The 57,671-nt window shown below is 56.5% G+C and carries 48 protein-coding genes, 2 tRNA genes and 1 other RNA gene (1 of these 51 cut by a window edge); 30 read left to right on the top strand and 21 right to left on the bottom strand.

Annotation, left to right across the window (positions count from 1 at the left end):
- Window positions 1-634 precede the first annotated feature (634 nt).
- From AC1MEW_RS33360 to hsdR, 3 genes are all read right to left on the bottom strand, one after another.
- Complete coding sequence (locus AC1MEW_RS33360) at window positions 635-3,004, bottom strand: restriction endonuclease subunit S (protein WP_480424991.1); 2,370 nt, start codon at window positions 3,002-3,004, stop codon at window positions 635-637.
- Complete coding sequence (locus AC1MEW_RS33355) at window positions 3,001-4,470, bottom strand: type I restriction-modification system subunit M (RefSeq protein ID WP_480424990.1); 1,470 nt, start codon at window positions 4,468-4,470, stop codon at window positions 3,001-3,003. Before AC1MEW_RS33355 ends, AC1MEW_RS33360 begins: the two co-directional genes overlap by 4 nt.
- An 85-nt stretch (window positions 4,471-4,555) precedes the next feature.
- Window positions 4,556-6,922 carry an EcoAI/FtnUII family type I restriction enzme subunit R gene (gene hsdR / locus AC1MEW_RS33350; protein ID WP_480424988.1) on the bottom strand — a complete coding sequence of 789 codons (2,367 nt, stop codon included), beginning with the start codon at window positions 6,920-6,922 and terminating at the stop codon, window positions 4,556-4,558.
- A 457-nt stretch (window positions 6,923-7,379) separates the two neighbouring features.
- On the opposite strand from hsdR, the gene AC1MEW_RS33345 reads away from it, so the two are divergent.
- On the top strand, window positions 7,380-9,140 hold the full coding sequence (locus tag AC1MEW_RS33345; RefSeq protein ID WP_480424987.1) for a hypothetical protein: 1,761 nt from the start codon (window positions 7,380-7,382) through the stop codon (window positions 9,138-9,140).
- Window positions 9,141-9,173: 33 nt separating this feature from the next.
- Here AC1MEW_RS33345 and AC1MEW_RS33340 read toward each other — a convergent pair whose 3' ends face one another.
- From AC1MEW_RS33340 to AC1MEW_RS33325, 4 genes are read right to left on the bottom strand one after another with little or no spacing between them, the layout of a single operon-like run.
- On the bottom strand, window positions 9,174-9,443 hold the full coding sequence (locus tag AC1MEW_RS33340; protein ID WP_480424986.1) for a hypothetical protein: 270 nt from the start codon (window positions 9,441-9,443) through the stop codon (window positions 9,174-9,176).
- On the bottom strand, window positions 9,440-10,420 hold the full coding sequence (locus AC1MEW_RS33335; protein WP_480427384.1) for an integrase domain-containing protein: 981 nt from the start codon (window positions 10,418-10,420) through the stop codon (window positions 9,440-9,442). Before AC1MEW_RS33335 ends, AC1MEW_RS33340 begins: the two co-directional genes overlap by 4 nt.
- Complete coding sequence (locus AC1MEW_RS33330) at window positions 10,398-10,757, bottom strand: hypothetical protein (protein ID WP_480424984.1); 360 nt, start codon at window positions 10,755-10,757, stop codon at window positions 10,398-10,400. Before AC1MEW_RS33330 ends, AC1MEW_RS33335 begins: the two co-directional genes overlap by 23 nt.
- Window positions 10,741-12,141: a YfjI family protein gene (locus AC1MEW_RS33325; RefSeq protein ID WP_480424982.1), complete on the bottom strand. Its 1,401-nt coding sequence runs from the start codon at window positions 12,139-12,141 to the stop codon at window positions 10,741-10,743. Before AC1MEW_RS33325 ends, AC1MEW_RS33330 begins: the two co-directional genes overlap by 17 nt.
- A 1,051-nt stretch (window positions 12,142-13,192) precedes the next feature.
- Between AC1MEW_RS33325 and AC1MEW_RS33320 the strand changes: the two genes are divergently transcribed.
- Both AC1MEW_RS33320 and AC1MEW_RS33315 read left to right on the top strand, forming a co-directional pair.
- On the top strand, window positions 13,193-13,681 hold the full coding sequence (locus AC1MEW_RS33320; RefSeq protein ID WP_480424980.1) for a hypothetical protein: 489 nt from the start codon (window positions 13,193-13,195) through the stop codon (window positions 13,679-13,681).
- Between the two features lie 553 nt (window positions 13,682-14,234).
- Entirely contained in the window at window positions 14,235-15,629 is a 1,395-nt protein-coding gene (locus AC1MEW_RS33315; RefSeq protein ID WP_304872988.1) for a nucleotidyltransferase domain-containing protein, read from the top strand.
- 228 nt (window positions 15,630-15,857) lie between these two features.
- Here AC1MEW_RS33315 and AC1MEW_RS33310 read toward each other — a convergent pair whose 3' ends face one another.
- The 4 genes from AC1MEW_RS33310 to AC1MEW_RS33295 all read right to left on the bottom strand — a co-directional run bounded on the left by AC1MEW_RS33310 (window position 15,858) and on the right by AC1MEW_RS33295 (window position 19,416).
- Entirely contained in the window at window positions 15,858-16,565 is a 708-nt protein-coding gene (locus AC1MEW_RS33310) for a hypothetical protein (RefSeq protein ID WP_480424978.1), read from the bottom strand.
- 646 nt (window positions 16,566-17,211) lie between these two features.
- A complete protein-coding gene (locus tag AC1MEW_RS33305) occupies window positions 17,212-18,468 on the bottom strand; it encodes an integrase domain-containing protein (RefSeq protein WP_480424976.1) in 1,257 nt (418 codons plus the stop codon).
- Window positions 18,469-18,655: 187 nt separating this feature from the next.
- Window positions 18,656-19,049, bottom strand: a transfer-messenger RNA (tmRNA) gene (gene ssrA / locus AC1MEW_RS33300).
- A 115-nt stretch (window positions 19,050-19,164) separates the two neighbouring features.
- On the bottom strand, window positions 19,165-19,416 hold the full coding sequence (locus tag AC1MEW_RS33295; protein WP_201255678.1) for a hypothetical protein: 252 nt from the start codon (window positions 19,414-19,416) through the stop codon (window positions 19,165-19,167).
- 83 nt (window positions 19,417-19,499) lie between these two features.
- On the opposite strand from AC1MEW_RS33295, the gene AC1MEW_RS33290 reads away from it, so the two are divergent.
- Window positions 19,500-19,769, top strand: coding sequence for a hypothetical protein (locus tag AC1MEW_RS33290; protein ID WP_322270522.1), 270 nt, complete (start codon window positions 19,500-19,502; stop codon window positions 19,767-19,769).
- A 41-nt stretch (window positions 19,770-19,810) separates the two neighbouring features.
- Here the strand turns inward: AC1MEW_RS33290 and AC1MEW_RS33285 are convergent, their stop codons facing one another.
- The 6 genes from AC1MEW_RS33285 to AC1MEW_RS33260 all read right to left on the bottom strand — a co-directional run bounded on the left by AC1MEW_RS33285 (window position 19,811) and on the right by AC1MEW_RS33260 (window position 27,808).
- Window positions 19,811-20,083 (bottom strand): hypothetical protein, encoded by a 273-nt coding sequence (locus AC1MEW_RS33285; RefSeq protein ID WP_201255679.1) that lies wholly within the window; start codon window positions 20,081-20,083, stop codon window positions 19,811-19,813.
- A gap of 130 nt (window positions 20,084-20,213) precedes the next feature.
- Entirely contained in the window at window positions 20,214-23,024 is a 2,811-nt protein-coding gene (locus AC1MEW_RS33280; RefSeq protein ID WP_480424974.1) for an FAD-binding and (Fe-S)-binding domain-containing protein, read from the bottom strand.
- Entirely contained in the window at window positions 23,021-23,692 is a 672-nt protein-coding gene (locus AC1MEW_RS33275; protein ID WP_480424973.1) for a LutC/YkgG family protein, read from the bottom strand. Before AC1MEW_RS33275 ends, AC1MEW_RS33280 begins: the two co-directional genes overlap by 4 nt.
- A complete protein-coding gene (locus tag AC1MEW_RS33270) occupies window positions 23,692-25,146 on the bottom strand; it encodes a LutB/LldF family L-lactate oxidation iron-sulfur protein (RefSeq protein ID WP_480424970.1) in 1,455 nt (484 codons plus the stop codon). The genes AC1MEW_RS33275 and AC1MEW_RS33270 overlap by 1 nt, the downstream gene beginning before the upstream one ends.
- Window positions 25,143-25,967: a (Fe-S)-binding protein gene (locus tag AC1MEW_RS33265; protein WP_480424969.1), complete on the bottom strand. Its 825-nt coding sequence runs from the start codon at window positions 25,965-25,967 to the stop codon at window positions 25,143-25,145. Before AC1MEW_RS33265 ends, AC1MEW_RS33270 begins: the two co-directional genes overlap by 4 nt.
- Window positions 25,968-26,113: 146 nt before the next feature.
- Window positions 26,114-27,808 (bottom strand): lactate permease LctP family transporter, encoded by a 1,695-nt coding sequence (locus AC1MEW_RS33260; RefSeq protein ID WP_480424968.1) that lies wholly within the window; start codon window positions 27,806-27,808, stop codon window positions 26,114-26,116.
- Between the two features lie 261 nt (window positions 27,809-28,069).
- Here AC1MEW_RS33260 and AC1MEW_RS33255 point away from each other — a divergent pair, with 261 nt between their 5' ends.
- A complete protein-coding gene (locus AC1MEW_RS33255; protein WP_201200448.1) occupies window positions 28,070-28,837 on the top strand; it encodes an FCD domain-containing protein in 768 nt (255 codons plus the stop codon).
- Between the two features lie 150 nt (window positions 28,838-28,987).
- On the opposite strand, the gene smpB is transcribed toward AC1MEW_RS33255, so the two are convergent.
- Window positions 28,988-29,470, bottom strand: coding sequence for an SsrA-binding protein SmpB (smpB, locus tag AC1MEW_RS33250; protein ID WP_076028704.1), 483 nt, complete (start codon window positions 29,468-29,470; stop codon window positions 28,988-28,990).
- 118 nt (window positions 29,471-29,588) lie between these two features.
- Between smpB and AC1MEW_RS33245 the strand changes: the two genes are divergently transcribed.
- The 3 genes from AC1MEW_RS33245 to AC1MEW_RS33235 are packed head-to-tail and all read left to right on the top strand — an operon-like array spanning window position 29,589 to window position 31,741.
- Window positions 29,589-30,992: a sodium-dependent transporter gene (locus tag AC1MEW_RS33245; protein WP_480424966.1), complete on the top strand. Its 1,404-nt coding sequence runs from the start codon at window positions 29,589-29,591 to the stop codon at window positions 30,990-30,992.
- A gap of 7 nt (window positions 30,993-30,999) precedes the next feature.
- Window positions 31,000-31,434, top strand: a complete 435-nt coding sequence (locus tag AC1MEW_RS33240) for a type II toxin-antitoxin system RatA family toxin (protein WP_201200451.1) — start codon at window positions 31,000-31,002, stop codon at window positions 31,432-31,434.
- Window positions 31,427-31,741 (top strand): RnfH family protein, encoded by a 315-nt coding sequence (locus AC1MEW_RS33235; RefSeq protein ID WP_201200453.1) that lies wholly within the window; start codon window positions 31,427-31,429, stop codon window positions 31,739-31,741. Before AC1MEW_RS33240 ends, AC1MEW_RS33235 begins: the two co-directional genes overlap by 8 nt.
- Window positions 31,742-31,801: 60 nt before the next feature.
- Here AC1MEW_RS33235 and AC1MEW_RS33230 read toward each other — a convergent pair whose 3' ends face one another.
- A complete protein-coding gene (locus AC1MEW_RS33230) occupies window positions 31,802-32,329 on the bottom strand; it encodes an outer membrane protein assembly factor BamE (RefSeq protein ID WP_201200455.1) in 528 nt (175 codons plus the stop codon).
- Between the two features lie 97 nt (window positions 32,330-32,426).
- Between AC1MEW_RS33230 and fur the strand changes: the two genes are divergently transcribed.
- The gene (gene fur, locus AC1MEW_RS33225) at window positions 32,427-32,831 is read left to right on the top strand and encodes a ferric iron uptake transcriptional regulator (RefSeq protein ID WP_003197684.1); all 405 of its coding nucleotides are present in this window, start codon (window positions 32,427-32,429) and stop codon (window positions 32,829-32,831) included.
- Window positions 32,832-32,906: 75 nt separating this feature from the next.
- Here the strand turns inward: fur and recN are convergent, their stop codons facing one another.
- Entirely contained in the window at window positions 32,907-34,580 is a 1,674-nt protein-coding gene (gene recN / locus AC1MEW_RS33220) for a DNA repair protein RecN (protein ID WP_480424965.1), read from the bottom strand.
- A gap of 241 nt (window positions 34,581-34,821) precedes the next feature.
- Here recN and grpE point away from each other — a divergent pair, with 241 nt between their 5' ends.
- The 8 genes from grpE to AC1MEW_RS33180 all read left to right on the top strand — a co-directional run bounded on the left by grpE (window position 34,822) and on the right by AC1MEW_RS33180 (window position 45,443).
- The gene (grpE, locus tag AC1MEW_RS33215; RefSeq protein WP_201200457.1) at window positions 34,822-35,388 is read left to right on the top strand and encodes a nucleotide exchange factor GrpE; all 567 of its coding nucleotides are present in this window, start codon (window positions 34,822-34,824) and stop codon (window positions 35,386-35,388) included.
- Window positions 35,389-35,490: 102 nt separating this feature from the next.
- Window positions 35,491-37,407 carry a molecular chaperone DnaK gene (gene dnaK, locus AC1MEW_RS33210; protein ID WP_201194329.1) on the top strand — a complete coding sequence of 639 codons (1,917 nt, stop codon included), beginning with the start codon at window positions 35,491-35,493 and terminating at the stop codon, window positions 37,405-37,407.
- A 453-nt stretch (window positions 37,408-37,860) separates the two neighbouring features.
- A complete protein-coding gene (dnaJ, locus tag AC1MEW_RS33205) occupies window positions 37,861-38,985 on the top strand; it encodes a molecular chaperone DnaJ (protein WP_201194330.1) in 1,125 nt (374 codons plus the stop codon).
- A gap of 9 nt (window positions 38,986-38,994) precedes the next feature.
- On the top strand, window positions 38,995-39,801 hold the full coding sequence (gene dapB / locus AC1MEW_RS33200; protein WP_480424963.1) for a 4-hydroxy-tetrahydrodipicolinate reductase: 807 nt from the start codon (window positions 38,995-38,997) through the stop codon (window positions 39,799-39,801).
- Between the two features lie 259 nt (window positions 39,802-40,060).
- A complete protein-coding gene (gene carA / locus AC1MEW_RS33195; RefSeq protein WP_201200463.1) occupies window positions 40,061-41,197 on the top strand; it encodes a glutamine-hydrolyzing carbamoyl-phosphate synthase small subunit in 1,137 nt (378 codons plus the stop codon).
- Window positions 41,198-41,315: 118 nt separating this feature from the next.
- The gene (gene carB, locus AC1MEW_RS33190; RefSeq protein ID WP_201200468.1) at window positions 41,316-44,537 is read left to right on the top strand and encodes a carbamoyl-phosphate synthase large subunit; all 3,222 of its coding nucleotides are present in this window, start codon (window positions 41,316-41,318) and stop codon (window positions 44,535-44,537) included.
- Complete coding sequence (greA, locus tag AC1MEW_RS33185) at window positions 44,534-45,010, top strand: transcription elongation factor GreA (protein ID WP_201200469.1); 477 nt, start codon at window positions 44,534-44,536, stop codon at window positions 45,008-45,010. Before carB ends, greA begins: the two co-directional genes overlap by 4 nt.
- 28 nt (window positions 45,011-45,038) lie before the next feature.
- Entirely contained in the window at window positions 45,039-45,443 is a 405-nt protein-coding gene (locus AC1MEW_RS33180; protein WP_201200470.1) for an MFS transporter, read from the top strand.
- Between the two features lie 9 nt (window positions 45,444-45,452).
- Here AC1MEW_RS33180 and AC1MEW_RS33175 read toward each other — a convergent pair whose 3' ends face one another.
- Window positions 45,453-45,761 (bottom strand): YhbY family RNA-binding protein, encoded by a 309-nt coding sequence (locus AC1MEW_RS33175; RefSeq protein WP_008005472.1) that lies wholly within the window; start codon window positions 45,759-45,761, stop codon window positions 45,453-45,455.
- 105 nt (window positions 45,762-45,866) lie between these two features.
- Between AC1MEW_RS33175 and rlmE the strand changes: the two genes are divergently transcribed.
- The 13 genes from rlmE to truB all read left to right on the top strand — a co-directional run.
- The gene (gene rlmE, locus AC1MEW_RS33170; protein ID WP_201200471.1) at window positions 45,867-46,499 is read left to right on the top strand and encodes a 23S rRNA (uridine(2552)-2'-O)-methyltransferase RlmE; all 633 of its coding nucleotides are present in this window, start codon (window positions 45,867-45,869) and stop codon (window positions 46,497-46,499) included.
- 200 nt (window positions 46,500-46,699) lie between these two features.
- Window positions 46,700-48,613 carry an ATP-dependent zinc metalloprotease FtsH gene (gene ftsH / locus AC1MEW_RS33165; protein ID WP_054050044.1) on the top strand — a complete coding sequence of 638 codons (1,914 nt, stop codon included), beginning with the start codon at window positions 46,700-46,702 and terminating at the stop codon, window positions 48,611-48,613.
- Window positions 48,614-48,621: 8 nt separating this feature from the next.
- Window positions 48,622-49,473 (top strand): dihydropteroate synthase, encoded by an 852-nt coding sequence (folP, locus tag AC1MEW_RS33160; protein WP_201200472.1) that lies wholly within the window; start codon window positions 48,622-48,624, stop codon window positions 49,471-49,473.
- A 16-nt stretch (window positions 49,474-49,489) separates the two neighbouring features.
- Window positions 49,490-50,827 (top strand): phosphoglucosamine mutase, encoded by a 1,338-nt coding sequence (glmM, locus tag AC1MEW_RS33155; RefSeq protein WP_201200473.1) that lies wholly within the window; start codon window positions 49,490-49,492, stop codon window positions 50,825-50,827.
- Between the two features lie 66 nt (window positions 50,828-50,893).
- The gene (gene tpiA, locus AC1MEW_RS33150) at window positions 50,894-51,649 is read left to right on the top strand and encodes a triose-phosphate isomerase (protein ID WP_201200474.1); all 756 of its coding nucleotides are present in this window, start codon (window positions 50,894-50,896) and stop codon (window positions 51,647-51,649) included.
- Window positions 51,650-51,653: 4 nt separating this feature from the next.
- The gene (secG, locus tag AC1MEW_RS33145; RefSeq protein ID WP_201194393.1) at window positions 51,654-52,037 is read left to right on the top strand and encodes a preprotein translocase subunit SecG; all 384 of its coding nucleotides are present in this window, start codon (window positions 51,654-51,656) and stop codon (window positions 52,035-52,037) included.
- A 22-nt stretch (window positions 52,038-52,059) separates the two neighbouring features.
- A tRNA-Leu gene (locus AC1MEW_RS33140) sits at window positions 52,060-52,145 on the top strand.
- A 96-nt stretch (window positions 52,146-52,241) separates the two neighbouring features.
- Window positions 52,242-52,318: transfer RNA gene (locus AC1MEW_RS33135), tRNA-Met, on the top strand.
- A gap of 138 nt (window positions 52,319-52,456) precedes the next feature.
- Window positions 52,457-52,915 (top strand): ribosome maturation factor RimP, encoded by a 459-nt coding sequence (gene rimP, locus AC1MEW_RS33130; RefSeq protein ID WP_480427381.1) that lies wholly within the window; start codon window positions 52,457-52,459, stop codon window positions 52,913-52,915.
- 47 nt (window positions 52,916-52,962) lie between these two features.
- Window positions 52,963-54,444 (top strand): transcription termination factor NusA, encoded by a 1,482-nt coding sequence (gene nusA / locus AC1MEW_RS33125; protein ID WP_201194346.1) that lies wholly within the window; start codon window positions 52,963-52,965, stop codon window positions 54,442-54,444.
- A 27-nt stretch (window positions 54,445-54,471) separates the two neighbouring features.
- Complete coding sequence (infB, locus tag AC1MEW_RS33120; protein WP_201200477.1) at window positions 54,472-56,997, top strand: translation initiation factor IF-2; 2,526 nt, start codon at window positions 54,472-54,474, stop codon at window positions 56,995-56,997.
- 159 nt (window positions 56,998-57,156) lie between these two features.
- Window positions 57,157-57,558 (top strand): 30S ribosome-binding factor RbfA, encoded by a 402-nt coding sequence (gene rbfA, locus AC1MEW_RS33115; RefSeq protein WP_007942872.1) that lies wholly within the window; start codon window positions 57,157-57,159, stop codon window positions 57,556-57,558.
- A 3-nt stretch (window positions 57,559-57,561) separates the two neighbouring features.
- A protein-coding gene (truB, locus tag AC1MEW_RS33110; RefSeq protein WP_201200479.1) for a tRNA pseudouridine(55) synthase TruB crosses the window boundary here: on the top strand, window positions 57,562-57,671 show its 5' end (the start). Its footprint extends 808 nt past the window's final position; the window shows 110 of its 918 coding nt (coding positions 1-110); its start codon is at window positions 57,562-57,564; the stop codon falls past the right edge of the window.

The raw sequence follows: 57,671 nt of genomic DNA, 5'->3' as shown, positions 1-57,671 counted from the left end.
GGGTTGACAGACCGGAAACGCAGGAAACCGGTGCATCCGAAGATGCCCCACGCACAGCCGCCATAAAAGCTGCACATGCGAAAGCATGCCGTTTTATGAGAAGGAGTGGAAGTTGGCGGTTTTCAGCCTGTCAAAGCCGATCGCTGATTTGCAGCGACACCTGAAGGCTATCCGTGAAGAGTGGCGGTTGCTAGTTCATGGAAGTCGACGCGTTTTGAGGGGAATTTCCTAGGACTGTGAATAAACACGAGCAAGGAAAATAACGGATCAGATTTTACCTGATGAGATATTTTTGGACTTCGTTTTTTCAGAGCCGACCTACGAACTGGAGGTGTAACTCCTACACATTCTGGCAGGTGGTTGGTTTGCTTTGCGAGCAAGCCCGTTCTCATATGGAGAGCTGCGGGGCACGAATTACCAAACCCCAGATGCAACAAAACCCGCACTTGGCGGGTTTTGTCTTGCTTCGTATTTGGGCCGGGGTAATCTGAATTGGGTTCTTAGGTATTTGATTTAATTTATTAATGTGAGTTTGTATATTTCTTTGGAATACCAACTGGAATACCGCGAGAAGTTGGATTGAGCAATATGCTTCGTATCCGTATCTTGCAAAGGGCGCCAAAGGATCATCTGTTTACTCGAAACCGGGCAAGCTGAGCATGCCACCCTTGGTACGCTTGCCAAAGCCGGTGGGCAACAGAATTTTGTGCTTCTTCATCTCTGCGAGTATCGCCAACCATTCGGTTTTGCCAAAGCGCAGCTTGGTGTCGTTCCAGCTATGCATGACTTCGTCCACGATGGATTCATCGGAAACCGGGCGGCCTTCGAGAATAAAGTCGTTCCAGGCGGCATAGAGCGTCACAGTCATTTCGCAACGATCTGTATCCCAGTCCCGCATTAGTTTGATGACTTGCTCAATGGTGGCGCGCTCAGCGACCGGCCAGGCGCTGTAATAGGCCTGCCGATGCTGCCCTGCTTGGGAGAGCGGGCGGTAAGCATGGCCAACAGTCTCGCGTTCGATGCGCTCGTACCACTGTCGGTTTTGCAAATTACCTTCGATCTGATTCATCAACTGACGATCATGCGGACCGGCAGCGTCCCGCAGGTAAGCGCCCTGGATAGCGGCAAGCTTAGCTGCATGCTCGGCCAGGTAAATCACTTTCTGCAGCTTGCGTTGGCCGAATGTACGTTGGCTATGTAGCCGATGAGTGATTTCTGCTGCGAGTAGGGTGCGAGCTACTTGCCGATCTGTGGCAATTGGAGCCTGCTGGCGATCTTCGGTAAGGGCACGCTCGACGAGGGTGCTGGCCAACTGTTCGTTGAGTTGGCGGGCCTGGATTAGGCGGGTTTTGAGTTGGTCGCAGAGGGTCATCAGTTGATCGACTTTGACGACGATGCGGTATTGTTCAGAGAGTGGAGCTAACGGGATCGGTGCCATTCTCAGTTTTTCTTGCGAGATATTGACCTGGCTGGCGGCCATGCCTGATTTGGCTTGCTCTAGGTATTTGGCGGTTTCTCCAGCGTTTAAGCAAAGAGCAATAAATCGCCCATAAGCACCTAGCTCAACGGGGTGGAACCTGATGATTTTGTCGGAAATCATTAGCTTCGGACGCGTACTTTCAATTAAGCAGGAAATCCCTACGCGATTCATAGGGCCCGCGCGCGTGAGCAGAATGTCACCAGCCTTAGCCTCTGCCTCGGGACGAGGTTCAAGATGGCTAGGAAGCTCCTTATTTTCATGCTCTAGATAGCTCATTATTTGAACTGCTGTTGTTTTGAGAACGCCCCATGCGTCATCAGAAGGCGAACTATTGCCTAGGCAAGCAGGGCTCCACCCTGAGTCCATTCCAGTCGTTATTTCTAGAAGCGGTACCCATTTCCATGTTGAAGGCAATGTGAGTTGAATGTCCTCGGCCGCGATTTTCGCCATTGTTTTCTGTTTTTTCAGCACTCCTTCCGTCACCAACCGGTGCCTTTCCGCTTGGATACGTTCGTACAACTTTTCAGCTGGCTCATCGTTGGCATCTTGCGGCACCAATTTACCCATCACGGCCAATTGCAGCAGGGTTTGTTTGAACGCGTCGATGCTGGCTTCTGTGGTGAACAGGGGGTGGACGTTTTTGGCCAGGCGTTGCCAGTTGGTGGCGAAGTCTGTGGCGTCGCTGGCTTGGGTCAGGCTGTCGAGCAGCGCCTGCACCAGTTGGGTATGGGCGCTTTCGGCGTCTGCTTGCCGGGCTTCCAGGCGGTCGCATAGGGCCATCAGCTCATCGACTTTGGCGACGATACGGTGTTGTTCCAAGAGCGGAGGAACTGGAACGATCATTTTCCGTAAATGTGTTGGACCAAAGTGAGAAATTGCCGCCCCTCTCTTATTACTATCGACCTGCCTCGCAAACTCGCTTGAGCCAAGAAATCGAATTAAGTATTCATCAAATACAACACTAAAGACCTTAAATCTAATCAAACCGGTGTAAGCAATACCACCAACAGCTTCATTTCCGACCTTTGCAACTTTCCCCAAGGACGCACTGGCAGAAAGTATGACGTCATCCAGCTCCAGCCTGAAGTGATTCCACTTTTCATTAACCATCTCTTCTTCAAGAAAATTACATCCATCCAACGTGACGAATGCATTGCGCATGCCTGCAATCCGAATCAATGGAATTCCGGCGGACCTGAAGTCCTTGGCCATGATCCCAGGTCCTTCCTGAAAGAATGAAATATTCGGCAATCGCTCCCATACCCAGCCTTCGGGCAATTCGAAAGGTTTCTCGTCGCTGTCAATAGGCGCCAGTGATTTCCCTACTTTAAACTTTCCATCCTCCTCCAGCTGCGCTCTTTCAGGCACGAATTTCTTTAGCAACTCACTGGCCGGCTCATCATTGGCAACTTGCGGCACCAACTTGCCGCAAACCGCCAACTCCAAAATCAGCTCACGCAGCTTTTTGATGCCATTGGGCGTACCGGCCAGCAGCGGCAGGTTTTCGGTCAGCAGCGCGGTCATACATCGCGCTCCAAGGCTTCTGCCAGCACGGTCTTGAGCTGGTCGCGCAGCTCGCCGATCTCGTCTTGCAGCTTGGCGTAGTCACGCAGCAGTTCGTCCGGGTCGTGGCTGACCTGTTTGCCGATATGCGGGTTCTTGCAGTCTAGGTCCCAGTTGCGAGCTTGCAGTTCTTCAACACTGACCTGCCAGGCGAATTCGTTTACCACCCGTGCGGCAAAACCATCGGCCTCGCTGCCCCACCAGGCTTCCTCCACGGCGAATTCTTCGATGCGCATGGGGCGGGTCTTGGAGTAGTTCTTAACGCCGGCCGGGTACTGGTGTTCATAGAACCACACCTGTTTGGTCGGCGTGCCCTTGGTGAAGAACAGCAGGTTTGTCTTGATGCTGGTGTAGGGGTTGAACACGCCGTTGGGCAGGCGAACGATGGTGTGCAAGTTGCACTCGGTCAGGAGTTTTTCTTTGATGCGGCTTTTGATGCCATCGCCAAACAGAAAACCATCGGGCAGTACCACGGCTGCGCGACCACCGTCTTTCAGCAACTGCATGATCAGCACCAAAAACAGGTCGGCGGTTTCGCGAGTGCGGAAGGCAGCAGGGAAGTTGGTTTCGATGCCATCTTCTTCCATGCCACCGAACGGCGGGTTGGCAACGATGCAGTGGACGCGCTCACTCGGCCCCCAGCTGATCAGCGGTTTGCTCAGGGTATTGTCGTGGCGAATCTGGTTGGGCACCTCGATGCCGTGCAGGATCATGTTCGTGGTGGCCAGCAGGTGCGGCAGCGGCTTTTTCTCCACGCCGAAGATGCTGGCCTGCAGGATACGTTCGTCTTCGGCGGTTTTTACGTAGCGGCTGCGCTTGTGTTCGATGGCGCAGGTGAGGAAACCGCCGGTGCCGCAGGCCGGATCCATCACCTTTTCGTCCAGCTTGGGGTCGACCATGCGTACCATAAATTCGGTGACCGGGCGCGGAGTGTAGAACTCACCAGCGTTGCCCGCGTTCTGCAGGTCTCGCAGCAGTTGTTCATAGAGATTACCGAACTCGTGGCGCTCCTGGGCTTTGTTGAAGTCCACGCCGTCCTGAATCTTGTTGATCACCTGGCGCAGCAGTTGCCCGGACTTCATGTAGTTGTAGGCGTCTTCAAACACGCTGCGCACTACAAAGGCCGAGGGCGTGTTGCTGTACTCGTGCAGGTTCTGCAGTTGGGGGAACAGGTTGTTGTCGATAAAGTCCTTCAGCGCCTCGCCGGTCATGCCTTCCGGATCGGCGGCCCAGGTACGCCAGCGGCAACTTTCGGGAATGGGCGAGCGGTAGTTGTCGTCCATCAGCTCCCATTCTAGCTCGCGGTCATCGAAGATTTTCAGGAACAGCAGCCAAACCAACTGTCCGATGCGCTGGGCGTCGCCGTCTACGCCAACGTCTTTGCGCATGATGTCTTGGATGGACTTGATGGTGGAGCTAATGGACATGAAGTTCTCTCAACGCGTACCGCAAGGGGGCCAAATTCTACCGGATAGTGCGAATGACTGCTTTGGCATGTCGTCGGCGTAGCCCTTAGCTTGCGTAAAGTTCGTCTTCCAGTTCGTGGATAGCCTTGTTGTAGCCAGCCTTGCCGCCAAAGGCTTTGACCAGCTCGATGGGCGCACCGAACTGGCTGAAAGGGTCAAGCTGCAGGATTTTGATGTCCTCGATATGCTCGATGCCGGTATCGGCGTATTTATCCAGCAACGCCTCCAGCACCTGGCGTGCTGCACCAGAATACTTGGCGAAATAGTTGCGCTTTTTCACCTGCTCGGCTCGCTCGCGGCGTGATAGGGCAGGCTGATCGAAGGCGACGTGACAGATCAGGTCGAACGGATCGAGCGGCTTGCCCTGTTTCTTTTCCACCTCTTCGGCCAAGGCTTCCCACATCACACCCTGGACGGCCATTTCCTCGATGATGACTTTCTTTTGCTCGGAATCACTCCAACGCCTAAGGAAGTCATCCAGCGAGGCAAATTGCTTTTTCACGCAGGTGCGGGTGTAGTCGTGCAGCGATTCGGTGATCAGTCGGCCATCCGGGCCGTAGTACTGCACACGCTCGGCGATGACATAAATCGGGACGTTGTCGATGACGTACTTGATGCGTTTTTCGCCCTCATCTTCGCCGGTAAAATCCAGGTCATCACCCTCGTTATCGTTGCCTGCGCTGATGCCATCTTCATCGGCTAGTGGGTCATCCGGCGGTACGGGGGAGTCATCGCCTTCTGGGGCGTAGATCACCACTGGGTCGCCGTCGAAGGCGGGGTCGGCAAACAGCTCGGTGGCTTTTTTGAAATCCATGATGGTGAACCAGTACTTTCCGTAGTCCTCGTTGATGCGAGTGCCGCGACCGATGATTTGCTTGAACTCGGTCATCGATTTGATGTGCTGGTCGAGCACGATCAGCTTGCAGGTCTGAGCATCGACACCGGTGGTCATTAGCTTGCTGGTGGTGGCAATCACCGGGTAGCGCTCTTCCGGGTTGATGAAGTTATCCAGTTCGGCCTTGCCTTCCTGGTCATCGCCGGTGATACGCATGACGTATTTTCGATTCTCGGCCACACGCTCGGGGTTTAGGTTGACCAGGGCCTGACGCATGCGCTCGGCGTGATTGATGTCGTCGCAGAAGACGATGGTTTTTTGAAATGGATCGGTGGCCTTGAGGAGTTCGGTGACTTTCTGCGCCACCAGTTGGGTGCGGGCCTCGATAACCAGGATGCGGTCCATATCCTTAAGGTTGTAGATGCGGTCTTCGATCAGCTCGCCATTTTTATCGAGCATGCCTTTGGGGGGGCGCCAGCCTTGCAGGTCTTTGTCGAAGTCGATGCGCACCACTTTGTAGGGGGCGAGAAAACCGTCTTCGATGCCTTGCTTCAAGGTGTAGCTGTAAATCGGTTCACCGAAGTAGGTGATGCTGGATACCTCTTTGGTCTCCTTCGGTGTGGCGGTAAGGCCGACATGGGTGGCGCTGGAGAAGTAGTCGAGGATTTCACGCCAGGCTGAATCCTCGGAGGCGCTGCCACGGTGGCATTCGTCGATCACGATCAGGTCGAAGAAGTCGCGGGAGAACTGCTTGTAGATGTTCATCTCTTCATCAGTGCCGGTGACGGCCTGATAGAGCGACAGGTAGATCTCGTAGGAGGTATCGATCTGGCGTTTGGCGATTTTGGTCATCGCCTGGCCGAAGGGCTTGAAGTCGTTGTTCTTGGTCTGGTCGACCAGGATGTTGCGGTCGGCCAGAAACAGGATGCGTTTCTTCTGTTTCGATTTCCACAGCCGCCAGATGATTTGGAAGGCGGTGTAGGTCTTGCCGGTGCCCGTGGCCATCACTAGTAAGATACGGTCTTGGCCACGCGCTACGGCTTCGACGGTGCGGTTGATGGCATTCATCTGGTAATAGCGCGGCATGCGCCCGGAGCCGTCGTCGTAGTAGGGCGCTTCGATCTTGTGTTGGGCTGTTGTATCCAGCCCCTTCCACTGGCAGTAGCGGTGCCAAAGTTCGGCAGGGCTGGGGAATTGATCAAGGGTGAGTTCGGTTTCTACCTGGCTGCCTGTGCCACTGCGGTCGTGAAACAAGAAGCCATCGCCATTGCTGGAGAACACGAACGGTACGTCCAGGGCCTCTGCATAGCCCAGGGCTTGTTGCATGCCGGAGCCAACGGAGTGCTTGTTGTCCTTTGCCTCGATCACAGCTATAGGCAGGTTGGCCTGGTGGTAGAGGATGAAGTCTGCGCGGCGTGCTTCGCCACGGCTGTGAAGTTTTCCCCGGACGATAATGCGGCCTTTGGTAAAGCTGACTTCCTCGCGCACCTGCTTGTGCATGTCCCATCCAGCTTGCTGAACGGCTGGGGCGATGTACTTGCTGCAGATATCTCGCTCGGAAAGCGACTTTTTGTCCATAACCCAATTCCCTTTCAAGCCGGCCTGGTCGCTCCATTCCGGCACCGCTGATCGTGCTCGATGGGTGTAAATGTACCTTGTTTAATAGTGGCACGGGGGAAGATCGGATTTTGGTGATGGAGTTGTAGGCAAGATAAGCCGAGGCCATAGCAGGACTAGTGTTTCACGTCGTCCCTGCAGTGCTTTTATCTTGGATCGTGCCCTAGGGCAGGGTGAAGGTGGCTAGGAAGCAAAGCCGTTAGGCAATCGGCAAAGAAGCCTAAAAATTTGGGGCTCTGTACTTTCCTGCCGGACTCGACAGGTATCCAAAGGGATGGTCGATTCTAAAAATGTTAGTAGTGGTTTTTGGCGGCGGACTCAACCTTTCGACGTGAAGCCGAGAATTGTATGCCGTAGACCCCAAGTCATAAGTGGCATTATGCTACCCATTATCAGAATTTCCACGGAAGGGTGCTTGATGTCGCAAGATCTCCTGCTTACACAGAATGCCCAATTCTACCGCCCTACGGCCCCTTTTACTAAGGCTACGCTCACGGTAATCCTCGAAGCTGCCAGTTCCAATATGACTATTGGTAGCGCGCTTATCGCGGACATTCTGGACCAGGATGATGCGCTTCCAGACGGCAGCAAGTTCTCCTATAGCCTCCGCGTCTTCAAGACCGACCGTGATGTACATTTTTGGCAGCAGCCACTCAAAGATACGATCTATGCGTTCATTTTGATCATTGCAATAGATGACTGTATCGCTATATTCAAAAAGTCTTGTGCCAGCATAACGGAAAGCATGGACAAGCATGCGATGCTAATTCGGAGTAGTGAGCTGACCTCGGCTTTTAGCGACGTCGATGCGCAGTATCAAAAGATGGCGACCCGCAACATGACTGTGTCCGATCGAGCAATGCGTGGCCGGGCCTTTGAAGCTTCAGATCTGAAAGGGCTTATGTCTGTACACGCTGCGGGGAGATCAATACCCTACTTCTTTAAGCTTAAATTGAAGGGGCGTACTAAAACTATTTCCGCGCAAAGCGGTCGCGTGGTCGAGGCATCGGAACGGAAATCGGTACATCACGCCGTGGAATGGGCTAAGGCACAACTGCACGACATCCATAATCCTTCTACTGAAAAAGACTTTCTCAATAATTTCGCAAAATTTATCGAGCTTGATTTAGTCTGGAAATCGAGTGCGCCAAACGCAATTCTGCTGGAATATTCGTTTTTTGTTGAAAACGTAATAGATCAAGGTATCCCTGTTTTTTACACAACCAAACATGGTCGTGTTATTGAGATGACATCTAAGCAGATCAAGTCCTTGATTGCGGAAATGGAACAGGTTTACGAAATTGGTCCGGGGCCCGATTACGAACTCCTAGGTAGTTTTAGGGCGGCCACACTCAAAAAAAATCTTCACTCGATTGCCGTCAATAGCCGGGCACTCCGAAATATTCATTTTGAGCAGAACGGCAAACGGATCACACTCCAGGCGTACATCAAGAAGCAGAGTTTGGCAACTATCACATTCTCCGATCCAAGGTACATGTACTTTATGGGGCAGTGTTTTGAGGATGGTGCGGGGATCAACGAAATCCCTTCAATGCTTCGGACTTTAAAAGTCCTACCTACGCTAGCCTCAGCGACCTCTGAGAAAGGTGAAATTACAAAGAAGATAACCAAGTTTGATTCCACCTCGGTATTTGATATCGTTGAGATAGCTCATGGTGCTGACGACTATGTTTTCTGCGATGATCTAGGCAATGAGTGGGCGGATCACATCACTTTTAACCAAACTGATTTTTCCGTGTCTTTCATACACTCCAAACATGGCAGGCCTAGCAAATCGGCCAGTAATCTCCATGATGTCGTGGGCCAGGCCATCAAAAACATCGGTAATATGGACGTTGACCCTAAGCTGTTTCTAAAAAAGCACAAGGAAAAGCTTCAAAAGAAATATAGTGGTGGTCTTTTGAACCGCACGAGAAAAAGTATTCCTGGCAAGTTTGAAGACTATCTTTACAAGATCAGGCAGGACTATCGATTCAATCGAAGGTGTATCATCTGTTGTTCGTTCATATCGAAGAAAATTATTGAGAAGGAGTTCAAGAAAATCCAGAAAGGAAAGAGTGTGGCAGGTAACATAACCCAGCTCTACTGGATCTTATCGTCGTTCGTGCATGCCGCTAAAGAAGCGGGTATACATCCCATCGTTTATTGCCAAGAATAATTTGATAAAAATCACTTATATTCGAGCGATAGATCAGTATTTTCTATCATTCCCTAATCGCTTCCAGATCAATAGAGCGGTGAGTTCATAGTAATACCGGGTAGCGTCGGAATGGTCTTTCAGGTGTTGAGTGAAAAGCCAGCGCACATGCTTGAGCTGCCAGGTCCAGGGATTGTCTCGCTGCCATCGCTGTTGAATGGCCGCTTGCATGACTCGGGCTTGCCTTAGGTGGCGTTGCTGAGTGGCCTTTGAGCCGGTCAGTACGCCGCTCAGGAACAGCGCCATATCGAAGGGTTTGGTCACGCTCGACCTCCAATGTAGGCCGACACTACATCGATCCGGTTATGCCCGAGCTCAAGGCTGATCTGTTGCCGCGCCTGTTGATCAAGGACGCGGTCAATGCGATAGCAGTGTCCACCATTGACCGGCGCGGTGTGGCCGGTGAGCTGTTCGTAACGCTCGCAGGCGTATGCTGCTCGCAGTTCATGAAAACCCTTCAGCCCTTGTTCATGCAGCACTTCGCGGGCGGGGAGTACGGTCCGTTGCAGGAATACGGCGTAGCTTTCGTCTCGGGCCAGCAAGTTGCGGCTGCTGGGCGGCGACGCATTTCGGGCGAGCTGTAGCGCCGCCTTCACCTCATCTTTAGCATTGATCCATCGCGGCGCTAATGCCCCTGAGCGGCCGCCTTTGGTGCCGTCTTGGATGTTGATGCGACCGAAGTGCTCGGCTTCGCGGTGGAGACGTGGCAGATCAGCAAGGATCGCTTCGCGCAGGCGCATACCGGTTGCTCGGGCCAACAGGACAATCGCGGCCACCCGCTCGTGTTGCTGTTCGCCAAGCGCCTCGAGTACTCGCCGCACCTGTTGATGGTCTTGGCCATCCGGCGCGCGGGTGCGTACGCTCGAGCGCTGCTGTCCTAACGCCTGACTCGGGCTGGCGATCCTCACGTCCTGATCACCGCGCAGCGCCGCGAGGGTGCGGTTGACGCTGCTCAGGCGGTTCTGCGCGGTAGCGATGCAGAGTTCACCTTGCAGGATCTGCTGGCGCAGGTACGCGGCGTAGTCGTGCAGCGTCCGGCGATTGATCTGGCGCGCATCGTTGTAACCGGGGCCGTCCTTTGATCGACACCAACGCACGAACGCTTGCCAGCGATCGCTATGCGCTTTGACCGTGGCGAAGTGGCCGCCGGCAAACAGATCCTTGAGCGCTTGCGGGCCGGCGTAGCTCAGCTGGCGGCCATAGCCAAAGTTGCGACCCTCACGCCGACCGACCAAGGCCATCGTCATCACCGTTTTCGTTTGTTTGCAGAAAAAGCAGCAGGGCTTTCCAGTGGGGGCTGAGCCTGTCCACCTGCTGCCAGTGTGTCGGGCGGACCAGGAGGGTGTTCTCCTGGTGTTGCAGCAGCGCCCCTTCCTCGCGCAGTTGCTCGATCAGCAGGGCAATGTGGGCAGGCTCAACAGGTGGTGTGGCGACAGCGGCGACAGTGGCGACAACCCGCGTCGTTTCTGGCCTGGGGCGTGGCGACAGGGTGGCGACAGAAGCGGCGACACATCGCGATTCTGGCGGCGCTTGATGTTGCGCTTGGTAACGGCGCACCGCGTCATTGAGGCGGAACATGACGGACCTCGAAGGTTCTTCCATCGCGGCTGCTCAGCCAGCGATGAGTGATCATTACGACCAATAAAGAGGCGGTATGGTCAGCGCTCTTGCGGGCAAAACGAGGGCCGTTACGATTGACGTCTCGGATGCTGAAGTGGGTCCAGCCTTTCTGTACCAGCCAGCGCAGCAGCCGATCCGCTTCTTCGCATCGGCTATTTACCGGCTCCTGTTCGGTCAAGCGCTGGATCTCGGCCAGGTAGTAATCCATCAGGGCGGAGGCGCGCTGGATGTGTGTTTCGTCCAACGTACTGGCCTCTTCAACCATGGCCAGCACGCCCGCGATGCGCAGCACATTCGCCGCCGCTTTGCCCGCGGCAGGCTGGACGCCAGCCAGCTCGCCGAACTCGCCAGACTGGCACTCGATGGTGTCGTGAATATCAATCCAGGCCCGGCGGGCACGGGAAGTCAGCTCCAGTGTGGCGGGATTGAGCGATCCATCCTGGTGAAGTGACCAGGGCTTTTGCAGCAGGGCGGTGATCCGTTGTTGGTAGCGCTGGACTTTGGCATCCAGGCTCAGGTCGATCGCCTTGTAGAGCCGCTGGCCGGCCAGGCGCTCAGGCCAACTGATCAGACAACGGCCGAGGATGCCTTGGCCATTGATCACAGGGTCTTTGAACAGTTGATTGGCCAGGTAGGGCTGAAGCATCAGATGCAGGCTGAGACGGCGGTCATAGGCCCGCAGGCTTTCTCCAGCCATGGAGCGCGCCCGGTCGATCGGGTTGCCATCCCACAGTGTCGACAAGGTAGTGATCGCCTTGAGCCGATTCTCTTTGCTCATGGTGCTGCTGCCCAAGAACTGGCCGCCCTCATCATTGAACAAGCCCATGCTGGGCAAGCCCAGGCACAGACTTTTGACCAGGGCCTCAATGGTCGGTTCGGCAATGATCAGCCTCGGGGGTACTGGCTCAGATAGTTCGCTGCCTTCCGACTCCGCGTGTTTCTTTGCGGTTTTGGGTTTAGCCATGATGCTGGTAGCGGCGCGATAGGCTTTGAGCTTTTCCGCATACAGGGTCCACTGCTGGCGCTCCCAGTCGCGGGCCGCCTTCAGTGCCAGATGGTCCACCGCGCTTTTGCGATCACCCGAGGACGCCACCGTCAGTAGGTAGAGGGACAGCGGATAGCTTCGGCCATCGAGTTGGACATTGGCATGGCCCTGGCTCACCAGGGCAGCGCTGGCCAGCACCGATTGTGCAGCCATGGCGCAGGGCACGCCGATCACCTCGGCCAGTCGCTCGACCGCAGGGCCCAACAGATCCCCGAGTGCTTCGACCGGGTAGGGCAGTGGCGCCTGCTGGTATTCCAGCAATGGTTGTGGGGGCTCGAACGATTCGCACAGTTGCATCGAAATTCTCCTGAGATTATCGACTTCGTCCTCACTCATCCCGCCACGGTTGTTGAGTGTTATCAGGGATCAAGGCCCCTGCGACCTGTGAGGGTTGTCCACTAACGTAGGACTGGCGGCTCCTTACGACCGGGAGCTTGGGCATCTCATGATCTGGCCTCCTGAACACCGATAGCGGTGGGCGGGTGGAGGCTGCACTGGCTGACGAGGCCGGTGTCGCGAGATCCTGAGTCGGGTGAAGGCAGTGAGGCGATGACTGGGGCATGCCTGACTGTCAGTCAGGTGCAGTCCATTTCATGGGCTGCGGCACCATCATCGGCATCGCTGTGGCGAGTGAGCATTCGGTGTTTGTCACGCCGATTGTCACGAGGGGGAAAGCCGCAAAGGCCCGTGCGAGCAGGGCTGCAGCAGTGTGATATGCGCCCGTCTCTTTAGGGGGCAAAGAGACGGGCAAAAGGTTGGCGCAAGAAATAGCCAAGCGGATAAGTTGCTGCAGAGCAGCCAGGAGGGGGCATGAGTTGCCGCAGTGGGCATTCTGGAAGAAGTGGCATCCATCACATCGCTGTGACCGTGCGAGCCGCCGGACGCTAATCGCACTTGGGGAAAACCACCACGATGTGGCGTAGCCTCAAAGGTTCTGGCTACCTGGGTGCTGTCGAGGACAGCGCTTGTACGGTTCTGGTTTAGCGCTCGTTCTGCTCGCGGTCAACAGTTTTTGGGGGCGCTGTTGCGCCAATTGGTAGCGCTGGAAAACCTTGGAGGCCGGTGGTTTTCTATGGCCGGGTGGTCGTTCGTCGGTCTTTAATGTGAGCCTGCGTAATTGCATGGACTTGACCAGCACACGCCGTAGTGACGACCGGCGGAGAACGGCCAATAGCAGCCCGCTGGTGAAGATCATGGTGGCGAGGGTTGCTACCCAACCTCACTGGCGCTAGCCTGCTGGCAATGTGCCCAACTACCGCCCACTTCGTTCGCTGGACAGCAAATAACTACGTTTCTGTCTGCCCTTTATCTTAATTGTCGGCCTCAACATGGAGTTAAACGTTAAATAATGAAAATGCATCATAGAACCGGGGTGTACGCTGCTTACAAGATAATAAAGAGCGCCCAGATCTGGAGTAAAGACGGTTTTGGCCAAGCCAATTTCCACACAGAAATTTATGGCGGGGGCAATGATTGTAAAAATGAAATCACTCTGCACTTTGAGTGGGATGGTGAAATAGAAGAACGGTCAGTAAATATATGGCCAGGCGAAAGAGACGTCTTGTATAGTTGCCCTTGGGATGGGAATCCTGAGCGCTTGTGGTCTTTGGTTTTGTTCCAAGGAACATCTAAGCATCTAACGTTAACCGGCTGCTCGAACTTTGAACCTACAGAAGAAGACATAGAACATAAGGAATATGTAAAAATCCTTATCGACGAGATGACTCGTCAGCGCATCTCGTTTTCTGTCCCAGTCCCAGCTAGTAGAGCATCAGTAGCTATTCCACAGATGAGGAAAAAAATTTTCTGGTCGAGATTCTTGTCGTGGCAAGCCTAGGTCGATTTCAGCCTATCACGACCGTCAAAGAGTGAATTGATGCCGCATGATTGGACCGCAGGGATGGAGTGATCTCGACCCTTGGTGACAGGTAGCAATCGTTCAGTATCGGTCGTTTCCAGCCGGTCGTGACAGGCAGAAAACGGCCAGAAGCGGACCTTCCCAGCAGCCCGACCTCAGATAATCGCACAGTATCGAGGATGTGCAGTGGCCGAGTACCATGTGACGGATTGGTCCGTCGTCTTTTACAGGCATTGATTTCATAGCCTACAACCTTGATGGCTCCCTCAAATACCAATTTTGTACCATCCTCACGTCCTCGTCCCCCGGCACACTTGCTTAAACTCAATCGAAGCACTTATCTTGGCACAGTGCTTCCTGCGCTAAGCGGATACGCTTCTTGAGGGCAAGAGGGCAATGTCTGCTCAAATCAACGCAAGCAGGACAATTTAGCGCCCCTCCAAGCATGTTTGTTTTTGCAGTTTCAAAGCAAGACTAAAAATTTTTGCCAAATTAGGCTGGCGCTTTATTGAATAGAGTTTAAGGACTGTTTATGACTAGGAAATCACTCCCAACTAACATTACCCGTAAACTGTGGTCTCAATGCGGTGGGTACTGCCAGAGACCTGACTGCAATAAGTTGCTTTTCGCAGAAAGCGGGGGTAAAAACGTTAGCTTGGCTAATGTGGCTCATGTAATAGGTCACGGCGCTGACGGCCCTCGCAGTGAACACGAATTAGCTGAACAAATTGACAAAGATGGGTTTGACAACCTCATCATGCTTTGTTTGGCATGCCATAAAATCATCGATGAGCTTCAGTCTCAGTACCCAGTAGAAGAAATTCTAACCTGGAAGACCCAGCACGCCGAAAAAATTTCCGCATTATTCACCTCGCCAAAATTCCCAGATGAGGACCACCTCCTACAAGCAGTTAATGATCTACTCGAAGAAAACCGAACCATCTTCGAAGAATATGGCCCATATTCCGACCTGGTTATCAACAGCGACTCTGGGGATGCCTTAGAAACCTGGCGACTTCGAAGTCTTGATACTTTAATTCCAAACAATCGAAAAATAATAAATTTGATTGAAAGCAGCAAATCTAAATATGGTTACCCATGGGAACCGTACAAACAAATGCTCAGGTATAAAATGCATGCCGACGCTTTTCAGGATAATTGCCTGAGCGACAAAAAAATTAGCGAATACAAAACATTCCCCATTGAATTTGACCACTTCATCAAGGCGAAACTCGGTATTCCCACGCCATCAATAGAAACAATCAAAGACGAAGAACTTGAATTTCGACACAATCAAATCCAAACCTTTATCAAAAGATTTTTAGGTGACCACAACTATATTAGCAAGCTCGAAGAGCTCAACAAATCTACAATGATAGTAGATTTGCTGGACGGTCGAATGTTGAAAGTTTTTGTCACCAACACCTACTACTTCACCGAGCACACGCTAGACAAAGTCACAGAAATCGACCCAGGTATTGACGCAATAATTTGCTCATGCCCATCAGGACAATACGCCCCATCCGCCAAAGCACTGTGCATTCAAAAAGGAATAGGTCTTTTCATGCTGGGTGAGTTCATGGGGGCCATTCGGCTGACTGGCGAAAAGTATCTTAATTACCTAACCAGTGGCGACAGGAAAACTCGCATAGAAAGACTTGGAAGTGCGGTTCAAGCACTCCGCCCTGCTGCTGGCACCGAGGTATACCTTTTTGGATCCTACCTACGTCAGAAATCACACAATGACATTGACATCATGATTGTATACAAGGACGCCGCTGCGAAAGCAGCAATGATTGCACTCGAAGCAGGCTTAAGGGGATGCACAAGATACGAGGATGAGGCGCTAGATATCACAATCGCATCCAAAGATGAATTCGCCAAATTAAGATTAGATCAAGACAACTTGACCCGAGCATTCCCCTAACAACACAGAGTCCGCTTTTGGCCGTTAGCTGAAAGTGGCGACCGACAGAAATCGGCCGATTCTGTGAAAAAGTCGGCTTCGGTTTCCATGACAGAAAAATACGCGTCTGATATTGAAGTCTGTGCTTTGCGCAGAAAGTTAAGGGCTCAGCTTTGTGCCGCCAACTACAGGCCTCGACATATCACGAAGCAGTTGGGATAAAATCGTGAAAACTCAAATCCCAAAATTTTATTTTCTAACGGGAGCATGGGCTTTTTTGGTGAATAGCTTTTCAACTTTGGCCTCATAAGTCCAGCTGGAAAGTTTCTTCTGCGACTGCTCAAACTCAGTTATATGGATCCAGTAATCTCTGTGGTGGGCCTTATTTGGAGATTCAATAATATCTTCTATTATTGCCGCTAATTTCTCCAATGCATGTTTTCGGCGATAAAGCTCTACTACCGTATGCGCCTCTATCTCACTTGTGATTTCTTGATTGATTGCGGTATTTTGACGATTAAGCGCAATAGTCCACTGACCGTGAGCCAATTTGTTCCGCAAGAGGCTGGGGTCAAAAATATAGAGCTCGATCATCTGGGATAATTTTTTTAGTACATTGTGGCCGTGACCAGACTTGGCTCCCTGTACACGCAGCATCGCCAACTCTGAGCATTTCAGCCACCCAGATTTAACGCCGTTAGCGTTAGTGCAACTTTTCACTTGCTCTAGATTGTCGAGCGGTAGACCATTGGGTGTGTGGATTAATTTTGAGAAAATTGCTTCCGCTAACGCGCAATAGATCAAAGCAAGAAGCTTCGTGGTAATTTCAATAGCTTTTGAGTTTTTCTGAAGAATTAGAGCGTTAATTTGGCGATTGGTATGACTCCAAGCCTTTTCTAGCTCTCGAACATTTATGGTTTGTGCGTCAAAAATGTTAACTCGTTGATGCTCATCCATTAGGTACCCTCAAGGTGGGCAAAAAGCACTTGAGAAAATGCTCTTTGCCCACCCGGAATCGAACCGGGATCTCCCAAACAGGAGGTCTTGCCATATTAGACGATAGGCCAGCAGCGAATTAATCATAACCATATGATTTTGACCAGCTTTTTCACAAACAATGTAGTGGAAATTTTCCATTCCGAGATCGCTGGATTGGTGTATGGCAGTGCAATACTGCGCGGTCGCTGCCAACCGTTACCAGTATCGGAGAAGGTGGGACGGACTATCTATATTGGGTCGGTTGCAGTCCTTCAGTGCTTGGCTGACGCACTCGCGCTGAGTGGCACCCGCTGACACCCATCAACTGCAAACGGCTGGTCAGCGCGAATGCAGATGACTGGTCAGTGGCAATGCAATCAGCTGGTCAAGTGAGATGTAATTACGCAGAGCCCATGCGAGTGGGAATGCGGAGCCTTCCCGCTCGCGTGGGCTTGGCCGAGAAAGCCCCAAGAGAGAGGCTTGCAACGGCGACAGTCGCCACTTCTGTCGCCATGCTGCAAACCAGGTATTACGTGAATTGTCGCCGGTGTCGCCGCTGTCGCCAAATCAACCATCACTCCATCTGGGGAGTCATCCTCGGTTACCGGCGGCGTCCGGTGAGCGCTCACCGTATCGGCACGACGTTGTGGTCCCTGGTTTGATTGATCGCCGACGCCGACAGGTTGCCAGTGGCCGCTTTCTGGATGTGCTCACTCCACCAAGCCATCATCGGACGCCGGCGCTCGATGTAGTCCGCTCGGTTGTAGGCACTTCGGACTTCGTCTTTGTCGACATGCGCCAGCGCGACTTCGATCAGCTCCGGATCCCACCCATGCTCGTTCAGGATGGTGCTGGCCATGGAGCGCATGCCATGGCTGACCAAGCGGTCCTGGAAGCCCATGCGTTTCAACGCCATGTTGGCGGTCTGACTGTTGGCGTGGGTGCGCGGGTTTCTATCTGCCGGGAACACGTATTCCCTATGGCCGCTGAGGGACTTGAGCGCCTCCAGTAACGCGAGTGCCTGTTCGGTCAGCGGGATGGTATGCGGGCGCCGCTTTTTCATGCGCTCCGGCGGGATGGTCCAGATGCGTTTGTCGAAGTCGATATCTGCCCATCGGGTGGTAGCCGCTTCGGCAGGACGGGTCATGGTGTGCAGTTGCCATTCGATCAGGCAGCGGGTGACCCGCTTGATGCTGGCGTTCGCGATTTCGATCATGAGCTCGGAAAGCTCATCGGGTCGTAGCGCGGCCATATTCTCTTTCTTGGGCTTCTTGAATACCGCTCGAATACCACTGAGGGGGTTAGAGAAAATCAGCCCGGAGTTTACCCCGTAGGTCATGATCTCGTTGAGCCGTTGGCTCAGTCGCTTCACTGTCTCGAGACTGCCTTTGGCTTCGATGGGGCGAAGGAGCTTGATGACCATCGGGGCGCTGATCTGCGAGAGAGGTGTTGTTTTCAAGTCGGGAAAAACATGCAGCGTTAGCGAGCGCCAAATGTCTTCGGCATATGCCCGCGTCACGGAGTCCTTCTTTAGCTCGAACCAGGCGGTGGCCACCTTCTCGAAGGTGTGCTCGGTCTCAGCGAGTTTGGCTTGCCTTACCTCATCGCGTTGAGCTTTGGGATCAATGCCCAGAGCGAGCAACTCACGCGCTTCTGTGGCTTTCTTCCGGGCGTTGGCTAACGAGAGGTCGGGGTATGGACCGAGTGCCATATTGATTCGGCTTCTGGTCAACGGTTCGCGGTAATTGAAATTCCACATCATCGAGCCGCTGGCGCGTACTCGAAGTTGTAGGCCGTCGCCGTCACTAAGGACGAAGTCTTTACCAGTTGCCTTGACCGCCTTGAGCTGGCGATCGGAGAGACGGCTTGCTTGAGTAGGCATGGGAGCTACCTCGGGCACCGTTTTGGTATCCTAAAAATAGCACCGGGTAGCCCGGGATACCACCTGGGATACCAAACTGTCTGGAACTCCAAAAACCTCGTTGGCCCCCAGAAGCGCTGGAAACCCTTGATTTAACTGGATTTCAGGCACAAAAAAAGACGTCCGTGGACGTCTTTAGATGATGAAGTGGTGGAGCCGGGGGGATTTGAACCCCCGTCCGCCAGTACTCCGCTGTCGGTACTACATGCGTAGCCGTTTCTATTAAGTTAACCCTCAGCGACCCGAAGGGCAGGGTGCTTTGGGCGAGTTGTGTAAGTTTTAGCCGCTTCGTCCACAACGTACTGCACGGCGATTCTGTTCTATATGACAATCACTTTGGGTTTACAGACATCCCCTGATGATTGCTGGACCCGAAGGTACCAGGAGGGAAGGGCTAAGGCTGCTTACGCAGCGAGAGCGTATTCCCCGTAGGTTTCGTCATTGGCAACTATAGAAAGTTGCAACAGTGGATTTACGAGTTCTGTTACCAACTCGGCATGCACCTAAAGTTTCGCGACCGGCGTCGAATCCTAAACGGCCCCGTGCCTGTTGCTCTGTGAATCAAAGTGAGCAACAAGCCTGCGCAGTGTACGCCAACGCGCCCCAGAAGGCCAACCGGAAGGTTGGCCGCGATTGATTTTGGGCTGGGGTCATTGTTCAGTTTGCCATCGACAATGCCTGGCTGGCCTCGGTAGCGCACTTTTTGTAGTCCTTGGCGGCTTCTGACGCTTGGGCGCTGGCCAGCAGTCTTTTGATCTCATTTAAGTTGTTCGAGGTCGCTGGCAGCGTATTCACTTTGGCTTCGAGCTCTTGCAGCTTGCTTGTACAGAGGTTGTTGTCCGCAGCAAATACGGGAGAGGCCAACATTGCAGCAGACATGAACAGACCAGCGAGTGCGGTACGTTTCATGGGTATCTCCTTGTGCTGATGGTCTCGGTGCTGCCGTATGATCGGGCGGCTCGGCCGAGGTCGAAAAACAAGCCACGATTGAAATGGCCTACTTAAAAGACTACGAAGCTTCGCAGGAATTCGGTTTTCTCACAAAGGCTATGAAAAAATTGTTTGATAGGAGCAATGGCACTAAAAAGGGGCGCAATTGCCCCTTGCCGCTGGTGAACATTTCCCGGGCAAGCTTCGCTCCTTCTGCGGATTTGGGCATGGTGTCGATTTCTTTCACCGCGACGCGGGCAGTTGGCAGTACCAAACCCCAGATGCGACAAAACCCGCACTTGGCGGGTTTTGGTTTGCTGCGTATTGGGTAGTGCTGGAGGGTAATTTTAACTTCAGTCCACCAGTACTCCGGTTACTTCCCGCCTTTGTTCGCGTTCTTGATGTCTTGGATAGTTTGGGTGGTCTCGGCGATGCAATCATCAGTGCCTTTCTTGGTGCCTTTTGCCTGATCGGCCTTGGCTTGCTTGACGCTGTCCATTACCTGATCAGTCATCTCCGGAGAGATCTGTGCTTGGGCATTTTCGATGGTTTTCAAGTTGACCGCACAGAGGTCTTCGGCCGCGAACGAGGTGGACGCCATCAGTGAGGCAGTAACGAACAGACCTAACAGTACAGAACGTTTCATGTGTATCTCCTTGAACTGAGGGTCCAGGCATCGCTGGCCATCAGGACGGGCTGCCGAGTTTGGGGTAGGTCCCAAATGTGCGGGACTTGATCAGTGGACTGCGGCGCGGCGTCAGGGTTCTATTTTTTCTTTAGATGGCCCGTGTCCGCGTTACCCGATCCACCAGGTAGACCAACCCGTGGTAGTCAATTCCACCGTGTTGCGTCAGGCCAATCTCACAGGTGCGACTGGTAGAAATCCCCTCACCACAGTGCTGCACCGCATCCTTGAGCGTGCGCAGTGAATGGGCGTTCAGTTCCGGCGTGGTAAAACCCTTGTCCCCCGCAAACCCGCAACAATGGATGCCTTCGGGGATGACCACGTTGTTGCTGCATTTTCGCGCCAGATCAATCAATGCCTGGCTCTCGCCGAGGTGTTGAGTACTGCAGGTGACGTGCACCGCAATCGGCGCTTCCTGCGGTGTGAAATCCAGTCGATCCATCAAGTGCGTACGAATGAAACGCACCGGGTCGTACAGGTCGAGTCGAACATCGCCCAGGTCCTGAACCAATCGCAAGGTGCACGGGCTGGTGTCGCAGTAGATCGGATCGAGCCCGCCGCGGCTGGCGTGCAGCAGCGCGCCAATCAATTCCTGGCGCTTGTGTTCGGCTTGTTCGGCGTAGCCTTTGGAGGCGAATGGCTGACCGCAGCAGAGGTTGTCCTGATTGTCCGGGAAGACGACCTGGTAACCGGCCTTTTCCAGCAGCCCACGGGTTTTGTCGTAGAGCGACATTTGTTCTTTATCACCCGCCGTCGGGCCCATGACCCGCGAGACACACGCCGCGAGATAAACCACCCGAGGGCGTTCGTCCGACACGCTCGGGCTGAAGCGAATGGCTTTTTCCGGCTGCGGCATGGCGTTGGTCCATTGTGGGACCTGGCCTTTGGACAACCGCGTCAGCGTTGCCGACAGCTTCGCCAGGCGTGGCGCTCCCAGCAGCATTCGCGCACCGTTGGCCACGTGCAGGGTAAAGCGCGCACCTTGCAGCGCAGTGGCGAAGTTGCCTTCCAGCCAGTTGGCGGTTTTCGTGTGTGTCGCGTTACGGCTGCGGAGCTTTTTCACCAGCTCGCCGGTGTTGATTCCTACAGGACAACGCTGTGCACAAAGTCCCGTGGCGGCGCAGGTGTCGATGCCCTGGTATTCGTAAGCGGCTTCGAGTTCGGTGGTATCGACGCCGGCGCGTTTCTTCGCCTGAATGTCCCGCCAGATCACGATGCGCTGGCGCGGGCTCAGGGTCAGGCCTTTCGACGGGCAGACGGGTTCGCAGAAGCCGCACTCGATGCACTTGTCCACAATCTCATCGGCGGCGGGCAGCGGTTTCAGGTGTTTAAGGTGGATCTGCGGATCGTCGCTGAGCACCACGTCCGGGTTGAGAATGCCGTTCGGGTCGAGCAGGCGTTTGAGCTGCCACATCAATTGATAGGCATCACTGCCCCATTCCAGCTCAACGAAGGGCGCCATGTTACGGCCAGTGCCGTGCTCAGCCTTCAGCGAGCCACCGAACTCCACGGCGACCAGTTGCGCCACGTCGTCCATGAACGCCTGATAGCGTGCGACTTCTTCCGGATTGTTGAAGCCTTGGGTGAAGACAAAGTGCAGATTGCCTTCCAGCGCGTGTCCGAAAAGGATCGCTTCGTCGTAGTGATGTTTGTCGAACAGCTCGATCAAGCGGTTCACGCCGATGGCCAGTTGCTCCACCGGGAAGGTCACGTCTTCGATGATCACCGTGGTGCCGGTTTTGCGCACCGCACCGACGGCGGGGAAAGTGTCTTTGCGGATCGCCCAGAGCCGGGCGTTTTCCAGCGGATCTTCGGTGAAGTCGACCTGTTTTTCCACTGGGAACGAGGTCAGGGACGCCATGATTTGCGCCAGTTGTTCGCGTAGTAACGTGGACGATGCAGCGCGGGATTCGATCAGCAGGGCACAGGCATTGTTCGACAGGTGCTGTACGAAATCCGGCATGCCGGGTTTGTCCTGCACTGAGCGCAGGCTGCGACGGTCCAGCAGTTCCACGGCGGACACCGGTTGGCTTTTCAGCACGGTGACGGCGTTGCAGCAGGTTTCCACGTCCGGGAACACGATCAGCGCCGAGGCCTTGTTCGGATGGTCGATGACCGTGTCGTAGGTCACCGCGCTGATGAAGCCGAGCGTACCTTCGGAGCCCACCAGCAAGTGGCTCAAGATATCCACAGGCTCGTCGAAATCCACCAGGGCGTTGAGCGACAGGCCGGTGGTATTTTTCAGACGGTATTTGTGGCGAATTCTCGCGGCTAATTCGGAATTGGCGCGGGTCTCTCGGCCCAACGTCGCCAGACGCTCCAGCAGTTCGGAATGGCTCTGACGAAACGCCGTAACACTGGCAGCATCTTCGGTATCGAGACGGCTGCCATCAGCCAGCACCAGACGAATGCCCGCCAGTGTGTGATAGGTGTTCTGCGCCGTGCCGCAGCACATGCCGCTGGCATTGTTGGCAACGATGCCGCCGATCTTGCAAGCATTGATCGAGGCCGGGTCCGGACCGATCTTGCGTCCGAATGGCGCCAGCCACGCGTTCGCCTGCGCGCCGATCACCCCCGGTTGCAGGCGAATCTGTGTGCCCAAACCACGAATCTCGCGCCCGTTCCAGTTATCCCCGAGTACGATTAATACTGAGTCACTGATGGCCTGCCCGGAGAGGCTGGTGCCGGCCGCACGAAAGGTCACTGGGACCTGATCCCGTTGCGCCAGTTTCAGCAAGGCAACCACTTCATCTTCGGACTCGACGCGGATCACCAGTTTCGGAATCAGCCGATAGAAACTCGCATCGGTACCGAAGGCCAATGTCGACAGCTGGTCGTCGAAACGTCGGTCTTCAGGGATCAGTTGCTGCGCATCACGCAGGAAAGCAGTCGGTAGCGTCATTGGTTCTCCAGGATCAGCACAACCAGATCTTTCGGGCCGTGGGCGCCGTAGGCCAGCACTTGCTCAATGTCGGCGGTTTTCGACGGGCCGGACACCAATAAAGCGTTGGTCGGCATGCCTTGGGCCCACTCGAATTCCTGCTGCACTTGATAGAAGTTGTCGCGGATTTCACTGGCCTTGAGCAGGGCGAAATGTACTGGCGGCACCAGGCTCATCAGGCGCGGTTCTTCCCGCGTCGGCCAGAGAATCAGACTACCTGTCGCAGCGATTGCGCCGAGGGTAGTCGTGAGGCTGGCCGGGGTGTCGTTAAACAGTTCGGCTTTCCATTCCTCTACCGGGCGGTCGTAGGATTTGAGCGTTGGCAGGTCGGGATTTTTCGACCAGTGCTGAGTGACCCGTTGACCGTGAGGTGTGGTCGGCGCGATCAGCAGGCTCGGCAACTGACGATCCCTTACAAGCTGCGCCAATAGTTCGGGCCAATCTTCGCCCGTGGTCATATGGATTTCGGTGTGCACCGCTTCCATCAGTTTGCGCAGTTGCGGGATGCGTTGTTCAGGCGTGTAGGTGTAGGGCGCAGTCACCAGTTCGACGTCGAATTCGTCAGGCACCGGCGTAGTGCCGATCAGACTGTTCCTCAATTTAGCGAGGATGTTTTGCTTGGCGTTCATCAACGATCTCCCTGTTTGGCCAGATGCTCGCGGGCCATGTCATGCAGCGAGCGGGCAGCGGGTTTTGGCGCGCTGTGGTTTTGCGTCCACGGGCCTACATTACTCGGTGCGAGGGCACGCAGGCGCGTGGCGAAGAAGCCGAACAGGCGATACAACGTCGGCGAGCTGTTGAGCCTGGCCCAGGCGTTCCAGATAAAGCGCTCTTTGCGCGAGTACTTGCTGCCCTGGCCGCGCATCACTTGATGCGGGCTATCCGGGGCTTTGACGTTCTCTTCCCGCAGGCGCCGCAGCAGTGCGGGGATCGGGATTTTTACCGGGCAGACCTCACCGCAGGCACCGCACAGCGACGACGCACTTGGGTGGTCCGGGACCTTCGCCAGGCCGACCATGTGCGGGGTGATGATTTTTCCGATAGGCCCAGGGTAAACCTCCCCATAGGCGTGGCCGCCGATTCGGGTGTAGACCGGGCAATGATTCATGCAGGCGCCGCAGCGGATGCAGTTCAGGGTCTGGCGCAATTCGCTGTCGGCGAAGGCCTGGCTGCGGCCGTTGTCGAGCAATACCAGGTGGACTTCCTGCGGGCCGTCGAGCTCATGCTCCTGGCGCGGGCCGGAGATCATGTTGACGTAGGTGGTGATCGGTTGGCCGAGGGCCGAGCGGGTCAGCAGCGACAGCAGCGGTACGACGTCCCGCAGGTTTTCAACGACTTTTTCGATGCCGGTAACGGCAATATGCACCGGCGGGACCGTGGTGGTCATGCGGCCGTTGCCTTCGTTTTCCACCAGCAGCAGGGTGCCGGTTTCGGCCACGGCGAAGTTGACGCCGGAGACGCCGATGTCCGCTTCGAAGAATTTCTGCCGCAAGACTTTGCGACCGATCTGAATGAGTTGGTCAACGTCCTTGGTGTATTCCACGCCAAGTTTGTCGTGGAACAAGGACGCGACCTGACCGGCATTCTTGTGGATCGCCGGCATAATAATGTGTGAAGGCTTCTCGTGGTCGAGCTGGACGATGTACTCGCCCATGTCCGATTCCAGGCATTCAATGCCCTGTTCAGCGAGGAAATGATTCATCTCCATTTCTTCGCTGACCATCGATTTGCCCTTGATCACTTGCCGCCCCTCGTGAGCGCGGATGATCGAGAGGACGATGCCATTGGCCTCGTCCACCGTTTCCGCCCAGTGCACTGTCACACCGTTGCGGGTCAGGTTCTGTTCAAGCTGCTCGAGCAGGTCGGGCAACTTGGATAACGCACGGGCGCGGACAGCATTGCCCAGCGCTCGCAAATATTCTCTTTCGTGGGCATCGCTGAAGGACGCTGCCCGTTTGCTCATCAGTGAATCCATCGCGCTGCGAAAGTTATTTCGCAGTTGCGTGTCAGCCAAAGCCTCGTGAGCCCGGCTGCGAAAATCTTCTTCTACGGCAACCGTAGGAATAATCACGGAAGCGTTCATTGAACACCTCCGGTTCGCTGCCAAAGGAAGCTGGCCAGGTGTTGGCCGCGCAACGCTTCCTTCTGTTTTTCCAGCGAGCCGTTGATGTTCATCAAACAACCGCAATCGGCGCTGAGTACCTGGTGCGCGCCGGATTCCTTCAGCGACCGGGTCTTGTCAGCTACCATCGCGCCGGAAATGTCTGGCATACGGACGCTGAAAGTCCCACCAAAGCCACAGCATTCACTTTCGTGGCTGTGATCGACGCGCTCCACGTTGCCCAACTGCGCCAACAACTCACGGCCGTGCAAGTGGGTGTTCATCTCCCGGCGTGCCGAGCACGATGTGTGCAGCGCCACTTTCACCGGTTCGCCGCTGTCCTTGAGCTGCACCTTGCAGACAAACAGCAGGAACTCCGCCAACTCATACGTCCGGGCCGCGAGGGCCTGGACTTGTTTCAACGTGTCCGGCTCGTCCTTGAACAAGTCGGCGTAGTGTTCGCGCAACATGCCCGCGCAAGAACCCGACGGCACCACCACCGGATAATCCCCGGCAAACAGCGCCAGTTGCGAGCGCGCCACGGTCCGGGCCTGCTCGGTGTAACCCGAGGTGTAGGCCGGTTGCCCGCAGCAGCTTTGCCCTTGCGGGTACTCGACACGAATGCCTTCGCGTTCCAGCAGGTGGATCGCGTCCATCCCGGCTTCGGGGTAGAACAAATCCACCACGCAGGTCCCGAACAGGTACACCCGTGAAGGCTTCTCGCTGGGGTATTGCCGAGGCTTGGGCGGTGGCGGGGCGACGCGGGTCGCGTTCGGCACAGCGTTGTAAAAAAGCTCGCTCATCAGGCGTGTCTCTCGGCCGGTTATCCGTCCGTTGAGGCTGCTGAATATAGAGCCGGAAGCTTTCAGCAGCCTTACAGACCGGGTGGTGAATAGCTGACGCCGGAATCGTGGTCCAGCGTCGGTTTTATCAGTGCGGCTTGTAGTCCTTAGTGCACCAGCATCCCGGTGAGCCAATAGGCCTGGATGTAGGTGATCAGGCCAACGATCGTTGCGAAGAACAGGCTGTGCTTGAGGGTGAAACGGAACAGGTCCGATTCCTTGCCCACCAGGCCGGTCGCGGCGCAGGCCACGGCGATCGATTGTGGCGAGATCATCTTGCCGGTCACGCCGCCGCTGGTGTTCGCCGCGACTAGCAGCACATCGCTGACACCGATCTGGTGCGCGGTGGTTGCTTGCAACGAACTGAACAGCGCGTTGGACGAGGTATCGGAGCCGGTCAGGAACACGCCCAGCCAACCGAGGAATGGCGAGAAGAACGGGAACGCCGCGCCGGTCGCCGCCAGCACCAAGGCCATGGTCGAAGACATGCCCGAGTAGTTGGTGACGAAGGCGAACGCCAGCACCATGCCGATGGACAGAATCGGCCAGCGCAGTTCGTAGAAGGTCTCTTTCAAAGTAGTAAGACCAATTTTGAAATTGATCTTCAGCACCAGCATCGAGATCAGTGCCGAGAAGAAAATCGCCGTGCCGGTTGCGGAAATCGGATCAAGTTTGAACACCGCTGGAATGGCGGTCGGCGCGGTCACGATCGGCGCGACCTTGATCACCATTTGATCCAGGTGCGGGATGGCGAAGTTAAACACCCAGCTGTACATCGAGCCGCCCGCAGCGAACATCGCCTTGAACGGTTTTAGCGTCCAAATGGTGACCAGTACGGTGAGGATCAGGAACGGCGACCAGGCTTTGAAAATTTCCAGGAGGCTGTAGGGCGAAGCCACAGTGGTGCGCTTCTGGCCGAAACCGCCGACGCTGGCGGTGACCACGGACGCCGAAACGGCGCCGGCGATGTGTTGGCCGGCGGCGCGTTTTGGCTGCCAGACTTTCAGGAACAGCGTCAGGGAAATCAGGCTGACCAGCGCAGAGGTGATGTCTGGCAGCTCCGGGCCGATGAAGTTCGAGGTGAAGTACTGGGTGATGGCAAAGCTCAAGCCCGCCACCAATGCTGCCGGCCAGGTTTCCCGAACGCCGCGCATACCGTCCATCATGAACACCAGCCAGAACGGCACGAACAGCGAAAGCAGCGGCAGTTGGCGGCCGGTCATGGCGCCGATCTTGAACGCATCGATGCCGGTCACTTGCCCGGCGACGATGATTGGAATCCCCAGTGCGCCGAATGCGACGGGCGCGGTGTTGGCGATCAGGCACAAGCCTGCGGCGTACAGCGGGTTGAAGCCCAGTCCTACAAGCAGCGCGGCGGTAATCGCTACCGGTGCACCGAAACCGGCTGCACCTTCCAGGAAGGCGCCGAAGCAGAAGCCGATCAGCAGCACTTGCAGGCGCTGGTCGTCGGTGATCGACAGCACCGAGCTGCGGATGACTTCGAACTGGCCGCTCTTGACCGTCAGTTTGTAGAGGAACACCGCCGCAACGATGATCCAGGCAATCGGCCACAGGCCGTAGGCGAAGCCATACCCGGCAGCGGCGAAGGCCATATCTACCGGCATCTGGAAGGCGAAGATCGCTACGGCAATGGACAAGGCCAGAGTGATGCTGCCGGCCACATGGCCTTTGAGGCGAAACACGGCCAAGGCCAGGAAGAAAAATACGATGGGGATAACGGCCGCGAGCGCGGACACGCCGAGACTGCCGAGCGGGCTGTAGAGCTGTTGCCAGGTTTGCATATGGGGTGGCCCCTAATTGTTGTTGGTCAGGCACTGCCAGCGTTCTTGGTTAATTGGTAATACCAATTTACAATCGCTGTTGGCTAGGGTAAAAGCCTTGTATGGGGTGTGTCAATTTGCCGCCCTAAAACTTTTGTCGAATAAGCGGTGCAGAACGCATCTGATCTGTTCGCTCAAGCGTCGTCTGGTAGGTGCCGCGACAGCGCCGATAGGCCAGAATAGAGAGCCCGGCGAGCTGCCGGGATCGTGGAGAGATGAGTTATGGGGTTTGATCAAATTCGTCAGCGCCGTTTGTCTGACGATATTGTCGAGCGGCTCGAGGGGATGATTCTCGAAGGCACGCTGAAGTCTGGTGAGCGCTTGCCTGCCGAGCGCGCGTTGGCCGAGCAGTTTGGTGTGTCACGCCCTTCGTTGCGCGAAGCGATCCAGAAACTGGCGGCCAAGGGCTTGCTGGTCAGTCGCCAGGGCGGCGGCAATTATGTGGTGGATTCCCTGGGCTCGACGTTCAGCGATCCGTTGCTGCATCTGCTGGAAAGCAACCCCGAGGCGCAGCGCGATCTACTGGAGTTTCGCCATACCCTTGAAGCGTCCTGTGCTTATTACGCGGCGTTGCGCGCCACTGATGTGGATCGCGAAAGGCTGACCGCGGCATTCGACGAATTGCAGGATTGCTACACGCGTCACGATGAAGTGAGCCGGGAGCAGGAGGGCGCGGCGGATGCAAAATTCCATTTGGCGATCGCCGAAGCCAGTCACAACGCGGTGTTGCTGCACACCATTCGCGGATTGTTCGATCTGCTCAAGCGCAACGTGGTGACCAACATTGGCGGCATGTACAAACAACGCACCGAGACGCGTGACATGCTGATCAGTCAGCATCGGGAGTTGTACCTGGCAATTATCGAAGGGCGGGCGGAGCAGGCGCGGGAAGTTTCCAGTCGACACATTTTGTATGTGCAGGAAGTGCTGGAGGAAGTGCGTCAGGAAGTGCAGCGCATGGCTCGGGCGGAGCGGCGCAAGGGGATGTAGTTTCAGTTTACTGTGGCGAGGGAGCTTGCTCCCGCTGGGGCGCGGAGCGGCCCTCTCGCGTCGCCGCCATCTCGAAGAATGCCGGCGACTGCTTCGCAGCCGAACGGGGGCAAGCCCCCTCGCCACAAGACCCGCGATCAGGCAGGAAAATTACTCTTCCTTGCCCTTGTTCCGCACCGCACGCTGCAACTCACGACCGGCATCGCGTTCGCGTTCGGTATCACGCTTGTCGTATTCCTTCTTGCCCTTGCCCAGAGCGATCTCGCACTTGACCATGTGCTTGCTCCAGTACCAGGACAGGCATACGCAGGCATAGCCTTTTTGCTGCACTGCCGTGGCCAGCTTTTCCAGCTCGCGGCGGTTGAGCAGCAATTTTCGGGTGCGGGTCGGATCAGCGATGACGTGGGTGCTGGCGGTCATCAGCGGCGTGATGTGGCTGCCGAGCAGCCAGGCTTCGCCATCCTTGAGCAGTACATAACTGTCAACCAGTTGTAGCTTGCTTGCCCGCAGACTTTTTACTTCCCAGCCGGCCAGGACCAGACCAGCCTCGAACTTGTGTTCGATGAAGTAATCGTGCCGCGCCTTTTTATTCTGCGCGATGGTCCCTGTTGGGTGTTTCTTCTGTTTAGCCATAGGGGCGGCATTATAGGGAGTTGCACGCGAGTCGGCTACGGTATCGCTACGTGCTTGAGCAGGTTGATTGAATCCCGGACAATGCGGCCTCTTTTTTGAATGCTTGGACGTGGTAACGATGTCGACAGACAAGGTTTCTGTCCACGGCAGTTGGGCTAGCCGCTGGGTCTTCATACTCGCCGCGACCGGTTCGGCCGTGGGGCTTGGTAGCATCTGGAAATTCCCGTACATGGTCGGCGTCTATGGCGGCGGCGCGTTCGTTCTCATGTTTTTGGTCTGCATCGCGCTGATCGGCGTGCCGGTCATGCTGGCTGAAACCCTGATCGGCCGCCGCGCCCGTCAAAGCCCGGCCAACGCCTTGAAGGTGTTGGCGATAGAGGCGGGGCATTCGGGCAAGTGGTCCTGGGGCGCATTCGCCGGGATGATCACGGCGTTGCTGATTCTGTCTTTCTATAGTGTGGTCGGCGGCTGGTCGCTGGACTACATCATCGACATGGGCCGTGGTGACTTCCAGGGTGTGACGTCAGATCAAGTCGGTGCTTATTTCGGCAATGTGATCGCTGATCCATGGCGCCTGACACTTTGGCACACGATTTTTATGCTGCTGTCCGCCGTGGTGATCGCCAAAGGCGTGGTCGCCGGGCTTGAACGCAGCCTTCGCATCATGATGCCGCTGCTGTTCGTGATGATTCTGGTGCTGCTGGGTTACAGCATGACCACCGGCCATTTCATGGAAGGCGTGCATTTCATGTTCGACTTTCACCCGGAAAAAGTCCTCGACGGCTTGCTGCCCGCCATGGGTCACGCCTTCTTTTCTCTGAGCGTGGGCGTGGGTTCGATCATGATCTACGGCGCCTATATGCCGAAGAACTCATCGCTTTCCGGCACCGTGGTCGGTGTGGCGCTGCTCGATACCTTCGTTTCGCTGGTCGCTGGCCTGGCATTGTTTCCGATTGTGTTCGCCGCCGGCCTGAACCCAAGCGAAGGCCCTGGCCTGATGTTCGTCAGCCTGCCATTTGCCTTCGGTAACGTAGCGTTCGGCCAGTTGATGGGCGTAGTGTTCTTCGTACTGGTGGCGGTTGCGGCCTGGAGTTCGGCGATTTCATTGCTTGAGCCGATGGTTGCTTACCTGGTTGAACGCACGAAAATCAGTCGCGCCTGGGTGACTTTTTGGCTGGCATTTATTTGCTGGTTCGTCGGTCTGGGTACGGTGTTTTCCTTCAATATCTGGAAGCAAGCCAAATTTTTCGTGAACGAAGGCGGGATGTTCCATCTCTACCAATGGGGAGCGGCCGGTGGTCTGGACTTCTTTGGTGTGATCGATTTCTTCACCTCGCGGATCATGCTGCCACTCGGTGGTTTGTGTTTCGTGGTGTTTGCAGGCTGGATCATGGGGCGTGAAGCGGTGCGTGACGAGTTGTCGATTCGCAGCCCGGTTCTATTTGCCCTGTCCCTGTTCTTGATGCGCTATGTGGCGCCCATCGGCATTCTTGTAGTGTTTGCCGCCCAGCTGTGGAAGTGACGCTGACATGACGACCCATATTCAACGCTCGGCTCTGCTGCCGTATCCGGCGCAAGCCCTTTATGACCTGGTTAATGACGTGGCGCGTTATCCGGAATTCCTGCCATGGTGCTCGGCTGCCGAAGTGCTGGAAAGCTCCCCTGAGCACATGCGTGCCAGTGTCGGCGTGGCCAAGGGCGGCCTCAGTCAGCATTTCGTGACCCGCAATACGCTGGTGCCCGGACATTCAATCGAGATGAATCTGGAGGAAGGACCGTTCAACCAGTTGCATGGCGTCTGGGTGTTCAAGCCTTTGGGTGAGAAGGCCTGCAAGATTAGCCTGGACCTGTCGTTCGACTACGCCGGGCCAATCGTGCGCGCGACGTTGGGGCCTTTGTTCAATCAGGCGGCGAACACGCTGGTCGATGCGTTTTGTCAGCGCGCCAAACAGATACATGGTTGAGTCGGTGATTGAGGTTGAGGTGGTGTATGCCGCCGTTGATCGTCAGGTGCTGCTGACAGTGGCGGTGCCAGCCGGTTCGACGGTTCGGGGTGCGCTGCTGAAGTCCGGTATGGGGGCCGAGTTTCCTGAGTTGGATCTGGCCAGTTGCCCGGTCGGGATCTTCGGCAAGGTGATTTCTGACCCTGACACTCAAGTGGTTCAAGCAGGTGATCGCATCGAGATTTACCGGCCGTTGCTCGCCGATCCTAAAGAGGTGCGCCGCTTGCGCGCCGCCAAGGCTGCCGAGGCCAAGGCGCGAAATCAGTGATTCAATAAATGCCAGACAATAAAAAACCCGGACGTGCCGGGTTTTTTATTGCGTCGCAAATTATTGCGGCGTGGTTTCCAGTGGTGTTGGAGTCGGGACTGGAACGGTTTGTACGCCGTCGACGTCCTTCTGGATCTGGTCCAACAACGAACCTGGTTTCACCGGTTTTTCCGGTTTTGGCTTCTCGGTGTTTTCTGCAGGAGCGGTCACAGGAGTGCCGGTGTCCTTGCCGAGAATGGCTTCGTCGCGGCTCACGCCAGGCATAAAATCGCCCGACAGGCTGACGAGTTGGTCATTAGGGTTAAAGACAACGCTTATGCGTTCCTGTTGGCGTTCACCACCACCCGGTTGCAGGCTATACAGGTAATCCCAGCGATCGGCATGGAACGTGTCGGTCAGCAGAGGGTTACCCATGATAAACCGTACTTGCCGGCGGGTCATTCCCGGGCGTAACTGGTCTATCATGTCCTGCGTGACGACATTGCCCTGCTGGATGTCGATTTTGTAAACCCCGGGGAATGAACAACCGGCGAGTGCGAGCAGTCCCACGAAGGTGAAACTGGTTAGCAAGAGCTTGGTGTTTTGCATCGGTGGGCGACTTCCACTATCTTGGCTGGGACAACGTAAACGCCGATCATACCCGCATTAAGAGAAGCTGCGAAGCAGCATCGCGAGAAAGCTGACCATGGTTGAAAATAGCGAACTACGCAAAGCCGGCCTCAAAGTGACCCTGCCACGGGTCAAAATTCTGCAAATGCTCGATTCCGCCGAGCAACGCCACATGAGTGCCGAGGATGTTTACAAGGCGCTGATGGAGGCTGGTGAGGACGTCGGTCTGGCCACGGTTTACCGTGTACTGACTCAGTTCGAGGCAGCTGGGCTTGTGGTGCGACACAACTTCGACGGCGGTCATGCCGTCTTCGAACTGGACGACGGCAAGCATCACGACCATATGGTCAACGTCGAAACCAGTGAAGTGATCGAATTCTTCGACGAAGAAATCGAGCGTCTTCAGAAGGCGATCGTCGACAAATATGGCTTCGAGATGGTGGATCACAATCTCGTGCTGTACGTACGCAAGAAAAAGTAAGCATGTCGCGCGAACATGATGTTCGCGAAACGAGCGAAGGCGACCCCAGGGTCGCCTTCGTGCTTTCTACCGGTCTTAAATTTTTGCGGTGATGACCATTTTTTTCGCGTGAGCCAGAGATTCTTTGGTGAGATCGATGCCCCCCAGCATGCGCGCAACTTCTTCGACGCGATGATTCTTGCTCAGCTTGGACACCGCCGTATGGGTGGCATCCTCACCGCGCACCTTGTGCACGAATAGATGCTGGTGACCTTGCGCCGCCACTTGCGGCAAGTGCGTGACTGTCAGCACCTGTCCGCGCTCCCCGAGCCGACGTAGCAACTGGCCGACGATCTCGGCAGTCGGGCCGCCGATGCCAACGTCCACTTCGTCGAACACCAGGGTCGGAACCCGGGAGGTCTGTGCGGTGATGACCTGGATTGCCAGGCTGATCCGTGACAGCTCGCCGCCCGAGGCTACTTTTGCCAGGGCTTTCATCGGTTGCCCGGGGTTGGCGCTGACCAGCAGTTCCACCTGTTCAAGCCCGTTGGGCAGCAACTCGTTGCTGCTATTGGGGCGCAGTTCGATGGTGAAGCGGCCGCCGGGCATACCCAGGCGCTGGATTTCCTGCTCCACGGCGCTGGACAGGTTGCCAGAGGCTTGATGACGCAGGTCGCTCAAGTCGCGCGCCTTCTCTTGATAATGACGGGCGTAGGACGCGAGTTCATCGCTCAGGCGTTCGATGGATTCGTCGTTGGCATTCAGGGTTTCGATCTCATCCAGCAGCTTTTGCTGCATCTCGGCGACTTCGGTCGGCTGGATGCGGTGTTTGCGCGCCAGGGTGTAGATCGCATCGAGGCGTTCTTCCAGGTATTGAAGGCGCGCCGGGTCGGCGTCGAAGTTATCGAGGAAGCGGTTCAGTTCGCCGACGGCCTCTTCAACCTGTATCTGGGCGCTGGTCAGCAGGCTGCTGGCTTCGCCCAGCGCACCGATCGAGTTGTTCACGCTCGACAAGCGGTTGAGGCTGGCGGTCAGGGCGTTCAGTACATTGCCGGAATCACTTTCGCTGCATTGTTCGACCACTTGTCGGCAGATACCCAGCAAGGTTTCGGCATTGGTCAGGTTCTTGTGCTCCTGCTCCAACTGCTCCAGCTCATTTTCACCGAGGCCGAGGTTTTCCAGTTCTTCGAGCTGATAGCTCAGCAATTGATGGCGGGCGCGCTGCTCGTCGCCGGAGTTGGACAGACGGTCCAGCTCCTGGCGGGTCTGGCGCCAGCGCTGGGCGGCCAGTTGGACCTGGCGGGCCAGGTCTGTCGCGCCGGCGTACTCGTCGAGCAAGCGGCGGTGGGTGTCGGTCTTGAGCAGGGATTGGTGTTCGTGCTGGCTGTGGATATCGATCAGTAGCTCGCCCAGGGCCTTGAGATCACCGAGGGGGCAGGGCGTGCCGTTGATATAGCCGCGTGAACGACCTTCAGCCGTAATCACCCGGCGCAGGATGCACGGACCGTCGCTTTCCAGGTCGCGTTCGGCAAGCCAGGCACTGGCTTCGGGGATGTCGATCAGGTCGAAAGTCGCGAGGATATCGGCCTTGTCGGCGCCGGGGCGAACCACGCCGCTGTCGGCGCGATCGCCCAGGGTCAGGCCCAGGGCGTCGAGCATGATCGATTTGCCGGCGCCGGTTTCCCCTGTGATCACGCTCATCCCGCGATCAAGTTCGAGATCGAGATGTTCGACGATGGCGTAGTTGTGTACGGACAGGTGCACCAGCATAAAGGCCGCTCCCAGGCTTTAGGTCTGGTTATTTATACAGTGTTTTATTTGTGGCTGACAATGCCCTCCATTAGCTCGATTTGCTTGATCCGACGAAATCGTTAGTGCATTGGGGAATGACAATGCAGCTCTTTTTGTAGGGTTAATCACAGCAAACCCCTTGAAGCTCAATTTTGCGGCCCCATATAGCTGGGCAGAAGCGCGAGTTGAGCTCGCGGACGATATTGAAAGGAGAAAATCTATGGCTGACGAACAGACAGTGGATACGCAAAATCTCGACGCCGATCAGGCTGCCCAGGTTGCGGGTGATGAGCTGGCGGCTCGTGTACAAGTGCTCGAAGAGCAGTTGGCTGGTGCTCATGATCAGGCTTTGCGTGTAGCGGCTGATCTGCAGAACGTCCGCCGTCGCGCCGAGCAGGATGTCGAAAAGGCTCACAAATTCGCGCTGGAAAAGTTCGCTGGCGACCTGCTGCCGATCGTCGACAGCCTGGAGCGTGGCCTGGAGTTGTCCAACCCGGACGACGAAAGCATTCGCCCAATGCGTGAAGGCATCGAGCTGACCCTGAAAATGTTCCAGGACACCCTGAAGCGTTATCAGCTGGAAGCGATCGATCCGCACGGCGAACCGTTCAACGCCGTTCATCACCAGGCGATGGCCATGCAGGAAAGCGCCGATGTAGAGCCGAACAGCGTGCTCAAGGTGTTCCAGAAGGGTTACCAGCTCAACGGTCGCTTGCTGCGCCCGGCCATGGTTGTGGTCAGCAAGGCACCTTCGCCGGTTTCGCCTTCGATTGATGAGCAGGCTTGAAATTAGCCGCAAGGCCCCCATTTAGAAGTCAAGCGTTTAAGTGCTACCGCAGTTAGCCACCACTGCTGCGGCAACCAAATCCAAAGTTTCGGGAGAGTTAACATGGGCAAAATTATCGGTATCGACCTGGGGACTACCAACTCCTGCGTCTCCGTCATGGAAAATGGCAAAGCAAAAGTTATCGAAAACGCTGAAGGCGCGCGCACCACGCCGTCGATCATCGCTTACGCCAACGATGGCGAAATTCTCGTTGGCCAGTCGGCCAAGCGTCAGGCTGTGACCAATCCGCACAACACCCTATACGCGGTGAAGCGTCTGATCGGTCGTAAGTTCGACGAAGAAGTCGTTCAGAAAGACATCAAGATGGTCCCGTACAAAATCGCCAAGGCTGACAACGGTGACGCCTGGGTTGAAGTAAACGGCCAGAAAATGTCGCCGCCGCAAATCTCGGCTGAAATTCTGAAGAAAATGAAGAAGACCGCCGAAGACTACCTCGGCGAGCCAGTGACCGAAGCGGTAATCACCGTTCCGGCCTACTTCAACGACAGCCAGCGCCAGGCGACCAAAGACGCCGGCCGCATCGCGGGCCTGGACGTTAAACGGATCATCAACGAACCAACCGCAGCCGCTCTGGCTTACGGTATGGACAAAGCGAAAGGCGATCACACCGTGATCGTTTACGACTTGGGCGGCGGTACTTTCGACGTTTCCGTGATCGAAATCGCTGAAGTCGATGGCGAGCACCAGTTCGAAGTATTGGCCACCAACGGCGACACGTTCCTGGGCGGTGAAGACTTTGACATTCGTCTGATCGACTATCTCGTTGACGAATTCAAGAAAGAAAGCGGCATGAACCTTAAGGGTGACCCGCTGGCCATGCAGCGCCTGAAAGAAGCTGCTGAAAAAGCCAAGATCGAACTGTCCTCGAGCAATTCGACCGACGTGAACCTGCCGTACATCACTGCAGATGCCACCGGTCCTAAGCACTTGAACGTAAAAATCTCCCGCGCCAAGCTCGAAGCGCTGGTAGAAGACCTGGTTCAGCGCACCATCGAACCTTGCCGCATCGCTCTGAAAGACTCCGGTATCGACGTTGGCGCGATCAACGACGTGATCCTGGTGGGCGGTCAGACCCGTATGCCACTGGTTCAGAAGCTGGTGACCGAGTTCTTCGGTAAAGAAGCTCGTAAAGACGTGAACCCGGACGAAGCTGTTGCCATGGGTGCTGCTATCCAGGGCGCGGTATTGGCTGGCGACGTGAAAGACGTTCTGCTGCTGGACGTTAGCCCGCTGACCCTGGGTATCGAAACCATGGGTGGCGTGATGACTGCGCTGATCGAGAAAAACACCACGATTCCTACCAAGAAATCGCAAGTGTTCTCGACGGCCGACGACAACCAGGGCGCTGTGACCATTCACGTGCTGCAAGGTGAGCGTAAGCAAGCCGCTCAGAACAAGTCCTTGGGCAAGTTCGACCTGGCCGAGATTCCACCAGCACCACGTGGCGTGCCACAAATTGAAGTGACCTTCGACATCGACGCCAACGGCATTCTGCACGTAGGCGCCAAAGACAAGGCTACTGGCAAGACTCAGTCGATCGTGATCAAGGCCAACTCCGGTCTGTCCGAGGAAGAAATTCAGCAGATGATTCGCGATGCTGAAGCCAACGTCGACGAAGATCGCAAGTTCGAAGAGCTGGCCGCTGCCCGTAACCAGGGCGATGCGCTGGTTCACTCGACGCGCAAAATGGTCGCTGATGCTGGCGACAAAGTGACCGCTGAAGAGAAGACTGCAATCGAAGCTGCCGTAGTTGCCCTGGAAGCCGCCGTCAAAGGCGACGACAAGGCTGCTATCGACGCCAAGGTTGAAGAGTTGTCGAAAGTCTCCGCGCCAGTGGCTCAGAAAATGTACGCCGAGCAGGCTCAGCCGGCTGAAGGCGCTGCACCGCACGACGAAAAAGCTGAAAAAGCCGACGACGTTGTCGATGCTGAGTTCGAAGAAGTCAAAGACCACAAGTAAGTTGTTGGTCGGCCGGTTGACTGCCTTTAGGCGGTGACTGGTAGGATGTCGCCGCGCGGGAGCTTGCTCCCGCGTTGGCGTGTCTGGAGTAAGCGAATTTTTACAGCATGCGACAAAGGCGGAGTGAGTGGCTTGTTCGTTAGAGCAAGTTCGGATGCCAGGGCGCCATAGCCAAGGCGCCGCGACGACTCATAGCTTGCTATGGGGAGGAGCGGCAACGCAGGGTATGGGGCTCGGACGCCGAGGTTGCCTAACGAACAAGCCATTCAGTCCGCCTCAGTGTTGGTGGTATGGCCGGGAATGCTCCTGCTTTTCGAGCCGCAAGTACTGCAATGAATCAAAGACCAGGATCGTTGAATTGACGTGAGTTGGGTCCGGGCCTGTATTGGGGCTCAACGAGTTTGGCGAAGCTCAGGAGGGGTTTGCCGAACGTCCTTAAGAGTGCAAAGACTTATGGCAAAGCGTGACTATTACGAAGTATTGGGTGTTGAGCGCGGCTCAAGCGAAGCGGACCTGAAAAAGGCCTATCGTCGCCTGGCGATGAAGCATCACCCGGACCGTAATCCCGATGATAAAGCGTCGGAAGAGATGTTCAAAGAGGCCAACGAGGCCTACGAAGTGCTGTCCGATTCCAGCAAGCGCGCGGCGTACGACCAATACGGTCATGCCGGTGTCGACCCAAGCATGGGCGGCGGCGGTGCCGGTTTTGGCGGTCAGAATTTCTCCGACATCTTTGGCGATGTCTTCAGTGACTTCTTCGGTGGTGGTCGCGGCGGTTCCCGTGGCGGCGCTCAGCGCGGCAGCGACCTGCGTTACACCCTGGAGCTGAACCTGGAAGAAGCGGTGCGTGGCACGACCGTGAATATCCGCGTTCCGACACTGGTCAACTGCAAGCCGTGCGACGGTTCGGGCGCCAAGAAAGGCTCGGCGCCGATCACTTGCCCGACGTGCGGCGGGATCGGTCAGGTCCGCATGCAGCAAGGTTTCTTCTCGGTGCAGCAGACCTGTCCGCGCTGCCATGGCCAAGGCAAGATCATTTCCGATCCGTGCGACTCCTGCCACGGCGAAGGTCGTGTCGAAGAGTACAAAACCCTTTCCGTCAAAGTGCCGGCCGGTGTTGATACCGGCGACCGCATTCGCCTGTCCGGCGAAGGCGAGGCGGGCGCCCAGGGTGGTCCGACTGGCGACCTGTACGTGGTGATCAATGTGCGCGAGCACGCGATCTTCCAGCGCGACGGCAAGCACCTATTCTGTGAAGTGCCGATTAGCTTCGTCGATGCGGCACTGGGTGGCGAGCTGGAGATTCCGACCCTTGATGGTCGGGTCAAACTGAAAATCCCGGAAGGGACTCAGACCGGCAAGCAGTTCCGTGTTCGCGGCAAAGGCGTTGCTCCTGTACGTGGTGGCGGTGCTGGCGACCTGATGTGTCGTGTGGCGGTCGAAACCCCGGTCAACCTGGGTCGTCGTCAGCGCGAATTGCTGGAAGAATTCCGCAGTTCGTTGGCGGACGACAACAGTCATTCGCCAAAAACCACTGGTTGGTTCGAAGGCGTGAAGCGCTTCTTCGGCGATTTGTAAGGAGTCGGCATGCGACGTATAGCTGTGATGGGCGCTGCCGGGCGCATGGGCAAAATCCTGGTCGAGGCGGTGCAGCAACGCGCGCCGCTGACGGGCCTGACGGCAGCCATCGTGCGCCCCGGCAGCACGCTGATTGGCGTGGATGCTGGCGAGCTGGCTTCGCTCGGGCGTATCGGCGTGCCGCTGTCCGGTCATGTGGAAGCGGTGGCTGAAGAGTTCGATGTCTTGATCGACTTCACGCTGCCGGAAGTCATGCTGAAAAACCTGGCGTTCTGCCGTAAGGCAGGCAAAGCCATGGTCATCGGTACGACCGGGCTGGACGCTGCGCAGAAGCAGTTGCTGGCTGAAGCGGGCAACGACATTCCGATTGTGTTTGCGGCTAACTTCAGTGTCGGTGTGAACCTGTCGCTGAAGCTGCTCGACATGGCTGCTCGTGTGCTGGGTGATGAGGCGGATATCGAAATCATCGAAGCCCATCATCGGCACAAGATCGATGCGCCTTCAGGTACAGCGCTGCGCATGGGTGAAGTGATTGCCAGTGCGCTGGATCGTGATCTGCAGAAGGTTGCAGTCTATGGGCGTGAAGGTCATACCGGTGCTCGCGAGCGGGAAACCATCGGCTTCGCCACTGTTCGCGGTGGTGATGTGGTGGGTGATCACACGGTGTTGTTCGCCTGCGAGGGCGAGCGCCTCGAGATCACGCACAAGGCGTCCAGCCGCATGACCTTCGCCAAGGGCGCGGTGCGCGCTGCATTGTGGCTTGATGGGCGAACGCCTGGCCTCTACGACATGCAAGACGTGCTCGATTTGCGTTAAGATGCGCCCGAAATCGGGTTCAAACAGCGTGTTTGAACCCGGTTTTACACTGCCAAGCGACGTCCTGTCGCATTCCCCGGCCTTTAAGGCTCATTGGCGGTAGACCAAAAATGCCTTTTTCTGTAAGCTACAGCTTTAGTGTGTCCACTAAAAGCGCGCAGAATAATTCAGTGAAGAAGCGGGGTGACGTGTCCATACGTCACTCCGCTTTTTTACAACCTGCGATCGCCCTTTCAGGCTTTATTTACGGGAGGTCTTCTTGACTAAGCCAGCCATACTCGCCCTTGCTGATGGCAGCATTTTTCGCGGCGAAGCCATTGGAGCCGACGGTCAAACCGTTGGTGAGGTGGTGTTCAACACCGCCATGACCGGCTATCAGGAAATCCTTACCGATCCTTCCTACGCCCAACAGATCGTTACCCTGACTTATCCGCACATCGGTAACACCGGTACGACACCGGAAGATGCCGAGTCCGATCGCGTCTGGTCCGCTGGACTGGTCATCCGTGACCTGCCACTGGTTGCGAGCAACTGGCGTAACACGATGTCCTTGTCCGACTACCTGAAAGCCAACAACGTTGTGGCGATCGCTGGTATCGACACCCGCCGCCTGACACGCATCCTGCGTGAAAAAGGCGCGCAAAACGGCTGCATCATGGCCGGCGACAACATCTCCGAAGAAGCTGCCATCGCCGCTGCTCAGGGTTTCCCTGGTCTCAAAGGCATGGACTTGGCAAAAGTCGTCAGCACCAAAGAGAAGTACGAGTGGCGCTCGACTGTCTGGGACTTGAAAACCGACAGCCACGCGACCATCGACGCCTCCGAGCTGCCGTACCACGTGGTTGCCTACGACTACGGCGTCAAGCTGAACATTCTGCGCATGTTGGTCGCGCGCGGTTGCCGCGTGACCGTAGTGCCGGCGCAAACCCCAGCCGCTGATGTTCTGGCCATGAAGCCGGACGGCGTGTTCCTGTCCAACGGCCCTGGTGACCCGGAGCCTTGCGACTACGCGATCCAGGCGATCAAGGATGTGCTCGAAACCGAGATTCCGGTGTTCGGCATCTGCCTCGGTCACCAACTGCTGGCCCTGGCCTCCGGCGCCAAGACCCTGAAAATGGGTCACGGCCACCACGGTGCCAACCACCCGGTCCAGGATCTGGACACCGGCGTTGTGATGATCACCAGCCAGAACCACGGTTTTGCGGTAGACGAAGCCACCCTGCCAGCCAACGTCCGGGCGATCCACAAATCGCTGTTCGACGGCACCCTGCAAGGGATCGAGCGTACCGACAAGAGCGCCTTCAGCTTCCAGGGTCACCCTGAAGCCAGCCCTGGCCCGAACGACGTAGCGCCGCTGTTTGATCGCTTCATCAACGAAATGGCCAAGCGACGCTAATCGCTAGCCCTGATGCAGCAAAGCTTGAGGGTGGTCCCGACACCGGCGGCCCCCTCAAGGCTTCACAGATTGAACAAGACGGCTTGCCGACTGACCTGCGGATTTGAGTGACAAACCCATGCCAAAACGTACAGACATAAAAAGCATCCTGATTCTCGGCGCTGGCCCGATCGTTATCGGCCAGGCCTGTGAATTCGACTACTCCGGCGCCCAGGCCTGCAAAGCCCTGCGCGAGGAGGGTTACCGCGTCATCCTGGTGAACTCCAACCCAGCGACCATCATGACCGACCCGGACATGGCTGACGCCACGTACATCGAGCCGATCAAATGGCAGACCGTTGCCAAGATCATCGAGAAAGAGCGTCCGGACGCGCTGCTGCCGACCATGGGCGGCCAGACCGCTCTGAACTGCGCACTGGACCTGGAACGCGAAGGCATTCTGGAGAAGTTCGGCGTAGAGATGATCGGCGCCAACGCTGACACCATCGACAAGGCTGAAGACCGTTCGCGCTTCGACAAGGCGATGAAATCCATTGGTCTGGACTGCCCGCGTTCGGGCATCGCCCACAGCATGGAAGAGGCCAACGCGGTGCTCGAGAAGCTTGGCTTCCCGTGCATCATCCGTCCGTCCTTCACCATGGGCGGCACCGGCGGCGGTATCGCTTACAACCGCGAAGAGTTCGAAGAAATCTGCGCCCGTGGTCTGGACCTGTCGCCGACCAAAGAGCTGCTGATCGACGAATCCCTGATCGGCTGGAAAGAGTACGAGATGGAGGTTGTCCGCGATAAGAAGGACAACTGCATCATCGTCTGCTCCATCGAAAACTTTGACCCGATGGGCGTGCACACCGGTGACTCGATCACTGTTGCGCCAGCACAGACCCTGACGGACAAGGAATACCAAATCATGCGTAACGCCTCCCTGGCGGTACTGCGTGAGATCGGCGTGGAAACCGGCGGCTCCAACGTCCAGTTCGGCATCTGCCCGGACACTGGCCGTATGGTTGTCATCGAGATGAACCCGCGGGTATCCCGTTCCTCGGCCCTGGCCTCGAAAGCCACCGGTTTCCCGATTGCGCGTATCGCTGCCAAACTGGCGATCGGCTACACCCTGGACGAACTGCAGAACGAAATCACCGGCGGCGCTACTCCTGCATCCTTCGAGCCGTCCATCGACTACGTCGTGACCAAGCTGCCACGCTTCGCCTTCGAGAAATTCCCGAAAGCCGACGCGCGCCTGACCACTCAAATGAAGTCGGTGGGTGAAGTCATGGCCATCGGCCGGACTTTCCAGGAATCCCTGCAGAAAGCCCTTCGCGGTCTGGAAGTGGGCGTTTGCGGCCTGGACGAGAAGCTCGACCTGAGCAATCCGGAAAGCATGAGTATTCTCAAGCGCGAACTGACCGTGCCGGGCGCCGAGCGTATCTGGTACGTGGCTGACGCGTTCCGCGCCGGCCTGTCGGTCGAAGACATCTTCGGCATGAACATGATCGACCCGTGGTTCCTGGTGCAGATCGAAGATCTGATCAAGGAAGAAGAGAAGGTCAAGACCCTGGGTCTGGCCAGCATCGACCGCGACGTGATGTTCCGCCTCAAGCGCAAAGGCTTCTCCGACATGCGTCTGGCCAAGCTGCTGGGCGTGACCGAGAAAAACCTGCGTCGCCACCGTCACAAGCTGGAAATCTTCCCGGTCTACAAGCGCGTTGACACCTGCGCGGCCGAGTTCGCCACCGACACCGCTTACCTCTACTCGACTTACGAGGAAGAGTGCGAAGCTGCACCGTCGGGCCGCGACAAGATCATGATCCTCGGCGGCGGTCCTAACCGTATCGGCCAAGGCATCGAGTTCGACTACTGCTGCGTACACGCGGCACTGGCCCTGCGCGCCGACGGGTACGAGACCATCATGGTCAACTGCAACCCGGAAACCGTCTCCACCGACTACGACACCTCCGATCGCCTGTACTTCGAGCCAGTGACCCTGGAAGACGTGCTGGAAATCGTCCGCGTCGAGAAGCCGAAAGGCGTGATCGTCCAGTACGGCGGCCAAACCCCGCTGAAACTGGCGCGTGCCCTGGAAGAAGCCGGCGTGCCGATCATCGGCACCAGCCCGGACGCTATCGACCGTGCTGAAGACCGTGAGCGCTTCCAGCAAATGGTTGAGCGCCTGAATCTGCGTCAGCCGCCAAACGCTACCGTTCGCAGCGAAGACGAAGCGATTCGCGCTGCTGCCAAGATCGGTTACCCGCTGGTGGTTCGTCCGTCCTACGTACTGGGCGGTCGTGCGATGGAAATCGTCTACGAAGAAGAAGAACTCAAGCGCTACCTGCGTGACGCGGTGAAAGTGTCCAACGACAGCCCGGTGCTGCTCGACCACTTCCTCAACTGCGCCATCGAAATGGACGTGGATGCAGTTTGCGACGGCACCGACGTGGTGATCGGCGCGATCATGCAGCACATCGAGCAGGCCGGCGTTCACTCCGGTGACTCCGCGTGCTCCCTGCCGCCGTATTCTCTGCCTGGGCACATCCAGGACGAGATGCGCGAACAGGTCAAGAAAATGGCCCTGGAGCTGGGTGTTGTCGGCCTGATGAACGTTCAGTTGGCGCTGCAAGGCGAAGACATCTACGTCATCGAAGTCAACCCGCGCGCTTCCCGTACCGTACCGTTCGTGTCCAAGTGCATCGGTGTTTCCCTGGCAATGATCGCGGCTCGCGTGATGGCCGGTAAAACCCTGAAAGAAATCGGCTTCACCAAAGAAATCATTCCGAACTTCTACAGCGTGAAAGAGGCGGTGTTCCCATTCGCCAAATTCCCTGGCGTGGACCCGATCCTGGGCCCAGAGATGAAGTCCACCGGTGAAGTGATGGGCGTGGGTGATACCTTCGGTGAAGCGTTCGCCAAGGCCCAAATGGGCGCCAGCGAAGTGCTGCCGACCGGCGGTACCGCGTTCATCAGCGTGCGTGACGACGACAAGCCGCTGGTTGCAGGCGTGGCCCGTGATCTGATCAACTTGGGCTTCGAAGTGGTTGCCACTGCCGGTACTGCCAAGCTGATCGAAGCCGCAGGCCTGAAAGTGCGTCGTGTGAACAAGGTGACCGAAGGTCGTCCGCACGTGGTCGACATGATCAAAAATGACGAAGTCACCCTGATCATCAACACCACCGAAGGTCGTCAATCGATCGCTGATTCGTACTCCATTCGTCGTAATGCCTTGCAGCACAAGATCTACTGCACCACCACCATTGCTGCTGGCGAAGCTATCTGTGAAGCGCTGAAGTTCGGTCCCGAGAAGACTGTGCGCCGCTTGCAGGACCTACACGCAGGATTGAAGGCATGATCAAATACCCAATGACCGTCCAGGGTGCCAAAGCCCTGGAAGAGGAACACGCTCACCTGACCAAGGTCGTCCGTCCGAAGCTCAGCCAGGACATCGGTACGGCCCGCGAATTGGGTGATCTGAAGGAAAACGCCGAATACCACGCTGCTCGCGAGCAGCAGGGTATGGTCGAGGCGCGGATCCGTGACATCGAAGGCCGTATGCAGAATGCGGTGATCATTGATGTCACGACCATTCCTCATACCGGCAAAGTGATTTTCGGTACCACCGTTGAAATCGCCAACGTCGAAACTGACGAGACCGTCATTTACCATATCGTTGGTGAGGACGAGGCTGACTTCAAGCTGGGCAAGATTTCGGTGGGTTCGCCACTGGCTCGCGCCTTGATCGCCAAGCAAGAAGGCGATGTGGTCGCCGTGAAAACGCCAGGTGGCGTTATCGAGTACGAGATTGTCGAAGTCCGTCACATCTAAAAGAAGGCGCCCGCTACGTGCGGGCGCCATGCTTTGGCAACTGACCCAGATGTTGTGGGTTGGGGGCCTGTGGCTGTTGCATATCGGTTTGCTGCCGGCGTTGGGCAAAATTGGCCTGGCGCCGCTGCTGATCGATGAAATTGAAGGCATGCTTGATGCGCTGATGGTGGGATTCGCCACAGCGTGTGTGATTTTTCAGGCTTTGGTGCTGGTTCAGGCCGAGGGCCTTGTCAGTCTATGGCGGGATATTCGCGGGCAACTGCTGCTGATGGCGCTCTATGCGTGCGCGATGTATTTCGTCGTGCGCTTCGATTGGCCGGATGCAGTGCGCTGGGAAGAGTTCAGCTATCTGGTCCTGGGGTTTGCCGGGCTGGTGCTGGTGTTGCAGCCGGTGCCTGGATGGAGTGGCAGGGTGCGCGAAGCACACCCTTGACCCTTGCCATCACTTGAAGCGATGGACGTTCGACAGCTGCTTGTTGACGCTGAAGTTCTTGCGGTAAATCAGTGCCATCTTGCCGATAACCTGAACCAGGTCCGCTTTGCCGACCTTGCACAGTTCTGCAATGTTCGCCAGGCGCGACTCGCGATCGAGGATGTTGAGCTTGATTTTAATCAGCTCGTGATCCGCCAACGCGCGTTCAAGTTCGGCTAACACACCTTCAGTCAAACCGTTATCAGCCACAGTCAAAACTGGTTTCAGATGGTGGCCAATGGATTTGTACTGTTTCTTCTGCTCTTGAGTGAGCGGCATAATCTGACCCCTGCGTCTGATCTTGTAAAAAGCGGCGGCCAGTTTACCCGAGCGAGTCCGGGACCGCCCAGTTAATCACGACCCGTTTTATTTTCGAGGTGGCCCGTGGCCCGTTCCAAGACAAGTCTTAAATGGCTGCAAGAGCATTTCAACGACCCATTCGTCAAAATGGCGCAAAAAGACGGGTACCGCTCCCGTGCCAGCTACAAGCTGCTGGAGATCCAGGACAGGGATCGTCTGATCCGCCCCGGCATGAGCGTGATCGACCTGGGCGCCGCCCCGGGTGGCTGGTCCCAGGTGACCAGTCGTCTGATTGGTGGGCAAGGCACGCTGATCGCTTCCGACATCCTGGAAATGGACAGCATCCCTGATGTGACCTTTATTCAGGGTGACTTCACCGAGGATGCAGTGCTCGCGCAGATTCTCGAAGCTGTCGGAAAAAACGAGGTGGACCTTGTGATTTCCGATATGGCCCCCAATATGAGTGGATTGGCGTCTGTAGATATGCCGCGATCAATGTTCCTGTGCGAGTTGGCACTGGATCTTGCGGTACGGGTATTGAAGCCAGGTGGTGATTTTTTGATCAAGGTCTTCCAGGGTGAAGGCTTCGACGAATACCACAAGAGCGTTCGCATGCAGTTCGAAAAGGTCACGACGCGCAAGCCTAAATCGTCGCGCGATCGCTCTCGTGAGCAGTACCTGCTGGGCCGCGGTTTCCGCGGGCGTAGCGAGGAATAAGAGGTTTTTCGACCGGGGTGATAGGTTTTTCGCATTTCGCCTCGTGAGCATTAGCGAATATTGTGTAGAAAGTGTTTCACAAAGGGTTACAGACGGCGCCTGCCAGAGCCGTAGGTAATGTAGTAAGTTAGGCCGGTGAATATCATGCGAAGCGCGCGCCAGTAGCGGAGCTTGCTTCAGAGGGTAGTTAATTGAACGATATGGCAAAGAATCTGATCCTGTGGTTGATCATCGCGGCTGTCCTTGTGACGGTGATGAACAACTTCTCCAGCCCTAACGAGCCGCAGACCCTTAACTATTCCGACTTCATCCAGCAGGTCAAGGATGGCAAGGTCGAGCGCGTAGCCGTGGATGGCTATGTGATTACCGGCAAGCGCAACGATGGCGACAGCTTCAAGACCATTCGTCCGGCAATTCAGGACAATGGCCTGATCGGCGACCTGGTGGATAACCACGTCGTAGTCGAAGGCAAGCAGCCGGAACAGCAAAGCATCTGGACTCAACTCCTGGTCGCAAGCTTCCCGATCCTGGTGATCATCGCCGTGTTCATGTTCTTCATGCGGCAGATGCAGGGTGGCGCTGGAGGCAAGGGCGGGCCGATGAGCTTCGGCAAGAGCAAGGCGCGCCTGCTCTCCGAAGATCAGGTGAAAACCACCTTGGGTGACGTTGCAGGTTGCGACGAAGCCAAGGAAGAAGTCGGTGAGCTGGTCGAGTTCCTGCGTGATCCGGGCAAGTTCCAGCGTCTGGGCGGTCGCATTCCTCGCGGCGTGCTGATGGTCGGTCCTCCGGGTACCGGTAAAACCTTGCTTGCCAAGGCGATTGCCGGTGAAGCCAAGGTTCCGTTCTTCACGATCTCCGGTTCCGATTTCGTCGAAATGTTCGTCGGCGTTGGTGCCAGCCGTGTTCGTGACATGTTCGAACAAGCCAAAAAGCACGCGCCATGCATCATCTTCATCGATGAAATCGACGCTGTCGGTCGCCACCGTGGCGCCGGCATGGGCGGTGGTCACGATGAGCGCGAGCAGACACTCAACCAGTTGCTGGTAGAGATGGACGGCTTTGAAATGAATGACGGCATCATCGTGATCGCTGCAACCAACCGTCCGGACGTTCTGGACCCTGCGTTGCTGCGTCCGGGCCGTTTCGACCGTCAGGTTGTGGTCGGCTTGCCGGATATCCGTGGTCGTGAGCAGATCCTCAAGGTTCACATGCGCAAAGTGCCGATGGGTGACGATGTCGCTCCGGCCGTAATTGCTCGTGGTACGCCTGGTTTCTCTGGTGCCGACCTGGCCAACCTGGTAAACGAAGCGTCGTTGTTCGCTGCCCGTACCGGCAAGCGCATCGTTGAGATGAAAGAGTTCGAACTGGCCAAAGACAAGATCATGATGGGCGCCGAGCGCAAATCGATGGTCATGTCCGAGAAAGAGAAGCAGAACACCGCTTACCACGAGGCTGGCCACGCTATCGTCGGTCGCGTCGTGCCTGAGCATGATCCGGTCTACAAGGTGTCGATCATTCCGCGCGGTCGTGCGCTGGGTGTGACCATGTTCCTGCCGGAAGAAGATCGATACAGCCTGTCCAAGCGCGCCTTGATCAGCCAGATCTGCTCGTTGTACGGCGGTCGTATCGCTGAAGAGATGACCTTGGGCTTTGATGGCGTTACTACCGGTGCGTCGAACGACATCATGCGTGCAAGTCAGATTGCACGAAACATGGTGACCAAGTGGGGGCTGTCGGAAAAACTCGGTCCGTTGATGTACGCCGAAGAAGAGGGTGAAGTGTTCCTCGGTCGTGGCGGCGGTGGTCAGAGTGCAAGCTTCTCCGGTGAGACTGCCAAGCTGATCGACTCCGAAGTGCGCAGCATCATTGATCAGTGCTACGGCACAGCCAAGCAGATCCTCACGGATAACCGTGACAAGCTCGACGCCATGGCGGACGCCCTGATGAAGTACGAGACGATCGACGCCGATCAGATCGACGACATCATGGCCGGTCGTACGCCTCGTGAACCACGCGACTGGTCGGGCGGCGGTGCTGGTACCTCCGGAACACCTCCGGTGGCGCAGGATCCGCGTCCGGAAACACCGATCGGCGGTCCGGCTGCTGACGTTTAAGGTTTGAAATGACTTCTGTTCAGTCCCTGACCCGGTTGCCTTGCGGCAACCGGGTTCTTGATTTGGCCCATACGCATGTCATGGGCATTCTCAATGTCACTCCCGATTCCTTTTCCGATGGCGGCCGATACAGCCAGCTCGATGCAGCGCTGCGCCACGCCGAAGCGATGGTGGCGGCTGGTGCAACGCTTATAGATGTCGGTGGTGAGTCGACCCGGCCTGGCGCCAGGGCGGTTTCACCGCTCGAAGAGCTTGAGCGCGTTGCGCCGATTGTCGAGCGCATCAATCGCGAGCTGGATGTGATCATCTCAGTTGATACTTCCACGCCAGCAGTCATGCGCGAAACTGCGCGACTGGGTGCTGGGTTGATCAATGATGTACGGTCATTGCGACGTGACGGCGCCCTGGATGCTGCGGCGGCGACCGGTCTTCCGGTGTGTCTGATGCATATGCTCGGCGAGCCGGGCGATATGCAGGACGATCCGCAGTATCGCGACGTGACGAAAGAGGTGGGTGAGTTTCTCGCCGAGCGCATGGCACAGTGTGCGTCAGTGGGGATTCCGGCTGAGCGGATCATTCTTGATCCGGGTTTCGGTTTCGCGAAAACCCTGCAGCACAATCTAAGCTTGTTCAAACATATGGAGGCCTTGCATGCCTTGGGGCGGCCCCTGTTGGTAGGGGTTTCGCGAAAGAGCATGATAGGTCAGGCCTTGAATCGTCCGGTTGGCGAACGTCTGTATGGCGGTCTGGCGTTGGCAGCGCTGGCTTCGGTTAAGGGCGCGCGCATATTGCGCGTTCATGATGTGGCCGAAACAGTCGATCTCGTGCGGATGATTGCCGCAGTGGAATCAGCCGAATAAGAATGATGGAGCACTTATGACTAAGAAATATTTTGGCACCGACGGCATTCGTGGTCGGGTCGGCGAATATCCGATCACTCCAGACTTTATGCTCAAGCTCGGTTGGGCTGCCGGCATGGCGTTCCGCAAGATGGGTGCCTGCAAGGTGCTGGTAGGCAAGGACACTCGAATTTCCGGGTACATGTTCGAATCGGCACTTGAAGCCGGGCTGACTTCGGCCGGTGCCGACGTGATGCTCCTGGGGCCAATGCCGACACCGGCCATCGCGTACCTGACGCGTACTTTCCATGCCGAGGCCGGCATCGTGATCAGTGCTTCGCACAATCCACACGATGACAACGGCATCAAGTTTTTCTCCGGGAAAGGCACCAAGCTTCCGGATGAAGTCGAGTTGATGATCGAAGAGTTGCTCGATACCCCGATGACCGTGGTTGAGTCGAGCAAGATCGGCAGGGTGTCGCGCATCAACGATGCCTCGGGTCGTTACATTGAATTCTGCAAGAGCAGCGTCCCGACCGGCACCAGCTTCGCGGGCCTGAAAATCGTAATCGACTGCGCCCATGGTGCGACTTACAAAGTCGCGCCTAGCGTATTCCGTGAGCTGGGTGCCGATGTTGTTGTGTTATCTGCTCAGCCAAACGGCCTGAACATCAACGAAAATTGCGGATCGACTCATATGGGTCCACTTCAAGCTGCCGTATTGGCCGAACATGCCGATCTGGGTATCGCCTTCGATGGTGATGGTGATCGGGTGCTGATGGTCGATCACACTGGCGCTGTCGTCGATGGTGATGAGCTGCTGTTCATCATCGCTCGCGATCTGCATGAGCGTGGCAAGTTGCAGGGCGGCGTGGTCGGTACGTTGATGAGTAACCTGGGCCTGGAACTGGCCCTGGCAGATCTGTCGATTCCATTTGTGCGCGCCAATGTCGGCGACCGTTATGTGATCGCTGACCTGCTGGAGCGCAACTGGTTGGTCGGTGGCGAGAACTCCGGGCACATCGTCTGCTTCAATCACACCACCACCGGTGATGCGATCATCGCGGCGTTGCAGGTGTTGATGGCGCTGAAGACTCGCTCCGAAGGACTGGCTCAGGCCCGTCAGGCGCTGCGCAAGTGTCCTCAGGTGCTGATTAATGTCCGTTTCGGCGGCGGTGCGAGCCCTCTCGAACATCCGTCGGTTATGGAAGCCAGCGAGCGCGTCACGCAGGCCATGGCGGGTCGTGGGCGTGTGCTGTTGCGCAAGTCCGGTACCGAGCCACTGGTGCGGGTCATGGTCGAAGGCGAGGACGAAACACAGGTTCGTGGTTATGCCGAAGAGCTGGCAAAACTGGTTACTGAAGTTTCTGCCTGAATTCGGCTTGCCAGCCATGATTGTGTTGGGTAACATCTGCGCCCACTTTGACCGACGAGGTACAGCATGCGTCGCCCTATGGTAGCTGGTAACTGGAAGATGCACGGTACCCGCGCCAGCGTCGCTGAGCTGATCAATGGCTTGCGTAATCTAGCCTTGCCGAGCGGTGTTGATGTAGCGGTATTCCCGTCCTTTCTGCATGTCAATCAAGTGATTGATGGTCTGGAAGGAAAGTCGATCAAGGTCGGCGCGCAGAACGCTGCGGTGGAATCCAAACAAGGTGCGTTGACCGGTGAAGTTGCGCCGAGTCAGCTGGCCGAAGAGGGTTGCTCACTGGTACTCGTGGGTCACTCTGAACGTCGCCAGATCATCGGCGAGAATGATGAAACACTCATTCGCAAGTTCGCAGCGGCACAGGCATGTGGCTTGATTCCGGTGTTGTGCATAGGGGAAACCCTTGAGCAGCGCGAAGCCGGGAAAACTCTTGAGGTTGTCGGGCGTCAGCTGGGCAGCATCATTGAGGAGCTGGGTGTTGGTGCTTTTGCAAAGGCAGTAATTGCTTACGAGCCGGTCTGGGCCATTGGCACCGGGCTGACTGCTTCGCCGCAACAGGCGCAGGATGTGCACGCAGCCATTCGCGCTCAGTTGGCAGCAGAGAATTCTGAGGTCGCACAAGGTGTGCGGCTTCTATACGGCGGCAGCGTGAAGGCGGCCAATGCGGTCGAACTGTTCGGCATGCCGGATATCGATGGGGGGCTCATTGGTGGAGCTTCCCTGAATGCAGATGAGTTCGGTGCGATTTGTCGCGCCGCGGGAAACTGAAAAAATGCTGGAAACAGTCGTAGTCGTTTTTCATCTGCTGGGCGCATTGGGCGTAGTTGCTCTGGTATTGCTGCAGCAGGGTAAAGGTGCGGATGCTGGCGCGTCTTTCGGAGCAGGTGCTTCAAATACTGTGTTCGGAAGCCAAGGTTCCTCTACCTTTCTTAGTAAGTTTACTGCTATACTTGCCGCAGGTTTCTTCATAACCAGCTTAGGGTTAGGTTACTTTGCTAAAGAGAAAGCTCATCAGCTGACTCAAGTAGGTTTGCCAAATCCAGCAGTGTTGGAAGTACCAAAGCAAAAACCGGCTTCTGATGATGTCCCGGTGCTTCAAGAGCAAAAGTCGGCTACTCCAGCGACTGACGTGCCTCCAGCTCAAGAGCAGAAGTAAGAAGGGTTTCAAACGTAGTATTGCCGAGGTGGTGGAATTGGTAGACACGCAACCTTGAGGTGGTTGTGCCCATAGGGTGTAGGGGTTCGAGTCCCCTTCTCGGTACCAATTATCAGGAGAGCCCGCTGTTGCGGGCTTTCTTGTAGGTGGAAGGTTACATTGACCCTGTCAGGGATCGGTCGTATACTTCCGCCCCAGCTTTGTCGCGGGGTGGAGCAGTCTGGTAGCTCGTCGGGCTCATAACCCGAAGGTCGTCGGTTCAAATCCGGCCCCCGCAACCAGTTTAAGGAGCCCCTTTTAAGGGGCTTTTTGTTAGCTGGACACTTTCAACGCCGCTGTTCGACGGCGTTTCAAGGATGGGCGTTTCGCCCATTTTTTTATTTTGCATAGCATGCACATACATGCACGAGGGGGTTCAGGTGTCGAGCAAGCTAGAAGAGTTGCAGGCCTTGCTGGCCCCGGTGGTCGTGGCCCTAGGCTATGAATGCTGGGGTATTGAGTTTTCGGCTCAAGGTCGCCACTCAATGTTGCGCGTTTATATCGATAAAGAAGGCGGTGTGTTGGTGGACGACTGTGCCATCGTCAGCCGTCAGATCAGCGGTGTTCTGGATGTTGAAGATCCAATCGCCGTTGAGTACACCCTTGAAGTTTCCTCGCCAGGCATGGAACGCCCACTGTTCACTCTTGAGCAGTTTGCAAAATTTGCCGGTGAACAAGTGAAGATCAAGCTGCGCTCGCCTTTCGAAGGCCGACGCAACTTTCAGGGCCTTCTGCGCGGTGTAGAAGAGCAGGACGTCGTGGTGCAGGTAGACGACCATGAGTTCCTGTTGCCGATCGATATGGTCGACAAGGCCAACATTATTCCCAGTTTTGACTGAGACGCGGATCCCGCGGATCCAATGGCTTGCGAAAGGCGAGGCGTACGATGAGCAAAGAAGTACTGCTGGTTGTTGAGTCGGTATCCAATGAAAAGGGCGTACCGGCAAACGTAATTTTTGAAGCGCTGGAGCTGGCTCTGGCCACTGCTACCAAAAAACGTTTCGAGGACGAAGTCGATCTGCGTGTGGAAATCAATCGCCACACCGGTGCTTACGAGACATTCCGTCGCTGGACGGTCGTCGAAGAAGCAAACCTGGACGATCCGGCTATCGAAACCTGGCCGAGCAAGGTTGCAGAAACGCATCCTGGTGCCCAGGTTGGTGATGTAGTCGAAGAAAAGATCGAATCCATCGAGTTCGGCCGTATCGCTGCACAGACTGCCAAGCAAGTCATCGTGCAGAAAGTTCGCGAAGCCGAGCGTGCTCAAGTTGTTGATGCTTACCGCGAGCGCCTGGGTGAAATCATCTCCGGCACCGTGAAGAAAGTGACCCGCGACAACGTGATCGTTGACCTGGGCAACAACGCTGAGGCGTTGCTGGCTCGTGAAGACATCATTTCTCGCGAAACTTTCCGGGTTGGCGTGCGTCTGCGTGCGCTGCTCAAGGAAATCCGCACCGAGAACCGCGGCCCTCAGCTGATCCTGTCGCGTACCGCGCCGGAAATGCTGATCGAGTTGTTCCGCATCGAAGTGCCGGAAATCGCTGAAGGCCTGATCGAAGTAATGGCTGCGTCCCGTGACCCGGGTTCGCGCGCCAAGATCGCGGTCCGCTCCAAGGACAAACGCATTGACCCGCAAGGCGCTTGCATCGGTATGCGCGGTTCGCGCGTCCAGGCAGTGTCGGGCGAGTTGGGCGGTGAGCGTGTGGACATCGTCCTGTGGGACGATAACCCGGCGCAGTTCGTGATTAATGCAATGTCGCCGGCTGAAGTGGCGGCAATTATCGTTGACGAAGATGCCCATGCAATGGACATCGCCGTTGGCGCAGACAATCTGGCTCAGGCCATCGGTCGCGGTGGTCAGAACGTGCGTCTGGCTAGCCAGTTGACTGGCTGGACCCTGAACGTGATGACCGAATCGGACATCCAGGCTAAGCAGCAAGCAGAAACCGGCGACATCCTGCGCAACTTCATCGACGAGCTGGAAGTCGATGAAGACCTGGCGCAAGTGCTGGTAGATGAAGGCTTCACCAGCCTGGAAGAGATTGCCTACGTACCGTTGGAAGAAATGCTCAACATCGACGGCTTTGACGAAGAAACCGTCAACGAGCTTCGCGCTCGCGCCAAGGATCGTTTGTTGACCAAAGCCATCGCTACTGAGGAAAAGCTGGCAGACGCCCATCCGGCCGAAGACCTGCTCTCGCTTGAGGGTATGGACAAGGATTTGGCGATGGAACTGGCGGTGCGCGGCGTAATTACCCGCGAAGACCTGGCCGAGCAGTCTATTGACGACCTGCTCGACATCGACGGCATTGACGATGATCGTGCCGGCAAGTTGATCATGGCCGCCCGAGCCCACTGGTTCGAGTAATTAGGCGCGGCCTGAGGAGAGAAGTGCATGACGCAAGTCACGGTGAAACAACTGGCCGATGAGGTCAAAACACCGGTAGAGCGCCTGTTGCAGCAGATGCGTGAGGCAGGTCTGCCGCACACCGCCGCCGAAGAACATGTGACTGACAGTGAGAAGCAATCTTTGCTGACTCACTTGAAAAGCAGCCACAAGGCGAAAGTGGAAGAACCACGCAAGATCACGCTGCAGCGTAAAACCACCAGCACCCTGCGTGTTGCTGGCAGCAAAAGCATCAGCGTTGAAGTCCGTAAAAAGAAAGTTTTCGTACAACGCAGCCCGGAAGAAATCGAAGCCGAGCGCAAACGCGAACTGGAAGAACGTCGCGCAGTAGATAATGCTGCCCGTCAAAAGGCTGAAGAAGAAGCCAAGCGTCGCGCCGAAGAAGAAGCGCGTCGCCAGCCTGCTACTGCGCAAAACGCTACTAACGATGCTGTCGCAGCGCCTGCTGCGGTTGCCGAGCCAGTACGCGAAAGCGCACCGGTTGTGGCGGCTGCACCGGCTCCTTCTGCCGACCGCAAGCCAAACGATCAGCGTCGTCCGGACAAACCACGTGCCGACGATAATAATCGTCGTAGCGGCGGTGGCGATGGTGAGCGCAAAAACGCTCCGCATCGTGCTTCGGTTAAAGAGAAAGCGCCTGCTCCACGTGTTGCGCCACGTACTACCGACGAAGAAAGCGATGGCTTCCGTCGTGGTGGTCGCGGCAAGGCCAAGCTGAAGAAACGCAACGCTCACGGTTTCCAGAGCCCAACCGGCCCTGTCGTGCGTGATGTGCAGATTGGCGAGACCATCACTGTTGGCGATCTCGCCAATCAGATGTCGGTCAAGGCTGCTGAAATCATCAAGTTCATGTTCAAACTGGGTACCCCAGCGACCATCAACCAGGTGCTTGATCAGGAAACTGCTCAGCTGGTAGCCGAAGAACTGGGCCACAAAGTGACCCTGGTCAGCGACACCGCCCTGGAAGATTCCCTGGCCGAGTCCCTGAAGTTTGAGGGTGAGACGTTCTCCCGTGCACCGGTTGTGACCGTAATGGGCCACGTTGACCACGGTAAAACCTCGCTGCTCGACTACATCCGTCGTGCCAAGGTAGCTGCTGGCGAAGCCGGCGGTATCACCCAGCACATCGGTGCGTACCACGTTGAAACTGATCGCGGTATGGTCACTTTCCTCGATACCCCGGGTCACGCTGCGTTTACCGCAATGCGTGCCCGTGGTGCCAAGGCGACCGACATCGTGATCCTGGTCGTTGCAGCGGACGACGGCGTAATGCCGCAGACCATTGAAGCTGTCCAGCACGCCAAGGCTGCCGGTGTTCCATTGGTAGTTGCAGTGAACAAAATCGACAAGCCGGGCGCCGATCTCGATCGCATCCGTAGCGAACTGTCGGTTCACGGCGTGACCTCGGAAGAGTGGGGCGGCGACACCCCGTTCGTATCGGTTTCGGCGAAAGTCGGTACTGGCGTGGACGAGTTGCTCGAAGCTGTTCTGCTGCAAGCCGAAGTTCTGGAACTGAAAGCGACTCCATCGGCCCCAGGTCGTGGTGTCGTGGTTGAATCGCGTCTCGACAAAGGTCGTGGCCCGGTTGCAACCGTTCTGGTTCAAGACGGTACCCTGCGCCAAGGCGACATGGTCCTGGTCGGTTCGAACTATGGCCGTGTACGTGCCATGCTCGACGAGAACGGCAAGCCAATCAAGGAAGCCGGTCCTTCCATCCCTGTCGAGATCCTCGGCCTGGACGGTACCCCGGACGCTGGCGACGAGATGAGCGTGCTGTCGGACGAGAAGAAAGCCCGTGAAGTGGCTCTGTTCCGTCAAGGCAAGTTCCGCGAAGTCAAGCTGGCCCGTGCTCACGCCGGCAAGCTGGAAAACATCTTCGAAAACATGGGCCAGGCAGAGAAGAAGACGCTTAACATCGTCCTCAAATCTGACGTCCGTGGTTCGCTGGAAGCGTTGAACGGTGCCTTGAACGGCCTGGGTAACGACGAAGTGCAAGTGCGTGTTGTTGGTGGCGGCGTCGGTGGTATCACCGAGTCCGACGCTAACCTGGCGCTGGCCTCCAACGCTGTACTGTTTGGCTTCAACGTGCGTGCCGATGCTGGCGCTCGCAAGATCGTCGAGCAGGAAGGTCTGGATATGCGTTACTACAACGTGATCTACGACATCATCGAAGACGTCAAGAAAGCCCTCACCGGTATGCTGGGCAGCGATGTTCGCGAGAACATCCTGGGTACCGCTGAAGTACGTGACGTGTTCCGTTCGCCGAAGTTTGGCGCGATCGCCGGTTGCATGGTTATCGAAGGTGTTGTTCACCGTAACCGTCCAATCCGTGTACTGCGTGAAGACATCGTTATCTTCGAAGGCGAGCTGGAATCCCTGCGCCGCTTCAAGGATGACGCTTCCGAAGTACGTGCCGGCATGGAATGCGGTATTGGCGTCAAGAGCTACAACGACGTCAAAGCTGGCGACAAGATCGAAGTCTACGAGAAGGTTCAGGTTGCTCGCAGCCTCTAACTCGCGCACTTCAAGGGCCACGGCGAGCCGCCGCATGCAAGTGCGCGGCACGGCGTCAGGACTCTAAACGCAACGCCCGGTCTGGCTTTTGTCAGGCCGGGCGTTTGCCGCTTTCAGACCCCACGGGTTTCACCGTGAGGCAGTAACAGGTAACAAGACATGGCAAAAGAATACAGCCGTACCCAACGTATCGGCGATCAGATGCAGCGTGAGCTTGCACAGCTGATCCGTCGTGAAGTCAAAGACCCGCGCGTCGGCCTGGTCACCATTACCGCTGTTGAAGTCAGCCGTGACGTCGGTCACGCCAAGATCTTCATCACCGTGATGGGCCAGGACAACGCCGAAGACATCGCGCAAAGCATCAAGGTGCTCAACTCCGCCGCCGGCTTCCTGCGCATGCAGTTGGCTCGCGAAATGAAGTTGCGCAGCGTTCCACAGTTGCACTTCCACTACGACGAAAGCGTCGTGCGTGGCGCGCACCTGTCGGCCCTGATCGAGCGTGCAGTGGCTGAAGACAATCAGCACCCGGTAGCGGCTGAACCCGAAGACGCCAAGGAGTAATCGGTGGCTCAGGTCAAACGTATCCGTCGTAACGTCAGCGGCATCATCCTTCTCGACAAACCGCTGGGGTTCACCTCCAACGCGGCGTTGCAGAAGGTTCGCTGGTTGCTGAA

Source organism: Pseudomonas sp. ASL4 (genome assembly GCF_056680395.1).
Note: the sequence above shows the minus strand (reverse complement) of the source record. Positions and strands in the feature narration are given on the sequence as shown.

Coding starts and splice junctions, on each gene's coding strand:
- AC1MEW_RS33270 (WP_480424970.1), bottom strand. CDS start 25,146: ATGAACGCTTCCGTGATTATTCCTACGGTTGCCGTAGAAGAAGATTTT.
- AC1MEW_RS33180 (WP_201200470.1), top strand. CDS start 45,039: ATGCTTTGGCAACTGACCCAGATGTTGTGGGTTGGGGGCCTGTGGCTG.
- AC1MEW_RS33335 (WP_480427384.1), bottom strand. CDS start 10,420: ATGGCCTTGGTCGGTCGGCGTGAGGGTCGCAACTTTGGCTATGGCCGC.
- rbfA (WP_007942872.1), top strand. CDS start 57,157: ATGGCAAAAGAATACAGCCGTACCCAACGTATCGGCGATCAGATGCAG.
- AC1MEW_RS33295 (WP_201255678.1), bottom strand. CDS start 19,416: ATGAAACGTACCGCACTCGCTGGTCTGTTCATGTCTGCTGCAATGTTG.
- AC1MEW_RS33355 (WP_480424990.1), bottom strand. CDS start 4,470: ATGTCCATTAGCTCCACCATCAAGTCCATCCAAGACATCATGCGCAAA.
- AC1MEW_RS33265 (WP_480424969.1), bottom strand. CDS start 25,967: ATGAGCGAGCTTTTTTACAACGCTGTGCCGAACGCGACCCGCGTCGCC.
- AC1MEW_RS33245 (WP_480424966.1), top strand. CDS start 29,589: ATGTCGACAGACAAGGTTTCTGTCCACGGCAGTTGGGCTAGCCGCTGG.
- tpiA (WP_201200474.1), top strand. CDS start 50,894: ATGCGTCGCCCTATGGTAGCTGGTAACTGGAAGATGCACGGTACCCGC.
- AC1MEW_RS33255 (WP_201200448.1), top strand. CDS start 28,070: ATGGGGTTTGATCAAATTCGTCAGCGCCGTTTGTCTGACGATATTGTC.
- AC1MEW_RS33330 (WP_480424984.1), bottom strand. CDS start 10,757: ATGTTCCGCCTCAATGACGCGGTGCGCCGTTACCAAGCGCAACATCAA.
- greA (WP_201200469.1), top strand. CDS start 44,534: ATGATCAAATACCCAATGACCGTCCAGGGTGCCAAAGCCCTGGAAGAG.
- secG (WP_201194393.1), top strand. CDS start 51,654: ATGCTGGAAACAGTCGTAGTCGTTTTTCATCTGCTGGGCGCATTGGGC.
- AC1MEW_RS33240 (WP_201200451.1), top strand. CDS start 31,000: ATGACGACCCATATTCAACGCTCGGCTCTGCTGCCGTATCCGGCGCAA.
- AC1MEW_RS33285 (WP_201255679.1), bottom strand. CDS start 20,083: ATGAAACGTTCTGTACTGTTAGGTCTGTTCGTTACTGCCTCACTGATG.
- ftsH (WP_054050044.1), top strand. CDS start 46,700: ATGGCAAAGAATCTGATCCTGTGGTTGATCATCGCGGCTGTCCTTGTG.
- grpE (WP_201200457.1), top strand. CDS start 34,822: ATGGCTGACGAACAGACAGTGGATACGCAAAATCTCGACGCCGATCAG.
- nusA (WP_201194346.1), top strand. CDS start 52,963: ATGAGCAAAGAAGTACTGCTGGTTGTTGAGTCGGTATCCAATGAAAAG.
- AC1MEW_RS33275 (WP_480424973.1), bottom strand. CDS start 23,692: ATGAACGCCAAGCAAAACATCCTCGCTAAATTGAGGAACAGTCTGATC.
- AC1MEW_RS33315 (WP_304872988.1), top strand. CDS start 14,235: ATGACTAGGAAATCACTCCCAACTAACATTACCCGTAAACTGTGGTCT.
- hsdR (WP_480424988.1), bottom strand. CDS start 6,922: ATGGACAAAAAGTCGCTTTCCGAGCGAGATATCTGCAGCAAGTACATC.
- dapB (WP_480424963.1), top strand. CDS start 38,995: ATGCGACGTATAGCTGTGATGGGCGCTGCCGGGCGCATGGGCAAAATC.
- recN (WP_480424965.1), bottom strand. CDS start 34,580: ATGCTGGTGCACCTGTCCGTACACAACTACGCCATCGTCGAACATCTC.
- infB (WP_201200477.1), top strand. CDS start 54,472: ATGACGCAAGTCACGGTGAAACAACTGGCCGATGAGGTCAAAACACCG.
- smpB (WP_076028704.1), bottom strand. CDS start 29,470: ATGGCTAAACAGAAGAAACACCCAACAGGGACCATCGCGCAGAATAAA.
- AC1MEW_RS33175 (WP_008005472.1), bottom strand. CDS start 45,761: ATGCCGCTCACTCAAGAGCAGAAGAAACAGTACAAATCCATTGGCCAC.
- AC1MEW_RS33280 (WP_480424974.1), bottom strand. CDS start 23,024: ATGACGCTACCGACTGCTTTCCTGCGTGATGCGCAGCAACTGATCCCT.
- dnaK (WP_201194329.1), top strand. CDS start 35,491: ATGGGCAAAATTATCGGTATCGACCTGGGGACTACCAACTCCTGCGTC.
- AC1MEW_RS33290 (WP_322270522.1), top strand. CDS start 19,500: ATGGCCTACTTAAAAGACTACGAAGCTTCGCAGGAATTCGGTTTTCTC.
- carB (WP_201200468.1), top strand. CDS start 41,316: ATGCCAAAACGTACAGACATAAAAAGCATCCTGATTCTCGGCGCTGGC.
- AC1MEW_RS33310 (WP_480424978.1), bottom strand. CDS start 16,565: ATGGATGAGCATCAACGAGTTAACATTTTTGACGCACAAACCATAAAT.
- AC1MEW_RS33320 (WP_480424980.1), top strand. CDS start 13,193: ATGAAAATGCATCATAGAACCGGGGTGTACGCTGCTTACAAGATAATA.
- AC1MEW_RS33325 (WP_480424982.1), bottom strand. CDS start 12,141: ATGCAACTGTGCGAATCGTTCGAGCCCCCACAACCATTGCTGGAATAC.
- dnaJ (WP_201194330.1), top strand. CDS start 37,861: ATGGCAAAGCGTGACTATTACGAAGTATTGGGTGTTGAGCGCGGCTCA.
- folP (WP_201200472.1), top strand. CDS start 48,622: ATGACTTCTGTTCAGTCCCTGACCCGGTTGCCTTGCGGCAACCGGGTT.
- AC1MEW_RS33360 (WP_480424991.1), bottom strand. CDS start 3,004: ATGACCGCGCTGCTGACCGAAAACCTGCCGCTGCTGGCCGGTACGCCC.
- fur (WP_003197684.1), top strand. CDS start 32,427: ATGGTTGAAAATAGCGAACTACGCAAAGCCGGCCTCAAAGTGACCCTG.
- glmM (WP_201200473.1), top strand. CDS start 49,490: ATGACTAAGAAATATTTTGGCACCGACGGCATTCGTGGTCGGGTCGGC.
- AC1MEW_RS33345 (WP_480424987.1), top strand. CDS start 7,380: ATGTCGCAAGATCTCCTGCTTACACAGAATGCCCAATTCTACCGCCCT.
- AC1MEW_RS33305 (WP_480424976.1), bottom strand. CDS start 18,468: ATGCCTACTCAAGCAAGCCGTCTCTCCGATCGCCAGCTCAAGGCGGTC.
- AC1MEW_RS33230 (WP_201200455.1), bottom strand. CDS start 32,329: ATGCAAAACACCAAGCTCTTGCTAACCAGTTTCACCTTCGTGGGACTG.
- AC1MEW_RS33260 (WP_480424968.1), bottom strand. CDS start 27,808: ATGCAAACCTGGCAACAGCTCTACAGCCCGCTCGGCAGTCTCGGCGTG.
- AC1MEW_RS33235 (WP_201200453.1), top strand. CDS start 31,427: ATGGTTGAGTCGGTGATTGAGGTTGAGGTGGTGTATGCCGCCGTTGAT.